At 72.3% G+C, this 55878-nt stretch carries 52 protein-coding genes; 18 read left to right on the forward strand and 34 right to left on the reverse strand.

The features are described from left to right. Positions 1 to 290 precede the first annotated feature (290 nt). From dapF to JOD95_RS15895, 17 genes are all read right to left on the reverse strand, one after another. Positions 291 to 1181, reverse strand: a complete 891-nt coding sequence (gene dapF, locus JOD95_RS15815; protein WP_066653297.1) for a diaminopimelate epimerase — start codon at positions 1179 to 1181, stop codon at positions 291 to 293. Next, a complete protein-coding gene (gene miaA / locus JOD95_RS15820) occupies positions 1178 to 2146 on the reverse strand; it encodes a tRNA (adenosine(37)-N6)-dimethylallyltransferase MiaA (RefSeq protein WP_209686047.1) in 969 nt (322 codons plus the stop codon). The genes dapF and miaA overlap by 4 nt, the downstream gene beginning before the upstream one ends. Next, entirely contained in the window at positions 2133 to 3626 is a 1494-nt protein-coding gene (gene miaB / locus JOD95_RS15825; protein ID WP_209686049.1) for a tRNA (N6-isopentenyl adenosine(37)-C2)-methylthiotransferase MiaB, read from the reverse strand. The genes miaA and miaB overlap by 14 nt, the downstream gene beginning before the upstream one ends. A gap of 61 nt (positions 3627 to 3687) precedes the next feature. Beyond that, the gene (locus tag JOD95_RS17035; protein ID WP_209686051.1) at positions 3688 to 4806 is read right to left on the reverse strand and encodes a regulatory protein RecX; all 1119 of its coding nucleotides are present in this window, start codon (positions 4804 to 4806) and stop codon (positions 3688 to 3690) included. Next, positions 4803 to 5861: a recombinase RecA gene (gene recA, locus JOD95_RS15835; protein ID WP_066653287.1), complete on the reverse strand. Its 1059-nt coding sequence runs from the start codon at positions 5859 to 5861 to the stop codon at positions 4803 to 4805. Before recA ends, JOD95_RS17035 begins: the two co-directional genes overlap by 4 nt. A 257-nt stretch (positions 5862 to 6118) precedes the next feature. Continuing rightward, on the reverse strand, positions 6119 to 6343 hold the full coding sequence (locus JOD95_RS15840; RefSeq protein ID WP_209686053.1) for a DUF3046 domain-containing protein: 225 nt from the start codon (positions 6341 to 6343) through the stop codon (positions 6119 to 6121). A 65-nt stretch (positions 6344 to 6408) separates the two neighbouring features. Next, the gene (locus JOD95_RS15845; protein WP_058742950.1) at positions 6409 to 6717 is read right to left on the reverse strand and encodes a helix-turn-helix domain-containing protein; all 309 of its coding nucleotides are present in this window, start codon (positions 6715 to 6717) and stop codon (positions 6409 to 6411) included. A 155-nt stretch (positions 6718 to 6872) separates the two neighbouring features. Then, positions 6873 to 7406 (reverse strand): CinA family protein, encoded by a 534-nt coding sequence (locus tag JOD95_RS15850; RefSeq protein ID WP_081985245.1) that lies wholly within the window; start codon positions 7404 to 7406, stop codon positions 6873 to 6875. Positions 7407 to 7450: 44 nt separating this feature from the next. Then, positions 7451 to 8086, reverse strand: coding sequence for a CDP-diacylglycerol--glycerol-3-phosphate 3-phosphatidyltransferase (gene pgsA, locus JOD95_RS15855; RefSeq protein ID WP_066653285.1), 636 nt, complete (start codon positions 8084 to 8086; stop codon positions 7451 to 7453). A 4-nt stretch (positions 8087 to 8090) separates the two neighbouring features. Further along, on the reverse strand, positions 8091 to 11168 hold the full coding sequence (locus JOD95_RS15860) for a DNA translocase FtsK (RefSeq protein ID WP_209686055.1): 3078 nt from the start codon (positions 11166 to 11168) through the stop codon (positions 8091 to 8093). Between the two features lie 68 nt (positions 11169 to 11236). Continuing rightward, positions 11237 to 12484, reverse strand: a complete 1248-nt coding sequence (locus tag JOD95_RS15865) for an ABC transporter permease (RefSeq protein ID WP_209686057.1) — start codon at positions 12482 to 12484, stop codon at positions 11237 to 11239. Continuing rightward, positions 12481 to 13248, reverse strand: a complete 768-nt coding sequence (locus JOD95_RS15870) for an ABC transporter ATP-binding protein (protein WP_209686059.1) — start codon at positions 13246 to 13248, stop codon at positions 12481 to 12483. Before JOD95_RS15870 ends, JOD95_RS15865 begins: the two co-directional genes overlap by 4 nt. Continuing rightward, a complete protein-coding gene (locus JOD95_RS15875) occupies positions 13245 to 14264 on the reverse strand; it encodes an efflux RND transporter periplasmic adaptor subunit (RefSeq protein ID WP_209686061.1) in 1020 nt (339 codons plus the stop codon). Before JOD95_RS15875 ends, JOD95_RS15870 begins: the two co-directional genes overlap by 4 nt. A gap of 183 nt (positions 14265 to 14447) precedes the next feature. Beyond that, complete coding sequence (locus JOD95_RS15880; RefSeq protein ID WP_209686063.1) at positions 14448 to 16124, reverse strand: ribonuclease J; 1677 nt, start codon at positions 16122 to 16124, stop codon at positions 14448 to 14450. 48 nt (positions 16125 to 16172) lie between these two features. Then, on the reverse strand, positions 16173 to 17150 hold the full coding sequence (gene dapA / locus JOD95_RS15885) for a 4-hydroxy-tetrahydrodipicolinate synthase (protein ID WP_058730183.1): 978 nt from the start codon (positions 17148 to 17150) through the stop codon (positions 16173 to 16175). Positions 17151 to 17512: 362 nt separating this feature from the next. Further along, positions 17513 to 18019: a dihydrofolate reductase gene (locus JOD95_RS15890; protein ID WP_209686065.1), complete on the reverse strand. Its 507-nt coding sequence runs from the start codon at positions 18017 to 18019 to the stop codon at positions 17513 to 17515. Then, positions 18019 to 18843, reverse strand: a complete 825-nt coding sequence (locus JOD95_RS15895) for a thymidylate synthase (protein ID WP_307810469.1) — start codon at positions 18841 to 18843, stop codon at positions 18019 to 18021. The genes JOD95_RS15890 and JOD95_RS15895 overlap by 1 nt, the downstream gene beginning before the upstream one ends. Before the next feature lie 78 nt (positions 18844 to 18921). Here JOD95_RS15895 and JOD95_RS15900 point away from each other — a divergent pair, with 78 nt between their 5' ends. Further along, positions 18922 to 19833, forward strand: a complete 912-nt coding sequence (locus tag JOD95_RS15900) for a TIGR01777 family oxidoreductase (RefSeq protein ID WP_209686067.1) — start codon at positions 18922 to 18924, stop codon at positions 19831 to 19833. A gap of 110 nt (positions 19834 to 19943) precedes the next feature. On the opposite strand, the gene JOD95_RS15905 is transcribed toward JOD95_RS15900, so the two are convergent. Then, positions 19944 to 20411: a hypothetical protein gene (locus tag JOD95_RS15905; protein WP_374191739.1), complete on the reverse strand. Its 468-nt coding sequence runs from the start codon at positions 20409 to 20411 to the stop codon at positions 19944 to 19946. Next, complete coding sequence (locus tag JOD95_RS15910) at positions 20408 to 21160, reverse strand: 4-hydroxy-tetrahydrodipicolinate reductase (protein WP_209686068.1); 753 nt, start codon at positions 21158 to 21160, stop codon at positions 20408 to 20410. Before JOD95_RS15910 ends, JOD95_RS15905 begins: the two co-directional genes overlap by 4 nt. Positions 21161 to 21182: 22 nt before the next feature. On the opposite strand from JOD95_RS15910, the gene JOD95_RS15915 reads away from it, so the two are divergent. Further along, entirely contained in the window at positions 21183 to 21692 is a 510-nt protein-coding gene (locus JOD95_RS15915) for a GNAT family N-acetyltransferase (RefSeq protein ID WP_209686070.1), read from the forward strand. Positions 21693 to 21742: 50 nt separating this feature from the next. Here the strand turns inward: JOD95_RS15915 and JOD95_RS15920 are convergent, their stop codons facing one another. Together JOD95_RS15920 and JOD95_RS15925 are read right to left on the reverse strand one after the other, a co-directional pair. Next, complete coding sequence (locus JOD95_RS15920; RefSeq protein ID WP_066657952.1) at positions 21743 to 22345, reverse strand: histidine phosphatase family protein; 603 nt, start codon at positions 22343 to 22345, stop codon at positions 21743 to 21745. 5 nt (positions 22346 to 22350) lie between these two features. Beyond that, a complete protein-coding gene (locus JOD95_RS15925) occupies positions 22351 to 23685 on the reverse strand; it encodes a pitrilysin family protein (protein ID WP_066653262.1) in 1335 nt (444 codons plus the stop codon). Between the two features lie 245 nt (positions 23686 to 23930). Between JOD95_RS15925 and JOD95_RS15930 the strand changes: the two genes are divergently transcribed. After that, positions 23931 to 24578: a TetR/AcrR family transcriptional regulator gene (locus JOD95_RS15930; RefSeq protein ID WP_066653259.1), complete on the forward strand. Its 648-nt coding sequence runs from the start codon at positions 23931 to 23933 to the stop codon at positions 24576 to 24578. A gap of 124 nt (positions 24579 to 24702) precedes the next feature. Further along, positions 24703 to 25230 carry a YbhB/YbcL family Raf kinase inhibitor-like protein gene (locus JOD95_RS15935; protein WP_066653256.1) on the forward strand — a complete coding sequence of 176 codons (528 nt, stop codon included), beginning with the start codon at positions 24703 to 24705 and terminating at the stop codon, positions 25228 to 25230. Positions 25231 to 25311: 81 nt separating this feature from the next. Here JOD95_RS15935 and JOD95_RS15940 read toward each other — a convergent pair whose 3' ends face one another. Further along, the gene (locus JOD95_RS15940; protein ID WP_209686072.1) at positions 25312 to 27585 is read right to left on the reverse strand and encodes a polyribonucleotide nucleotidyltransferase; all 2274 of its coding nucleotides are present in this window, start codon (positions 27583 to 27585) and stop codon (positions 25312 to 25314) included. Between the two features lie 306 nt (positions 27586 to 27891). Here JOD95_RS15940 and JOD95_RS15945 point away from each other — a divergent pair, with 306 nt between their 5' ends. Continuing rightward, the gene (locus tag JOD95_RS15945) at positions 27892 to 29103 is read left to right on the forward strand and encodes a hypothetical protein (protein WP_209686074.1); all 1212 of its coding nucleotides are present in this window, start codon (positions 27892 to 27894) and stop codon (positions 29101 to 29103) included. A 27-nt stretch (positions 29104 to 29130) separates the two neighbouring features. Here JOD95_RS15945 and JOD95_RS15950 read toward each other — a convergent pair whose 3' ends face one another. The 3 genes from JOD95_RS15950 to JOD95_RS15960 form a co-directional block, all read right to left on the reverse strand. Then, the gene (locus JOD95_RS15950) at positions 29131 to 29751 is read right to left on the reverse strand and encodes a CE1759 family FMN reductase (RefSeq protein ID WP_209686076.1); all 621 of its coding nucleotides are present in this window, start codon (positions 29749 to 29751) and stop codon (positions 29131 to 29133) included. A gap of 154 nt (positions 29752 to 29905) precedes the next feature. Further along, positions 29906 to 30175 (reverse strand): 30S ribosomal protein S15, encoded by a 270-nt coding sequence (gene rpsO, locus JOD95_RS15955; RefSeq protein ID WP_058742593.1) that lies wholly within the window; start codon positions 30173 to 30175, stop codon positions 29906 to 29908. Positions 30176 to 30275: 100 nt separating this feature from the next. Further along, positions 30276 to 30722 carry a VanZ family protein gene (locus JOD95_RS15960; protein WP_066653249.1) on the reverse strand — a complete coding sequence of 149 codons (447 nt, stop codon included), beginning with the start codon at positions 30720 to 30722 and terminating at the stop codon, positions 30276 to 30278. Positions 30723 to 30825: 103 nt separating this feature from the next. Here JOD95_RS15960 and JOD95_RS15965 point away from each other — a divergent pair, with 103 nt between their 5' ends. The 3 genes from JOD95_RS15965 (at position 30826) to JOD95_RS15975 (ending at position 33359) form a co-directional block, all read left to right on the forward strand. Beyond that, a complete protein-coding gene (locus tag JOD95_RS15965) occupies positions 30826 to 31926 on the forward strand; it encodes a glycoside hydrolase family 6 protein (RefSeq protein ID WP_209686078.1) in 1101 nt (366 codons plus the stop codon). A gap of 84 nt (positions 31927 to 32010) precedes the next feature. Continuing rightward, the gene (locus JOD95_RS15970) at positions 32011 to 33063 is read left to right on the forward strand and encodes a M4 family metallopeptidase (protein WP_209686080.1); all 1053 of its coding nucleotides are present in this window, start codon (positions 32011 to 32013) and stop codon (positions 33061 to 33063) included. Between the two features lie 17 nt (positions 33064 to 33080). Then, positions 33081 to 33359 carry a protealysin inhibitor emfourin gene (locus JOD95_RS15975; protein WP_066653244.1) on the forward strand — a complete coding sequence of 93 codons (279 nt, stop codon included), beginning with the start codon at positions 33081 to 33083 and terminating at the stop codon, positions 33357 to 33359. Here the strand turns inward: JOD95_RS15975 and JOD95_RS15980 are convergent. The 3 genes from JOD95_RS15980 to JOD95_RS15990 form a co-directional block, all read right to left on the reverse strand. After that, positions 33349 to 35595, reverse strand: coding sequence for an ATP-binding domain-containing protein (locus JOD95_RS15980; protein ID WP_209686082.1), 2247 nt, complete (start codon positions 35593 to 35595; stop codon positions 33349 to 33351). The genes JOD95_RS15975 and JOD95_RS15980 overlap by 11 nt on opposite strands. A 208-nt stretch (positions 35596 to 35803) precedes the next feature. Beyond that, on the reverse strand, positions 35804 to 36640 hold the full coding sequence (locus JOD95_RS15985) for an aldo/keto reductase (protein WP_066653239.1): 837 nt from the start codon (positions 36638 to 36640) through the stop codon (positions 35804 to 35806). After that, on the reverse strand, positions 36640 to 37011 hold the full coding sequence (locus JOD95_RS15990) for an FKBP-type peptidyl-prolyl cis-trans isomerase (RefSeq protein WP_058728797.1): 372 nt from the start codon (positions 37009 to 37011) through the stop codon (positions 36640 to 36642). The genes JOD95_RS15985 and JOD95_RS15990 overlap by 1 nt, the downstream gene beginning before the upstream one ends. Before the next feature lie 213 nt (positions 37012 to 37224). Here JOD95_RS15990 and JOD95_RS15995 point away from each other — a divergent pair, with 213 nt between their 5' ends. Together JOD95_RS15995 and JOD95_RS16000 are read left to right on the forward strand one after the other, a co-directional pair. Then, positions 37225 to 38541: an MFS transporter gene (locus JOD95_RS15995; protein WP_209686084.1), complete on the forward strand. Its 1317-nt coding sequence runs from the start codon at positions 37225 to 37227 to the stop codon at positions 38539 to 38541. A gap of 176 nt (positions 38542 to 38717) precedes the next feature. Then, the gene (locus JOD95_RS16000) at positions 38718 to 39806 is read left to right on the forward strand and encodes a YihY/virulence factor BrkB family protein (RefSeq protein WP_066653237.1); all 1089 of its coding nucleotides are present in this window, start codon (positions 38718 to 38720) and stop codon (positions 39804 to 39806) included. Positions 39807 to 39909: 103 nt separating this feature from the next. On the opposite strand, the gene JOD95_RS16005 is transcribed toward JOD95_RS16000, so the two are convergent. The 3 genes from JOD95_RS16005 to JOD95_RS16015 all read right to left on the reverse strand — a co-directional run bounded on the left by JOD95_RS16005 (position 39910) and on the right by JOD95_RS16015 (position 43073). Continuing rightward, the gene (locus JOD95_RS16005; RefSeq protein WP_066653235.1) at positions 39910 to 41394 is read right to left on the reverse strand and encodes an aspartate ammonia-lyase; all 1485 of its coding nucleotides are present in this window, start codon (positions 41392 to 41394) and stop codon (positions 39910 to 39912) included. Positions 41395 to 41520: 126 nt separating this feature from the next. Continuing rightward, on the reverse strand, positions 41521 to 41817 hold the full coding sequence (locus JOD95_RS16010) for a hypothetical protein (protein WP_066653232.1): 297 nt from the start codon (positions 41815 to 41817) through the stop codon (positions 41521 to 41523). Then, positions 41817 to 43073 (reverse strand): inorganic phosphate transporter, encoded by a 1257-nt coding sequence (locus JOD95_RS16015; protein WP_081984745.1) that lies wholly within the window; start codon positions 43071 to 43073, stop codon positions 41817 to 41819. The genes JOD95_RS16010 and JOD95_RS16015 overlap by 1 nt, the downstream gene beginning before the upstream one ends. 116 nt (positions 43074 to 43189) lie before the next feature. Here JOD95_RS16015 and JOD95_RS16020 point away from each other — a divergent pair, with 116 nt between their 5' ends. The 3 genes from JOD95_RS16020 to JOD95_RS16030 all read left to right on the forward strand — a co-directional run bounded on the left by JOD95_RS16020 (position 43190) and on the right by JOD95_RS16030 (position 46944). Further along, positions 43190 to 44878, forward strand: coding sequence for a sodium:proton antiporter (locus tag JOD95_RS16020; protein WP_209686086.1), 1689 nt, complete (start codon positions 43190 to 43192; stop codon positions 44876 to 44878). 294 nt (positions 44879 to 45172) lie between these two features. Beyond that, entirely contained in the window at positions 45173 to 46597 is a 1425-nt protein-coding gene (locus JOD95_RS16025; RefSeq protein WP_066653225.1) for an ABC transporter permease, read from the forward strand. Between the two features lie 47 nt (positions 46598 to 46644). Continuing rightward, positions 46645 to 46944: a hypothetical protein gene (locus JOD95_RS16030; RefSeq protein ID WP_066653223.1), complete on the forward strand. Its 300-nt coding sequence runs from the start codon at positions 46645 to 46647 to the stop codon at positions 46942 to 46944. Here JOD95_RS16030 and JOD95_RS16035 read toward each other — a convergent pair. Further along, positions 46941 to 47447 (reverse strand): 8-oxo-dGTP diphosphatase, encoded by a 507-nt coding sequence (locus JOD95_RS16035; protein WP_066653220.1) that lies wholly within the window; start codon positions 47445 to 47447, stop codon positions 46941 to 46943. The two genes, JOD95_RS16030 and JOD95_RS16035, sit on opposite strands and share 4 nt — an antisense overlap. Positions 47448 to 47531: 84 nt before the next feature. Between JOD95_RS16035 and JOD95_RS16040 the strand changes: the two genes are divergently transcribed. Further along, a complete protein-coding gene (locus JOD95_RS16040) occupies positions 47532 to 47882 on the forward strand; it encodes a tryptophan synthase subunit alpha (protein WP_066653218.1) in 351 nt (116 codons plus the stop codon). 35 nt (positions 47883 to 47917) lie between these two features. After that, complete coding sequence (locus JOD95_RS16045) at positions 47918 to 48808, forward strand: aminodeoxychorismate lyase (protein ID WP_066653216.1); 891 nt, start codon at positions 47918 to 47920, stop codon at positions 48806 to 48808. 138 nt (positions 48809 to 48946) lie between these two features. On the opposite strand, the gene JOD95_RS16050 is transcribed toward JOD95_RS16045, so the two are convergent. Beyond that, on the reverse strand, positions 48947 to 50146 hold the full coding sequence (locus JOD95_RS16050; RefSeq protein WP_209686088.1) for an amidohydrolase: 1200 nt from the start codon (positions 50144 to 50146) through the stop codon (positions 48947 to 48949). 110 nt (positions 50147 to 50256) lie between these two features. On the opposite strand from JOD95_RS16050, the gene JOD95_RS16055 reads away from it, so the two are divergent. Together JOD95_RS16055 and JOD95_RS16060 are read left to right on the forward strand one after the other, a co-directional pair. Further along, positions 50257 to 51489, forward strand: a complete 1233-nt coding sequence (locus tag JOD95_RS16055; protein WP_209686090.1) for a Fic family protein — start codon at positions 50257 to 50259, stop codon at positions 51487 to 51489. Then, entirely contained in the window at positions 51486 to 53657 is a 2172-nt protein-coding gene (locus JOD95_RS16060) for a S9 family peptidase (protein WP_209686092.1), read from the forward strand. Before JOD95_RS16055 ends, JOD95_RS16060 begins: the two co-directional genes overlap by 4 nt. A gap of 107 nt (positions 53658 to 53764) precedes the next feature. Here JOD95_RS16060 and JOD95_RS16065 read toward each other — a convergent pair whose 3' ends face one another. Continuing rightward, the gene (locus JOD95_RS16065; RefSeq protein ID WP_209686094.1) at positions 53765 to 55297 is read right to left on the reverse strand and encodes a CYTH domain-containing protein; all 1533 of its coding nucleotides are present in this window, start codon (positions 55295 to 55297) and stop codon (positions 53765 to 53767) included. A gap of 60 nt (positions 55298 to 55357) precedes the next feature. On the opposite strand from JOD95_RS16065, the gene JOD95_RS16070 reads away from it, so the two are divergent. Next, positions 55358 to 55630, forward strand: a complete 273-nt coding sequence (locus tag JOD95_RS16070) for a mycoredoxin (RefSeq protein ID WP_066653207.1) — start codon at positions 55358 to 55360, stop codon at positions 55628 to 55630. Positions 55631 to 55878 lie beyond the last annotated feature (248 nt).

The following is a 55878-nucleotide window of genomic DNA, read 5'->3' on the forward strand; positions in this document are numbered from 1 at the left end:
CCGGGGCAGGGCGCAGGCGGCGGGTCGGGCTGCGCTGGGCTGCGCCCGTACCCGCACGAGACGCCGGCGTCGACGCGAGACGCATCCGGACAGCCGAGACGCCGCAGAGATCGACGGCGTCTCGCACGCATGACGGCGTCTCGAGGACACGCCGGTGTCTCGCGAGCACGCCGGCGCGTCGTCTGCACCTCGCCGTCCCACTGGCACGACGGCGTCCCGCTCGCGCCGGCACGGCGGCAGCGCGGTACCGCGGCACCGCGGCACCGCGGCACCGCGCCACCGCGGCAGCGTCAGACGGTCAGGTCCCCGGAGAACACGAGCTCCGCCGGACCGGCCAGCGCGACGTGCTCGCCGTCCTCCGCCGCGAACATCCGCACGGTGACGACCCCGCCCGGCACCCGCACCCGCCAGGTGTCCGGCGCGGAGGGCCCCGCCCAGTACCGCGTCGCGAGGGCGGCCGCGACCGCACCGGTGCCGCAGGACAGCGTCTCGCCGCTCCCCCGTTCGTGCACGCGCATGGTGATCTCCCCCACGCCGTCCTTGACGAGGGGGTCACCGGGCAGCACGAACTCGACGTTCGCGCCCGCTGCGGGCGCCGGGTCGAGGACGGGGACGTACGTCAGGTCGACCTCGGCGAGCTCGTCCTCGGTCGCCACGGCCACGACGACGTGCGGGTTGCCGACGTCGATGCCGAGTCCGGGTCGTGCACCGTCGAGCTCCTTCGCCCGCACGGTGACGTCGTTCGCCCCGCCGCCCTCGATGCCGAGGCCCCAGCGCCCGAGGTCGGCCGAGAAGCCGTTCGTGGTGCGCTGGACGTCGACGAGCCCCTTGCGGCTGCCGACCGTGAGCGTCTCCCCCGGCGCGAGGTCGACGAGCCCGGACTCGGTCAGGTACCGCGCGAAGACGCGGATGCCGTTCCCGCACATCTCGGCGACCGAGCCGTCGGCGTTGTGGTAGTCCATGAACCAGGTGGCGGCGGGTTCGACGGCGACGAGCGTGCGCCCCTCGGGGATCGCCTCCGACCGGACCGCCCGGATGACACCGTCGGCGCCCACGCCGAAGCGGCGGTCGGCGATGGCCCGGATGCGCTCGGGGGTCAGGTCGACCGTTGCGTCGGGGTCGGCGAACAGGACGAAGTCGTTGCCCGTCCCCTGGCCCTTCGTGAAGTGCAGCTCGGTCACGGCACGATCCTACGGGCCACCGCCTGCAGCCCCGCGACGTCGGCGCCGCTGACGTCGACCACCTCGGCGTCGTACCGCTTGAACCAGGACACCTGTCGCCTGGCGTACTTGCGGGTCGCGACGGCCGTCGCCTCCACCGCCTCGGCCGTCGTCGCTCGGCCGTGCAGGACGTCGAGCGCCTGGGAGTACCCGATCGCCGCGCGCGCCGTGCGTCCCTGCTCCAACCCCTCCGCGCGGAGCGTCTCCACCTCGTCGACGAGGCCGTCGGCGAACATCCGCTCGGCCCTCGCGTGCAGGGACGCGACGAGCCCGCTGCGCTCGCGGTGCAGGTGCAGCACCCGAGCCGGTCGCCATGCGCGGGGCGCGGCCGGGAGGCGCGGGGTCACGACCTCGGACCGGCTCGCGATCTCCACGGCCCGGATGAGCCGCCGAGGGTTGCGGGAGTCGACGTCGGCTGCCGCGGCCGGGTCCAGGGCGCGCAGGCGCGCGAGGAGGGCGTTCGGCCCGTGCTCGGCGTGCTCGCGCTCGAGCTCGGCGCGGAGCTCCGGGTCGGTGCCGGGGAAGGCGAGGTCGAACAGCACCGCCGACACGTAGAGCCCGCTGCCGCCGACGAGCACCGCGGTGCCGCCGTCCGCCGTGATCCGTTCGACGTCCGCACGGGCGCCGCGTTGGTAGGCCGCGACGCTCGCCTCGTCGGTCACCGCGAGCACGTCGAGCTGGTGGTGCGGGATGCCCCGCCGCTCCGCGACCGACAGCTTGGCGGTGCCGACGTCCATGCCGCGGTAGAGCTGCATGGCGTCGGCGTTCACGACCTCCGCGGGACGGCCGCTCGCCCGCAGCCGTTCCGCGACGGCGAGGGCGACCTCGGACTTGCCGGTGCCGGTCGCACCGACGACCGCGGTCAGGTCGGGGGTACCGTCGTGGCGCGGTCCGACCGCCGCGAGCGGCCGGTCAGCGTCCGACACGGAGGCTCGGCAGCCCGAGCGAGACCGGACGGGGCCCGGCGCCCGGGGCGGACGGGGTCGGCACACCGCAGCTCTCGGCCTGCGCACGGTCCCAGGCGTCACCGGCACGGGTCCGACGGATCCGCAGGGGGCCCTCGTTGTCGGCGATCAGGAAGTGCGGGGCTGCGCGCGTGATCTCGACGGTGACGACGTCGCCGGGACGCGGGACGGCGGAGCCCTGCGGCACGGCGAAGTGCACGAGGCGGGAGTCCTCGGCACGGCCGGACAGGCGGTGCGTGGTCTCGTCCTTCTTGCCCTCGCCGGTGGCGACGAGCACCTCGACGCTCCGACCGACCTGCTTCGCGTGCTCCTCGGCGGTGATGCGGTCCTGCAGCGCGATGAGCCGGTCGTAGCGTTCCTGCACGACCTCCTTCGGCAGCTGGTTCGGCATCGTCGCCGCCGGCGTGCCCGGACGGATCGAGTACTGGAACGTGAAGGCCGAGGCGAACCTCGACTGCTCCACGACGCGCAGGGTGTCCTCGAAGTCCTCGTCGGTCTCACCGGGGAACCCCACGATGATGTCGGTGGAGATCGCTGCGTCCGGGATCTTCGCCCGCACGCGGTCGAGGATGCCGAGGAACCGTTCACTCCGGTAGCTCCGACGCATGGCCTTGAGCACCCGGTCCGATCCGGACTGCAGCGGCATGTGCAGCTGGGGCATGACGTTCGGGGTCTCGGCCATCGCGTCGATCACGTCGTCGGTGAACGCGGCCGGGTGCGGGCTCGTGAACCGCACGCGCTCGAGGCCGTCGATCTGACCGGCGGCCCGGAGCAGCTTGCCGAACGCTTGACGGTCGCCGAACTCCACGCCGTAGGAGTTGACGTTCTGCCCGAGCAGCGTCACCTCGATGGCTCCGTCGTCGACGAGCGCCTGGATCTCGGCGAGCACGTCGCCCGGACGACGGTCCTTCTCCTTGCCACGGAGCGACGGGACGATGCAGAAGGTGCAGGTGTTGTTGCAGCCGACGGAGATCGACACCCAGCCGCTGTGCGTGGAGTCGCGCTTGGTCGGCAGCGTCGACGGGAACACGTCGAGCGCTTCGAGGATCTCGATCTGCGCCTCGTCGTTGTGCCGGGCCCGCTCGAGCAGGGTCGGCAGCGACCCCATGTTGTGCGTGCCGAAGACGACGTCGACCCAGGGCGCCTTCTCGAGGATGACGTTCTTGTCCTTCTGCGCCAGGCACCCGCCGACGGCGATCTGCATGCCGGGGTGCGTGCGCTTGATACCCGCGAGCTGCCCGAGGTTGCCGTAGAGACGGTTGTCCGCGTTCTCGCGCACGGCGCAGGTGTTGATGACGACCACGTCAGCCTGCTCGCCGTCCGACGCCACGTACCCGGCCGCCTGCAGCGACCCGCTCAGGCGCTCCGAGTCGTGGACGTTCATCTGGCACCCGTGGGTGCGGACCTCGTAGGTTCTGGGGCGGGCTTCGACGGTGGCCATGATCGTCCCAGTGTAGGTCGACCGCGGCGTCCGCAGAACGGCCGTCGAGCCCGCCGCCGCGCTACTCGAAGCGGACGGTGCCCCCACCCGAGGGCGAGCGTCGCGGCGGACCGTCGAGCGCCCGCTCCACCGCGATGCGGACGACTCCCGAGCCGTACCCCTTGCGCATCAGGAAGCCGCTCAGGCGCCGCTCGGCAGTCGCTCGGTCGAGCCCACGGAGTTGGCCTGCACGCTTCTCAGCGAGCTCGATCGCGCGGACGAACTCGTCGTCGGCGTCGTCCTCCGCGGCCTCGAGCGCCGCGTCGATCGCCGCCTGGTCGATGCCACGGCGTCGCAGCTCGGCGACCACGCCCTGGCGGCCGAGGCCCTTGCGCTCGTGCAGCCGGTCCACCAGGTCGGTGGCGAGGGCCACGTCGTCGAGCAGACCCACGCGCACCAGTCGGGCGACCTCGTGCTCGACGACGTCGTCGTCGAGGTCCTGCTTCGTCAGCAGCTGCCGCATCTCCGACTCGCTGACCCCCTTGCGCCCGAGCGCCCGCATGCTCACGCGCTCGGCATCGGCGCGCTGCTCGTCGAGCGGCCGTGGGGCGTCCGCCGGGTCGATCTCGTCACCGCTGGCGATGGCGAACACCGATGCGCTCGCGGCGTCCGCGGTGTCGTCGTCGTACCCGTGCTGCTCGGCGCGTGCACTCCGACCGGAGCCGTCGCCGACGACCGGCGACACCCACTCCGCCTCGGACTGCTGTCCGCGGAACGGGATCGCGGCCGGCACCGGCGGGTCGTCCTCGACGGGCGTCCCCGTCGCCGACCCCGAGCTGGCGGACTCGTCGTTCACCGCGGTGGTCGGTGCCCGGCCGAACCGCCGTTCGTCGTCACCGAGCACCATCGACTCGGGCGCCCAGCCGTCGTCGGACGACCCGGTGCCGCCGGGAACGCCACGCTCCGCGCGCGGAGCCAGATCGACCGGGCTCAGGCTCGGCTCGATGGGGTTCGGCTCGACCGTGCCCGGCCCGACCGTGCCCGGCCTGACCGTGCCCGGCTCGGCCGCGCCCGGCTCGACCGGGCTCGACCGGACAGGTTCCGGCTCCGCCGGCGGGGTGCGTCGACCACGACGGGCCCGCGCACCGAACAGGTCGGTGACCGGTGCGAGGCCCTCGTCGTGGTCGTCTGCGCCGGTCACGCGCCCTTGCGCTCCGCCAGCTTCGGCGCGATCGACTCGACCGGAGCATCGGCCTTGGCGCCACCGACGCCGAGCTTCGCGAGGATCTTGCCCTCGATCTCCGCCGCGATGTCCGCGTTCTGGATCAGGAACGAGCGCGAGTTCTCCTTGCCCTGCCCGAGCTGGTCGCCGTCGTAGGTGTACCAGGCACCCGACTTCTTCACGATGCCGTGGTCGACACCGAAGTCGAGCAGGGAGCCCTCGCGCGAGATGCCCGTGCCGTACAGGATGTCGAACTCGGCCTGCTTGAAGGGCGGAGCCATCTTGTTCTTCACCACCTTGACGCGGGTGCGGTTGCCGACGGCGTCGGTCCCGCTCTTCAGCGTCTCGATGCGACGGATGTCGAGGCGGACCGACGCGTAGAACTTGAGCGCCTTGCCGCCGGCGGTGGTCTCCGGGCTGCCGAAGAACACGCCGATCTTCTCGCGCAGCTGGTTGATGAAGATCATCGTGGTCTGCGTCTGGTTCAGGCCACCGGCGAGCTTGCGCAGGGCCTGGGACATGAGGCGCGCCTGGAGACCCACGTGCGAGTCGCCCATCTCGCCCTCGATCTCGGCGCGCGGCACCAGGGCAGCGACCGAGTCGACGACGATCAGGTCGATCGACCCCGAGCGGACGAGCATGTCGGCGATCTCGAGCGCCTGCTCACCGGTGTCGGGCTGCGACACGAGGAGGGCGTCGATGTCGACACCGAGCTTCTTCGCGTACTCGGGGTCGAGCGCGTGCTCCGCGTCGATGAAGGCTGCGATGCCACCCGCGCGCTGCGCGTTCGCGATGGCGTGCAGCGTCAGGGTCGTCTTACCCGACGACTCCGGGCCGTAGATCTCGATGATGCGGCCGCGCGGGAGGCCGCCGATGCCGAGTGCGACGTCGAGCGCGACGGAGCCGGTCGGGATGGTGGCGACCGGCGCGCGCTCGTCCGAGCCGAGACGCATGACCGTCCCCTTGCCGAACTGCCGGTCGATCTGGGCGAGTGCGGTCTCGAGGGCCTTCTCGCGGTCTGCGGGTGATGGCATGGGGTGCTCCTTCGTGCTCGGTGTCGGCCGCCTGTAGGCTGTCGCGTCCACCCCAGCCGGTGGTGCAGGGCTGGTGTTCGGCGACAAGGCTTCGGGCTGTTCCCGATGACCTCGAACCTAGGGCGGGCCACCGACATCACTGCCTGCGACCGCGCGACCTGTGGACGATGGTCCGGGACAGCGCCGATGTGCAGGAACCTAGCACCGATCGAACACGCGTTCGAGCAACACGCCGAACACAGTTTCGGACGACGGCGTCAGTCGCGCGGCTCCGCCAGGCCCTTGCCGTGCCGCTTGTCCAGCGGGACGTCCTGGGAGTCACAGAGTGCTTCCCACACCCGCCTGGCGTCGATGCCCGCGTCGAGCGCGTCCGCCGCCGAACGTCCACCGAGCTCCTCGAGCACGACGTCGCGGGACACCACGGCGCCGTAGGCCTCCCCGAACACCTGGTCGACGGCTCGCCAGAACTCACTCACGCGCATCGGTCCAGCGTAACGACGAACGCCCCCGCCGGCGGACCGGCGAGGGCGTTCGAGGGGGTGGTGCGTCAGCGCACCGCGAGGTCGTTGTCGAACTCGGCGACGAGGTCGTCGGGCAGCGTGTCGGGGACCGGGGTGAGCCCCTCGACGACTGCGAGACGGTCGCCCACCTCGCGCATGATGGTCGAGATCGGGGTGTCGAGGGCATCCGCGACCGAGGCGAGGATCTCGGAGCTGGCCTCCTTCTGCCCACGCTCGACCTCACTGAGGTACCCGAGCGCGACACTGGCCTTGGATGCGACCTGACGGAGGGTCCGGCCCTTCTGCAAGCGGAAGTCCCGAAGCACGTCGCCGATCTCCTGACGAACGAGAACCATGTGGACTCCTCCTTCCTGTCGTCTCCGCGCCCGCCCGGTCCGGGTGACCTGGGGTCGGGTTCAGCAACAGTAGCGTTGCCGTTCGCAGCATGCTAACCACGCCGGCTGCCGTCCTGCTGGAGATTGCGTGGGATGTAACCCAGTGGCAACAGGACCTATTCCCCGCTGTCGACCTCGGTCGTCATCCGTGCCAGGAGTTCGGAGACGGTGGCCGAGCGGATTGCTGCCCGGTCCCCCTCGAGGTGCAACTCCGTCGCGACACTGCGTTCCGCGGATGCGATGCCGACGAAGACGGTGCCCACCGGCTTGCCGTCCTGCGGGTCCGGTCCGGCGACGCCGGTCGTGCTGATCCCCCACGTGGCGGGGACGCCGTCCACCGCCAGGGCCGTCCGGACGCCCGAGGCCATCTGCCGTGCAACCTCCGGGTCGACCGCGCCGTTCGACGCGAGTAGGTCGGCGTCGACCCCGAGCACCGTCGCCTTCACCGGCGTGGCGTAGGCGACCACCCCGCCGCGGACGACGGCGCTGGCCCCGGGGACGCCCACGAGCGTCGCGACGACGAGTCCGCCCGTGAGGGACTCGGCGACCGCGACGGTCTCGCCCCGGGCGGTCAGGACACCGACGAGCGCGCGCGCGAGCTCCTCGTCCGACACCGACCCCGACTGCGACCCCGACTGCGACCCCGGCATCGACGACCGACCCGTCGGACCGGCGGCCCCGGTACCGGCCGACGTCATGCTGCTCGGCGGTTGTGCTTCCAGGCCTGCCACAGGTAGTCCGCCCCGCTGAGCACCGTCGCGAGGAGCGCCGCCGTCATGAGGATGCCGTTCACCCAGTGCGCCAGGTCACCGACGACGTTCCACCACGGGAACAGTGCGAGCGTGATCGCGACGGCCTGCAGCACGGTCTTGATCTTGCCGCCGCGGCTCGCCGGGATGACCCGGTCGGACAGCACGGCGAAGCGGAACACGGTGATGCCGATCTCCCGGAGCATGATCAGCACCGTGACGATCCACGGCAGCTCACCCAGGATCGACAGCGCGACGAGGGCACCGCCGATCAGGACCTTGTCGGCGATCGGGTCGACGAGCTTGCCGAAGTCCGTGACCAGGTTCTGGCGTCGGGCGATGATGCCGTCCGCACTGTCCGTGACGATCGCGACGACGAACACGACGGCCGCCCAGACGCGCAACGACGTGTCCTGGCCGCCGTCGGAGAGCAGCATCACGAAGAAGAGCGGCGCCATGAGGATGCGCACCACGGTGATGATGTTGGCGACGTTCGCAGTCGATGCCGGGCCGTCCCCCTTGCGGAGCAACCGTCCGCGCCAGGGGAACCGAGCCCCGTGTGTGGTCTCCGAGCTGGTCACGTGCTCACTCCCTGCCCGTCAGTCCCCATGCGTCCTCGTCCGGTCCGTCGTCCTCGACCTCAGGGTACCCGCGGGTCATGTCCGCCACCGGGTCCGAGCCGTACCGGTCGTCGTCCTGACCACCGGCACCCGCCCCGGCGGGTCCGGCAGGAGCCCCGGAGCCGGCCGCAGCCGGAGCCGAGTCGGCCCCGGCGACGGAGGTCGTGCCTCCCGGCCGGACCGACGGCGGTCCGTCGGCAGCCGGAGCAGCCGGCGGCTCCTCGCCCCGGAGCTTCGCGAGCACGCCCGGGAGCTGGTCGGGCGTGACGAGCACGTCGCGGGCCTTCGACCCCTCGGACGGCCCCACGATGTCACGCGACTCCATGAGGTCCATCAGTCGGCCCGCCTTCGCGAAGCCGACGCGGAGCTTGCGCTGCAGCATCGAGGTCGAGCCGAACTGGGTCGAGACGACCTGTTCGACCGCGGCGAGCAGGAGCTCGAGGTCGTCGCCGATGTCGGCGTCGATCTCCTTGCGCTCCACCACGGCCTGGACGTCCTGCCGGTACTCGGGGCGCGCCTGGCGCGTGACGTGCGCGACGACCTCGGCGACCTCGCTCTCCTGCACCCAGGCACCCTGCACACGGACGGCCTTCGACGAGCCCATCGGCAGGAAGAGCCCGTCACCCTGCCCGATGAGCTTGTCGGCGCCCGGCTGGTCGAGGATGACCCGCGAGTCGGTGACGCTCGTGACCGCGAAGGCCACGCGCGACGGGACGTTCGCCTTGATGAGACCGGTGATGACGTCGACCGAGGGCCGCTGCGTCGCGAGCACCAGGTGGATGCCGGCGGCACGGGCGAGCTGGGTGATCCGGACGATCGACTCCTCGACGTCCCGAGGGGCGACGAGCATGAGGTCCGCGAGCTCGTCGACCACGACGAGCAGGTACGGGTACGGCTTGAGCTTCCGCTCGCTGCCGGCGGGCAGGACGATCTCGTCGTTCTGCACGGCCTTGTTGAAGTCGTCGACGTGCCGGAACCCGAACGACGCCAGGTCGTCGTACCGCATGTCCATCTCCTTCACGACCCACTGCAGCGCCTCGGCGGCCTTCTTGGGGTTCGTGATGATGGGCGTGATGAGGTGCGGGACCCCGGCGTAGATCGACAGCTCGACGCGCTTCGGGTCGACGAGGACCATGCGGACCTCGGACGGCTTCGCGCGCATCAGCAGCGAGGTGATCATCGAGTTGATGAACACCGACTTGCCGGAGCCCGTGGAGCCGGCGACGAGCAGGTGCGGCATCTTCGCCAGGTTCGCGACGACGAAGCCGCCCTCGACGTCCTTGCCGACGCCGATGGTCATCGGGTGCTTCGACTTCGTGGCCGCGCCGGAGCGCAGGACGTCGCCGAGGGAGACGATCTCGCGGTCCGTGTTCGGGATCTCCACGCCGATCGCGCTCTTGCCCGGGATCGGCGACAGGATGCGGACCTCGTTCGACGCGACGGCGTACGACAGGTTCTTCGACAGCGCCGTGACGCGCTCGACCTTCACACCGGGACCGAGCTCGATCTCGTAGCGCGTGACCGTCGGTCCGCGCGAGAACCCCGTGACCTTCGCGTCCACCTTGAACTCGGTGAGCACGCCGGTGATCGCCGCCACGATGTCGTCGTTCGCCTGGCTGCGGGCGACCGAGGGGGTGCCGGCGCTGAGGGTGGTGGCTGCGGGCAGGCGGTACGGGGCTGCCGGGTCCTCGTCGGCGGCGGTCGCGGCGGGCAGGCCGTCGTCAGCGGCCTCGGGCTCGGGCGCCGTCGGCGAGACCACCGGGGAGACTCCGGCGTCGGGCCGGGCGACCGCCGCGGGCTGCTCGGGCACCGGGGTTCCGAAGTCGCGGAGGGCCTGTTCGGCGACGGCGAGGTCCTGCTCGACCTCCTGTGCGCCGTGCACGTCGTCGTGCTCGACCGAGTCGTTGAGGTTCACCGAGGCGGGCACCGCGGGCGTGTGGTCCACGAGTCCGGCGGCCGCGCCCGCGTTCGCGCCGACGGCCGGAGCAGCGGCACCGGCAGCGGCACCTGCAGCCGTACCGGCACCGACGCCGACTCCGGCACCGGTTCCGCGGTCGGGCACGGCCTGCGTCGCCGACGCGGGCAGCACGGGGCTGTCGTACGCCGGGTCCTCCTCGCGACCGGACTTGTTGCGGCGCCACCACGGGACGGTGCTCTCGGCGTCCTCACCGCCGGCAGCCTGCTCGTCCTCGAACCCGAGGTCCTCGAACAGCGGGAAGTCGGTCTGGTCCTTCGTGCGGCGCTTCGACGTCCGTGCTCGGGGCGCGGCCGGAGCGGCGTCCGCCTCGGTGGCGGGTTCGTCCTCGGCCACGGGGGCCGGCGCACCGAACAGGTACGCGTACAGCTCGTGGAGCCGGCGTCCGGTCTTGTTCGGCGGGGTCTTCGTGATGATGAAGAGCGACAGCACGAGCAGCACCACCGCGACCGGCACCGCGACCCACACGGTGGCGACCGCGACGAGCCAGCTGATCACCACCCAGCCGAGGACACCACCGGCGGCGGCCAGGGCGACCATGCCGTCGGACGCGCTCGGCTGCCCGCCGAACACGTGGCAGAGCGACGCGATGGAGACGAGCATCAGCCCGAGACCGATGCCGATCCGGGTGTTGTCGTGCACCGACGCCGGGTGGCGGAAGAGCCATCCGGCGAAGACGATCATGATGACGGGCAGTGCGACCGCCAGTCGCCCGAAGAGCCCGCCGAACGTGTAGGCGTCGAGCGTGACGGACACCGGGTTCGTGGGGTTGAGCCACTCGACGACACCGCCCGCGAGCGCGAGCACGAACAGGAGGAACGGGAAACCGTCGCGTCGTTCGTCCTTGGCGAGGGTCTCCTTGCCGAGCAGCCGGAACAGTGCTCCGACGCCGTGCGCCATCGCGAGCCATGCGGTCACGACGGGGTTCTGCTCGCGGAACACCGGGGTGGGTGCCGCCTGCGGCAGCTTCTTCGTCGTGGCCTGCGTGCGCGACGTACCGCGCGACCCGCTCCCGCGGGACGACGTGGACGCGCGCGAGCGCGTGGTCGACTTGGTGCCTCCGGCCATGCGACGGAGCCTAATCCCCGCTCGGGACATTCCGTGGATGCCCCGCCGCGACCGGACGCCCTCCGCGCTCAGTACCGGATCGCGTCGATGACCTTGACCCGGACCGCCACGATCGCGGGCAGGAACCCGGCGAGCGCCCCGACGAGCAGCGCCGAGCCGACACCGATCAGCGCCGCCTCGACCGGGAAGGGCGCTCCCCCGACGTCGACCCCGCTCGTGATCAGCCCCCGGACGGTCTCGTTCCCGAGCACCGCCGCGCCGACCATGACGCCGATCCCGCCGGCGACCAGCGTCCCCAGCACGTTCTCGAGCAGCACGGCGACGAAGATGCGTCCGGCGGTCGCACCGACCCCGCGTCGGATGCCGATCTCGCGGATCCGCTGCCGGACGCTCACCAGCGACACGTTGAGCAGCCCGAGCCCGCCGAGCACCAGGACGAGGACGGCGACCCCGGCGATCACCCAGCGCAGCGCACCGAGCGGGTCGCCGTCGACCGAGCCGGCCGCGTCGGAACGGTTCGCGTCGACGGTCCACCCGGGGCCGAGCGCCCGCTCGGCGTCCGATGCGATCCGTCCGGCGACCGCCTTCCCGTCGCTCTCCGGTACCCACACCTCGAACAGCCGCTGCGAACCGTCGTCGGGTGCGGCCTCCGCGCTCGACGTCGCGACCGACCGCGCCAGCTGGTAGAACATCGGCTCGGTGTCGTACTCCGAGGACACGTACCGGCCGATCACGACCGCGGTGACGTCGGGCGTCCCCGGCAGGCGCACGACCGGGTGCGTGACGACGTCCGGGCTGCCGAGACGGTCGAGGAACGCCTGGTTGACGACGAGCGCCGGCGCGAGTCGATCCCGGTCGTCCTCGGTGAACCACGCGCCGTCGTCGACGCGGACGCGGTGCATCTCGGCGTACGCGGGGTCGACGGTGACGCCCTGGGCCAGGGTGACCCCGTCGGGGAACTGCACGGGGCGCTGCGTCCACGACGCCTCGGTCGAGAACCGGACGTGGTAGCGCTCGGCACCGGCGCGGAGTTCCCGGTCGAGCGCCTCGGCGTCGGCCGCGGCAGCGGCACCCGTGCCGTCCCCCGTGGCCGAGGACGAGCCGGTGACCTGGTAGGTCGCCGGCCGTCCGCCGTACTGCTCGTTGAAGGCGGCGGTCACCCGCTCGGCGAGCGACCCGAACCCGACGACGACCGCGAGCGACGCCACCGCGATCGTGACCCCGATCAGGCTGAGCACGACCCGGCCGCGGTGCACGCGGAGCTCCTGCCAGGACTCGACGAACGTCCCGACGACGGTGGTGAGGAGCCGGTTCACGCCGCCACCCCCGGCCGCTCGACGGAGGCGGACTCGGACGCGGAGGCGGACCCTGACGCGGCGGGGGACTCGGTAGCGGACGCTGCCGTGTCGACGACGAGCCCGTGGTCGATCCGGTGGACGACGTCCGCCCGTGCTGCGACCGCGGTGTCGTGGGTGATGGTGACGAGCGCCGCGCCGGTCTCGGCCGCGACGGTCTCGAGCAGCTCCATGACCACGCGGCCGGTGTCGACGTCGAGTGCACCGGTCGGCTCGTCGGCCAGGATGAGCCGCGGCGACCGGACGAGTGCCCGGGCGATGGCGACGCGCTGCTGCTCCCCGCCGGAGAGCCGGTGCGGCTGCGTGTCGGCACGGTCGGCGAGGCCCACCCGGTCGAGCATCTCCACTGCCAGGCGACGACGCGACCAGAACGCCCGGCCGGTCGCGTAGAGCAACGGGACCTCGACGTTCTCGACTGCGGTGCGACCCTGCAGCAGGTTGAACTGCTGGAAGACGAAGCCGACGTCCGCGCCGCGCACCCGGTCGCGTCGGACCGAGCCGGCACGGCCGACGTCCCGCCCGTCGAACTCGTGCAGCCCCTCGCTCGGGGTGTCGAGCAGGCCGAGGACGTTGAGCAGGGTCGACTTGCCCGAGCCCGAGCGGCCGACGATGGCGACGCGGCTGTCCGCCTCGACGTCGAGGTCGACACCGCGCAGGATCTCCAGCGTGGAGCCGTCGGGGAGCGGGACGGACTTCCGGAGGTCGCGGACGTGCACGAGGCTCATCCGGTCACCACCGCGCCGTCCTCGGCGAACTCGTCCTCGGGCTGCGCCTCCTTGCCGGGGACGAACTGCAGGACGGTCTCGCCCTCGGTCAGCCCGTCACGCACCTCGACGGTCTCGCCGTCGTTGAGGCCGAGGGCGACCTCGCGCTCGGAACGCTTCCCGTCGTCGTCGACGACGGTGACGACGCCGCGCTGCGCGGTCCCCTGCACGGCGGTCGTCGGGAGCGTCAGCACGCCCTCGGCCGAGCCCGCGGACACGGCGACCGTGACCTCGAGCCCCGGGAACACGGTGACGTCCCCGGGGACGTCGCACCGCAGCTGCGTCGCACCCTCGGCACCCGAGGAGCCCCCGCCACCGTCCGCACCGTCGGCACCCGCGTCCGACGGCTCGCCCGCCGCCGAGGCGGACGCGGAGCTGAGCGCGAGGTTCGTGCAGGTGAAGGGCGCCGGCCCGTCCGTGATCGTCACGGTCGCCTCGGAGGGACGCGAGGTGAGTCGGTAGAGCTGGGCGGCCTCGAGCGTCGCGGTCACACGGTACGACTCCGGGGCGACCCGGGCGACGGTGTCACCGATCGCGACGGGCTGTTTCGCCACCAGGTCGAGTCCGGACACCGTGCCGGACGACGAGGCGACGACGGTCGCGAAGGTCACGGACGCCGGCGACGGCTCGCCGTCCTCGGTGGTGCCCTCCGCCGGGGTCTCGACCCGGAGGTCGATGATCGGCGCGCCCTGCTCGACGTGCGTGCCGTTCGTCACGAAGACCCGGTTGACCGTGCCCTCGGCGGTGGAGCGCACCGGCGTCGCGGCGACGGACTCGACGTGACCGGTCGCCTCGACGTCGTTGACGACGTCCCCCGTCTCGACGGTGACGGTCGGGTCCTCCAGCTGCGCGGTCGGGGTCGTCTCCTCGCCCTCGGGCTGCGCCGCGAAGAAGGCGAGGCGGACGAGGGACACCGCGATGGCGGCGAACACGAGGAACTTCAGGCCGGGCCACACCCAGCGACGCAGGACGGTCACCCTGGGACGGTATTGGCTGACATACCGAGGGAGCATCAGCCTGTGGGATGACGCAGGTCGGCCACCCGGCCGGTCGCGCAGTGGACTCCCGTCCGCACCACGGGGTGCAACGCGGCCGGGAGGCACGGCGAGCGTTCCCGGGGAACGCTCGCCGTGCCTCCCGGCCGGCTGCGGCGCGTCTGCCTACGCCTCGATGACCACCGGGACGATCATCGGGCGGCGGCGGTGCTTCGTGTTCACCCAGCGGCCGACGGTGCGGCGGACGACCTGCTGGAAGGCGTGCGCGTCCCGCGTGCCGTTGCCCGCCGCGTCGGCGAGCGCCTTCGCGATCTGCGGACGGACGTCGTCGAAGACGGAGTCGTCCTCGGCGAAGCCGCGCGACTGGATCTCCGGGCCGACCACGCACTGCCCCGTCGTGAAGTCCACGGCGCAGAAGATCGAGATGAAGCCCTCCTCCGCCAGGACCCGACGGTCCTTGAGGTCGGCGTCGGTGATCTCGCCCACGGTCGATCCGTCGACGTAGACGTAGGCGATGTCGAGTTGTCCGGCGACGCTCGCGACGCCGTCCTTCAGGTCGACGACGATGCCGTCCTGGCCGAGGATGACGTTGCGCGGCGGCACACCCGTCTGGATCGCCAGGTCGGCGTTCGCGTACAGGTGGCGGTGCTCGCCGTGCACGGGCAGCACGTTGCGCGGGCGCAGGATGTTGTAGCAGTAGAGGAGCTCGCCGGCCGACGCGTGACCGGAGACGTGCACCTTCGCGTTGCCCTTGTGGACCACCTTCGCGCCGAGCTTCGTCAGCCCGTCGATGACCCGGTAGACGGCGTTCTCGTTGCCCGGGATGAGGCTCGACGCGAGGATGACGGTGTCGCCCTCGCCGATCTCGATCTGGTGCTCGAGGTTCGCCATGCGCGCGAGGACGGCCATCGGCTCACCCTGCGACCCCGTCGACATGTAGACGATCTGGTCGTCCGGGACGTTCTTCGCCTTCTTCGTGTCGATGAGCACGTCGTCCGGCACCCGGAGGTAGCCGAGCTCGGCGGCGATGGTCATGTTCCGGATCATCGACCGCCCCATGAACGCGACCTTGCGGTTGGTCGCGGCGGCGGCGTCGAGGACCTGCTGCACGCGGTGGACGTGCGACGAGAAGCTCGCGACGACGACCTTCTTGCGGGCGCGGGAGATGACGTTCTCGAGCACCGGTCCGATGTCACGCTCGGGCGCGGTGAACCCGGGGACGTCGGCGTTGGTCGAGTCCGGCAGGAACAGGTCGACGCCCTGCTCGCCCAGGCGGGCGAAGGCACGGAGGTCGGTGATCCGGTCGTCCAGCGGGAGCTGGTCCATCTTGAAGTCACCGGTGTGCAGCACGCGCCCGGCGGGGGTCGTGATCGCGACGGCGAGGGCGTCCGGGATGGAGTGGTTCACGGCGACGAACTCGAGGTGGAACGGACCGAGCTGTTCGGTCTGGTCCTCCTGCACGACGAGCGTGTAGGGCTTGATCCGGTGTTCCTTGAGCTTCGCCTCGACGAGCGCGAGGGTCAGCGTCGAACCGATCAGGGGGATGTCGCCCTTGAGCTTGAGCAGGTAGGGGACGGCGCCGATGTGGTCCTCGTGCCCGTGGGTGAGCACGACACCGAGGACGTCGTCGAGACGGTCCCGGATCGGCCCGAAGTCGGGGAGGATGAGGTCGACGCCCGGCTGGTGCTCCTCGGGGAAGAGCACGCCGGCGTCGACGACGAGCAGCTTGCCGTCGAACTCGTACACGGTCATGTTGCGACCGATCTCGCCGAGACCCCCGACGGGGATCACGCGGAGGGTGCCGGGTTCGAGCGGCTGCGGTGTGGAGATCTGGGTGGGCATTCGGTCCTGACTGTCGTGCGACGCGCTACCGCTGCGCCGCGTGCTTTCCTAACGTGTGGTGCCTGGCACCTTCGGCAGTGCGCCGCCGGCCGCCGCGTTGCGGTCCGGGCGGAAGTTCGAGAAGTCGGCACCGGGGATGTCCCGGACCGCTTCGAGGGAGGTCTCGATGGCGTAGGCCTCGGTGTCCTCGGGGCCGACGAGCGGCAGCCGGACGCGCGGGCTGCCGATCCGGCCGAGGCCGTGGAGCACGTACTTCGCCGCGACGGTCCCGGGGACGTGGGTCATGATCGCACGGACGAGCGGTTCGACGCGCTTGTGCTCCGCGGTCGCGGTCGCCAGGTCGCCGCGGTTCACGGCGTCGACGATCGTGCGGTACGGCGTGCTCGTGATGTTCGCCGTGACGCCGATCAGCCCGGTGGCGCCGATCGACAGGTGCGGGAGCACGTTCGTGTCGTCGCCCGAGAAGTACATGAGGTCGGTGTTGTTGAGCACCCGGGAGACCTCGGCGAAGTCGCCCTTGGCGTCCTTCACGGCGAGGATGTTCGGGTGGTGCGAGGCCCGCACGATGGTCTCGTACGTGATCGGGATGCCCGTGCGGCCCGGGATGTCGTACAGGATCACCGGCAGGTCGGTGGCGTCGGCGATCATCCGGAAGTGGGTGAGGACGCCCGCCTGGGTCGGCTTGTTGTAGTACGGCGTGACGATCATCACGCCGTCGGCGCCGGCCTTCTCGCTCTGCTTGTAGAGGTGGATCGCGTGCGCGGTCTCGTTGGAGCCGCCGCCCGTGATGATCTTCGCGCGGCCCGCGGCGACGGACTTGCCGACCTCGACCAGGCGGAGCTTCTCCGGGTCGGTCAGCGTGCTCGTCTCACCGGTGGTGCCGGTGACGACGATGCCGTCGGCGCCGGCCGTGATGCAGTCGTCGATGTGCTGCTCGACGCCGGGCCAGTCGACCTCTCCGTCGGCCGTGAACGGCGTCACGAGGGCGACGAGGACCTGACCGAAGGGATTCTCACGCGGGGACACGCCCTCCAGCGTACCGGGGATGCGCGACGGCACCGCCGTCCGGTCGGACGGTGCGCGGCTCGCGGACGGTGCGACGCCGCGGCCCGTTCCGGCGCGGCTCGGCTGCGGCCGGGAGGCGCGGCCCGGCTCCGTGCGGGAGGCGCGGCTCGCGCACGGCGCGCGGCTGCGGCCGGGAGGCGCGGCTCGGCTCCGTACGGCGACTCGCGGTCCGGCAGGTGGACGCCGCGCGCTGGCGCGGTGCACAACCGGAAGCACGTCGCGCCACGGGATTGCGTGGCGCGACGTGCTTCGTGTTGTGCGCGAGCACGTCGCGCCGGCCGCGCCGGCCCGCGCCGGCCGCGCCGGCCGCGCTCCCGAGGGCGCTACGCGCGGCGGCGCCACTCCCGGAAGCGGTAGCGGGTGGCGTCGACGCGCGACTCCTGCCACGGGCCCTCGTCGACGAGCTCCCACGCGTCGTCGAGCGCCGGCGCGCGGGTGTCTCCCGGTACGTCACGGTCGACGATCGTCTCGGACACCCGGTCGGCGAAGGGCAGGGCGTCGGCGTAGACGGCTCCCCCGCCGATCACCCACACGGTCTCGTCGGTGTCGAGTGCGGTCGCCAGGTCGTGCACGACCTCGGCACCCTCCGCCGACCACGAGGGGTCCCGCGTCAGCACGACGTTCCGACGCCCCGGCAGTGGTCGGAAGCGCGGCGGCAGTGAGTCCCAGGTGCGCCGCCCCATCACGACCACGGCGTCGCCGGTGACCTGCCGGAAGTGCGCGAGGTCCTCCGGGACGTGCCACGGGATGCCGCCGTCGGCGCCGATCACACCGGACGCGGTGCGCGCCCAGACCATGCCGACACCGCGGACGGGCTCGGTCCAGGCCATCAGACGGCGACCGCGGCCTTGATCGCCGGGTGGTGCTCGTAGTCGACGACCGTGAAGTCCTCGTACACGTAGTCGTCGATCGAGTCGCGCGAAGCGATCTCGAGCGTCGGGTACGGGTACGCCGTGCGGGAGAGCTGCTCGCGGACCTGCTCGACGTGGTTGTCGTACACGTGGCAGTCGCCGCCGGTCCACACGAAGTCGCCGACCTCGAGCCCGGTCTGCGCGGCGATCATGTGCGTGAGCAGCGCGTAGGACGCGATGTTGAACGGCACGCCGAGGAACATGTCCGCGCTCCGCTGGTACAGCTGGCACGAGAGCTTGCCGTCGACCACGTAGAACTGGAAGAACGCGTGGCAGGGGGCGAGCGCCATCTCCGGCACGTCGGCGACGTTCCAGGCCGAGACGATGAGACGACGGGAGTCCGGGTTCGTCCGGATCTGCTCGATCACCTGGGCGATCTGGTCGACGTGCTCCCCCGACGGTGTCGGCCACGAGCGCCACTGCACGCCGTAGACCGGGCCGAGGTCGCCGTCCTCGTCCGCCCACTCGTTCCAGATGCGCACGCCGTGCTCCTGCAGCCACCGGGCGTTGCCGTCGCCGCGCAGGAACCAGAGCAGCTCGTAGGCGACGGACTTGAAGTGCACGCGCTTGGTCGTGACCAGCGGGAAGCCCTGCGACAGGTCGTACCGGAGCTGCGCGCCGAAGATGCTGCGCGTGCCGGTGCCGGTGCGGTCGCCCTTCGGCGCACCCTCCTCGAGCACCCGGCGCAGCAGGTCTTCGTAGGGAGTGGGGACGGTGGGATCGGGCTGCACGGTCTCGCTCACACGGAGAGCCTACGTCCACGACACGGCGAGCCTCCGTCCACGAGGAGAACCCGGGGCTCGCTGAGTACCGTGGGCCGCATGTCGACCCAGCCGCTCTCGATCCTCGTCGCCGGTGCGTCCGGCTTCATCGGGACCCCCCTCGTCCGCGCCCTGCGCGAGGCCGGACACCACGTCACGACCCTGACCCGCAGCGAACCCCGCACCGCGAGCGCGTTCCGCTGGTCCCCCGGCACGCGACCGCTCGACCCGGCGGTGCTCGACGGCGCGGACGTGGTGATCAACCTCGCCGGCGCGAACATCGGCAGGCTGCCCTGGACCGAGTCGTACAAGCGGGAGATCCTCGACTCGCGCGTGCAGGCCACCGAGACCCTCGTCGAGGCGATGCGCCACGCGACGAACCCTCCGGCGCTCTTCCTGTCCGGGTCGGCCTCGGGCGTGTACGGCGACCGTCCCGTGGACGTCCTCGACGACGACGACGAGGCCGGCCGGGGCTTCCTCGCCGACGTCTGCACCCAGTGGGAGGCCGCCGCGACCGCAGCCCCCGAGGGCGTCCGCGTCGTCCTGCTCCGCACCGGCATCGTGGTCGGGCAGGGCGGCGGCGCACTCGCACCCCTCGTGCCGCTCACCAAGGCGGGACTGGGCGGCAAGCTCGGCACCGGTGGCCAGTTCTGGCCGTGGATCGCGCTCGAGGACGAGGTCGGCGCGATCGTGCACCTCGCCACCAGCCCGGAGGCCGCCGACGTGCGCGGCCCTGTCAACCTCGCCGGACCGGAGGCCGCGGTGTCGAACCGCATCACCCGCCGCGTCGCCGAGGACCTGCACCGCCCCTACCTGTTCAGCGTGCCGGCCTTCGCCCTGCGCACGCTGCTCCGCGAGGCCGCCGACGAGATGCTGCTCTCGAGCCAGCGCATGGTGCCGCGCAAGCTCACCGGCTCCGGCTACCGGTTCCGGTACGAGCACGCCGAGGACGCGGTCGACGCGGCCTTCTGACCCGACGACCGGAACGACCCGACGAACCGGAACGACCCGACGACCGGAACGACCCGACGACCCGGCGGACGGGAGGCCCGTGGCGGACACCGCCACGGGCCTCCCGTCCGTCAGCGGGTCGCCGCCGCCTTCACCAGTGCGGTCCGCATCGCCGCTCGCGCGCGCTTGCGGTCACCGGCGGCGTCGTAGACGAGGCCCAGTCGGTACCAGCCGCGCCAGTCCTCGGGGTCGGCCTCGACGGCGTCCCGGTACCGCGGGAACAGCTCGTCGGCTGCCTCGCGCGTGGGGCGCCCCGACGGGCGGACGGGGACGACGTCGTCCGGGGTCGCGCCCTCGCGCTCGAGTCGCGCGCCGAGCCGTGTGATGCGCAGCCCGAAGCGGACCTCGAGCACGAGCAGCAGCGCGCCGATCGCCGCGACGACGAACAGCGCGACGCCGATGCCGATGCCGATCGGCTGACCGGTCGCCACGAACGCGACCGCACGCTGACCGACGAGCCCGATGTAGAGCGCGAGCAGCAGGGTCATCAGCGCCGCACCCCAGAACGGGGAGCGGAGGGACCGCCAGGTCGACGTCACGGCTGGCCGATGCCGAGGACGCTGCCGAGCCCGACGGTCAGGCCGCGGGCACCGACCACGGCGGACAGCGCCGCCCGGACGCCTGCGACGTACGCCACGTCGTCGTTCGTGTCGTGGCGGATCGTGACGGTCTCACCGGGGCCGCTCAACAGCACGTCCTGCACCGCCTTCACCCCCGGCAGGCGCAGGGAGTGGATCGGGACGCTCGCCACCTGCTGCCCGCGGGCACGCTGGTCGACGTGCGGGGCGTCGACGGGACCGACCTCGCGACGGGCGTCCGCGATGAGCTCGGCGGTCCGGACGGCGGTGCCCGACGGGCTGTCGATCTTGCCCGCGTGGTGCGTCTCGACGATCTCGACGGACGGGAACCACGGCGCGGCGATCGTGGCGAGGTGCGTGGCGAGCACCGACCCGATCGAGAAGTTCGGGACGACGAGCACACCCTGGTCGGGCCGTGCCTCGAGCCCGGAGCGGAGCGTTGCGAGGCGGTCGAGCGACCAGCCGGAGGTCCCGACGAGGACGTTCGCGCCGCTCGCCAGGGCGTGGTCGACGATCGCGGGGCTCAGCGCGGGCACGGTGACGTCCACCACGACGGCTGCTCCGCCGAACACCGACGGCGGTGCCTCGTGCACGGCGTCCTTCGAGGACAGCGACGCGACGAGTTCGAAGCCGTCGAGCGACTCCACGACGGAGGCCACCAGGCCCCCGAGACGACCGGTGGCGCCGACGACGGCGACGGGAGTGACCATGGCTCCATCCTAGGATCGACGCATGCCGCTCCAGGTCAGGTCCGTGCCCGCCGACGCACCCGAGGTCGACGCGCTGCTCGACGCCTACCTCGACGAGCGCGAGGCGACCTTCCCGAGTGCGCAGGGCTCGTACTCGCGGAAGCGCACCCCGGCCGTCGAGTTCACGGCGCCGAACGGCGTGTTCGTGGTCGCGTACGAGGTCGACGAGGACGGGGCGCTCCCGATCGGGTGCGGCGGCCTGCGACGGATCGCCGCCCGTGCGGACGGCGATGCCACCCCGGACGACGACGCACGGTTCGAGGTGAAGCACGTCTACGTCTCCCCCGCCGGACGGGGTCGGGGCGTCGCGACCGCGGTGATGGACGCACTGGAGGGCGCCGCGCGGGACCTCGGCGCGACGAGCGTCGTCCTCGACACGAACGACTCGCTCGTCGCCGCGGGTGCGATGTACCGGAGCCGCGGGTACGAGCGCACCGCGGCGTTCAACGAGAACCCCAACGCGACCGCCTGGTACTGCAAGCCGGTGCGCTGACCGGTGTCGTGCCTCCCGGCCGGCCCCGTGGCGCGCTGGGCGGTGCGCCGCTAGACGGGTTGTTCGACCGGCAGACCCGTGCGGAGCTCCACCGGCAGGTGGGCCAGGTCGTTGAGGGTGACCACCTCGGCCGGCTTCGCGGAGCGGATCCGGATGATGGTGAGCGCCGTGTGCGCCACGTTGGTGCCCATCCAGCGCCACTCCGGTGCCTGGAAGGCCTCGCGGACGAACCAGCCGATCACGGCGTTGTGCGTGATGAGCAGGTCGTGGCGGTCCTCGCGCGCCGGGGTGAACCACTCGGCGACGGCGTCGCCCATCTGGGCCTGCCCGGCGACGATCTCCTCTTCCGTCACGCCGCCGTACCATCCCTGGTACGCGTGCGGCATGTCCGGCGTCGGTCCCGACGGGATGCAGTCGAAGAGCAGCGTCGAGGGCTCCGGCTGGATCGAGGGCAGCCGCTGTGCGAGGTACGCAGCCGTCTCGCTCGGGGCGTCGAGCGGCGAGTGGTACACGCCGTCGAAGGGCACCCCGCCGAGGCGGTCGGCGACGAGCACTGCCTGGCGCTTGCCGCGTTCGGAGAGCTTGCCGTCGCGGAGTCCGTGCTCGGCGTCCTGGTGTTCACCGTGCCGGACGAGGTACAGGTAGTGCGACACGTCCGTCACCCCTCGACGCCGATGGCCGCGGCGAGTTCGTCCCGCTGCACGGCTCCCACCACCGAGGTGATCGTGGGTCGGGTGAGCAGGTCGCGCGCCAGGTCGAGCACGTCGCCGGCGGTGACCCGGTCGACCCGCTGCAGCGCGGTGCCGAGGTCGGTGAACTCCCCCGTGCCCAGTTCGGACCGGCCGAGGCGGGTCATCCGGGCGTCGGAGTCCTCGAGCGAGAGCGTCAGGGCTCCCTCGATCTGGCCCTTGGCGCGGCGGAGCTCGTCCTCGGTGATGCCGTCGTCGACCATCCGCGCGAACTCGGCGTCGATGATCTCGACCACGCCGGCGACGTTGTCCGGGGCACAGCCGGCGTAGACGCCGAAGGCGCCGTTGTCGAGGTAGGCCGGGGCGAAGGAGGACACGGCGTAGGCGAGTCCGCGGCGCTCGCGGACCTCCTGGAAGAGGCGCGAGCTCATGCCCCCGCCGAGCACGGCGTTCAGCACGCTGAGCACCGGGCGGCGTTCGTCGCGGAGGTCCAGCCCCTGCGAACCACGGAGCATGCTGACCTGCTCGGTCGGCCGGTGCGCGACGGCGAGGCGCGGCACCGCCGGGTCGGCGACGGGCTGCGGAGAGCGCCGGGCGAGCGGCGAGGCCCGCGGGGCGTCGCGGAAGACGCGCTCGACGAGTTCGCGGAAGCGGTCGTGGTCGACGGCACCAGCGGCGGTGACGACGATGCCGTTCGGTGCGTAGTGCTCCCGGTAGTGGTCGAGGACCTCGTCGCGCCCGACGGCACGGATGCTCTCGGGTGTCCCGCCGATCGGACGGCCGAGGGGGTGCCCGTCGAAGGCAGCGGCGAAGAAGGCCTCGCCCGCGACGTCCGCCGGGTCGTCGGCGGCCATCGCCAGCTCCTCGAGGATGACGCCGCGCTCGACGGCGAAGGCGTCCGCGTCGAGCACCGAGCCGGTGACCATGTCGCCGATCACCCCGACCGCCATCGGGACGTCGGTGTCCCGGACCCGCGCGTAGTAGCAGGTGTACTCCTTGGCGGTCGCGGCGTTGTGCTCACCGCCCACGGAGTCGAACGCGATGGCGATGTCGAGTGCGCTGCGTCGACCGGTGCCCTTGAAGAGCAGGTGCTCGAGGAAGTGCGTGGACCCGAACTGCCCTTCGCGCTCGTCACGGGACCCGACACCGACCCAGAAGCCGAGGCTCGTGGAGCTCGCCCCCGGCACCGACTCGGTGAGGACCCGGACACCGGACGGCAGCACGGATCGACGGACGAAGGCACCACCGGACGTCAGGAAGGACGTGTCCTGGGCCTCGAGCGGCAACGGCACTGGCTGGTTCATCGCAGGAGAGCCTACTGACCCGGCAGGGCCGATCATCCAGATTCCACAGGCTCGCGGCGCGTGCCTCGAACTGGGGTACATCCGAGGAGGATAGAAAGACTCGTCTGTCTGTCCTCACTGTGGTACAGTCGTCACATCGGGTCGGAAGCCCCCCTAGATTCCGACCCGGTGGCTCGGGACATCAGTCCTGCGCGGCGGAGTCCCCCCACTCCCCCGCGGAGCCGATGAGTCCGAGGAGCAGCGCTGTGACGGTCGATTCCCCCCAACCGGCCGTCCAGCGCCTCCCCGGCCCGAGCACGAACCTCGCGTCGCCGGACGGGTCGAGCGTCCCCCCGGCTCCCCGCTCCGGCGGCGCGAAGGTCCGCATCCTCGAGACCGCGTCGAGACTCTTCTACGAAGAGGGCATCCGCGGCGTCGGCGTCGACCGCCTGATCTCCGAGGCGAGCGTCACGAAGGCGACGTTCTACAAGCACTACGGGTCGAAGGACAACCTGATCCTGGCCTACATCCGGGCGCAGGACGAGCGGGTGCAGCAGGCCTTCGCGCGCCTGGTCGAGGAGGCAGCCTCCCCGGTCGAGGCCGTCCGCGCCTGGGTCTCCGCCGTCTCGGACGACGTCGGCCGACCGGACTTCCGCGGCTGCGCCTTCCTCAACGCCGCTGCCGAGTACCACGATCCCCGCGACCCGGTCCGCCAGGTCGTCGCCGCGCACCGCGACTGGTACACGGAACAGCTCTTCGCGCTGCTGCAGCGCGCCGGACACCCGATGCCGGGCGACGGCGCCGACGAGCTCATGCTCGCGCGCGACGGCGTCATGGCCGGTGCGTACGCCGGCGACGCCATCGCGGCCACCGCCGCGCTCGGGCGGGTCGTCGAGCGCGTCATCACGCGCTGACCACGACGGGCGCGTCCGACGCCTCCCGGGTGGGCAGCGGACGGACGGGAGGCACGTGGCGGCGCCGTCCCGCGCCTCCCGTCCGTCCCATCCACGGGACAGGACGCGGGTGTTGGCTGGACGCATGGCCAACGACCCCAACTGGAACCTCCCCGAGGTCCCCTCGTTCACCCTGACCAGCCCCGACTTCAGCGACGGTGGCGCACTGCCCGACTGGGCACGCGGCTCCGACGCCGGTGGTGAGGACCGCTCCCCCGCGCTCGAGTGGTCCGGCGCCCCCGACGGCACGCAGAGCTACGTGCTCACCGTGTACGACCCCGACGCGCCGACCGGCTCGGGCTTCTGGCACTGGAGCCTGACGGACGTCCCGGCCTCGACCACGTCGCTCCCGCAGGGCGCCGGCACCGACGACGCGCTGCTGCCCGCCGAGGCGCTGCGGCGTCGCAACGAGTACGGCACGGACACCTTCCTCGGTGCCGCCCCGCCCGCCGGCCACGGTCCGCACCGCTACGTCTTCACCGTCAGCGCCCTCGACGTGCCGGTGCTCGAGGCCCCCGCCGACGCCACGCCGGCGGTCGTCGGCTTCCTGCTCCGCGAGCACCTGCTCGGCCGCGCGCAGCTCACCGGCACGCAGGAGACCCCCGCTTCCTGACGCCGCCCGGGACACGGCGACGGCCGCCGCTCCAGCAGGAGCGGCGGCCGTCGTCGTGTCAGCAGCGCGAGGCGCGAGGGATCAACCCTCGGCGTTGTCCTCGGTGTGCTTCTCGTGGCCCTCGCGGCCCTCGGTGTCCACCTCGTCGGCGACGACCGGCGCGAGCGAGAGCTTGCCGCGGTCGTCCACCTTGGTGACCTCGACCAAGACCTTCTGGCCGACGCCGAGCACGTCCTCGACGTTCTCCACGCGCTTGCCACCGGCGAGCTTGCGGACCTCGGAGACGTGGAGCAGACCGTCGCGGCCCGGGAGCAGCGACACGAAGGCACCGAACGTCGCGATCTTGACGACCGTGCCGAGGAACTGGTCCCCGATCTCCGGGTTCGTCGGGTTCGCGATGGCGTTGACCTGCGCACGGGCGGCCTCGGCCGACGGGCCGTCGACGGCGCCGATGTAGACCGTGCCGTCGTCCTCGATCGAGATGTCGGCGCCGGTCTCGTCCTGGATCCCGTTGATCGTCTTGCCCTTCGGGCCGATCAGCTCGCCGATCTTGTCGACGGGGATCTGCACCGAGATGACGCGCGGAGCGGTGTCCGCCATCTCGTCGGGGGCGTCGATCGCCTCGGTGAGCACACCGAGGATGGCCGAGCGGGCCTCCTTGGCCTGCTTCAGCGCGGCGTCGAGGACCGACGACGGGATGCCGTCGAGCTTCGTGTCGAGCTGGATGGCGGTGACGAACTCGAAGGTACCGGCGACCTTGAAGTCCATGTCGCCGAGGGCGTCCTCGGCACCGAGGATGTCGGTCAGCGCCGCGTAGCGGGTCTGGCCGTCGACGGTGTCGGAGACGAGGCCCATCGCGATGCCCGCGACCGGCGCGCGCAGCGGCACACCGGCGTTGAGGAGCGACAGGGTCGAGGCGCAGACGGAGCCCATCGACGTCGAACCGTTGGAGCCGAGGGCCTCGGACACCTGACGGATGGCGTAGGGGAACTCCTCGCGCGACGGCAGCACCGGCACGAGGGCGCGCTCGGCGAGGAAGCCGTGCCCGATCTCGCGACGCTTCGGCGAACCGACGCGACCGGTCTCACCCGTCGAGTACGGCGGGAAGTTGTAGTGGTGCAGGTAGCGCTTCTTCGTGACGGGCGACAGCGAGTCGATCTGCTGCTCCATCTTGAGCATGTTCAGCGTGGTGACGCCGAGGATCTGCGTCTCGCCGCGCTGGAAGATCGCCGAGCCGTGGACGCGCGGGATCACGGCGACCTCGGCGTCGAGCGGACGGATGTCGGCGAGGCCGCGACCGTCCATGCGGACCTGCTCGGTCAGGATGCGGCCGCGGACGACCTTCTTCGTGACCGACTTGTACGCTCCGCTGACCTGGCCGTTGGCGGACTCGGGGAGCTCCCCGGCCTCGACCTTGGCGGCGACGGCCTCCTTGACGCGGGCCTTCAGGGCGTCGTCCTTGTCCTGACGCTCGAGCTTGCCGGCGATCTGGTAGACGTCCTTGAGCTCGTCGAGGGCGAGGGCCTCGACGGCGGAGTAGACCTCGGGGGCGTACGGCGGGAAGACCGGGTAGTCCTGGATCTCCTTGGCCGACTGTGCGGCCATCTTCGCCTGCGCCTCGACGAGGACCTTGAGGAACGGCTTGGCCGCCTCGAGGCCCTGCGCGACGATCGCCTCGTCGGGCTTGGTGGCGCCGCCCTGGATGAGGCCCCAGGCGTGCTCGGTCGCCTCCGCCTCGACCATCATGATCGCGACGTCCTCGTTGCCCTGGTCGTCGGTGACGACACGGCCGGCGACGGTGAGGTCGAAGACCGCTTCCTCGAGCTGCGAGGCCTTCGGGAACGCGACCCACTGGTCACCGATGAGCGCGAGGCGCACACCGGCGATCGGGCCGGAGAACGGCAGACCGGAGATCTGCGTCGACGCGGACGCCGCGTTGATCGCGAGCGCGTCGTAGAACTCGTCCGGCGCGATGCTCAGGACGGTGATGACGATCTGGACCTCGTTGCGCAGGCCGTCGACGAACGACGGGCGCAGCGGCCGGTCGATGAGACGGCAGACGAGGATCGCCTCGGTGCTCGGACGGCCTTCGCGACGGAAGAACGAACCGGGGATCTTGCCGGCGGCGTACGAGCGCTCCTCGACGTCGACCGTCAGCGGGAAGAAGTCGAAGCCCTCACGCGGGTGCTTGCCGGCGCTGGTGGCCGAGAGGAGCATGGTCTCCTCGTCGAGGTACGCGGCGACCGCGCCCTGGGCCTGCTGTGCGAGGCGGCCGGTCTCGAACCGGACGACGCGCTTGCCGAACTTGCCGTTGTCGATGACGGCTTCGGCGAACTTGATCTCGGGACCCTCCAAAAGGGTGCCTCCTTGACGTGTTCGGCAGACCTGGGCGACGGCACTCGTGGTGCGTGCGCGCCGAGGGGTCGGGGCGCATGTCTGGCCAGCAGTAGAAGCACTCGGGACTCCGAACGGCCCGCGAGCCACCACCGATGACCAGCTCCGTGCCCGGTCTGCGCAGTGTTGTGTGCCAGCTCCGCGAGTGTGACGTCCGGAGCGTGACGTCCGGAGAACGGTCCCCGGACGATGAGGACTTTACCAGTCCTCAGGCACCCGGCGGGTGTTGCTCCTGGCGAACGGGCGTGTCCCCGGTAGCCTGCCGACATGCGCATCAGCCCTCCCCGGCGCGTGCTCGTCGCGGCCGCCGTGGTCGTGGGCGCGCTCGTCGCACCGGTCGTCACCGCCCTGCCCGCGAGCGCGTCGACGACGGAGTACCCCACGTGGCAGGACGTGCAGCGCGCGAAGGGGGACGAGCAGGCCGCGGCCGCAGAGGCGACGAAGGTGCAGGCGGCACTGCGGTCCGTGCAGGCCGACGCCGCGGCGAAGTCGCAGACCGCCCTCGACGCCTCCGAGGCCGCCGACCGTGCCGAGGCGGACCTCGCGTCGGCGACGCAGACCGCCACGGCGCTCCGGTCCCAGGCCGACACCGCCGAGCGCACCGCCACCCAGGCGCAGGACCGTGCGGGGCAGCTCGCCGCGACCCTGTACCGGGACGGCAGCCAGAACGCGATGACCACGCGCATCGCCACCACGGACGACCCGGACCAGCTGCTCTACCAGCTCGGCGCCGTCGACCAGCTCTCGAGCACGTGGGAGGGCGTCCTCGAGGACGCCTCGGTCGCCGGCCGCACGGCGGAGTCGCTGCACGACCAGGCCGAGCGTGCCGAGTCCGAGCGGAGCACCCTCGCCGCCGCCGCCGAGGAACGGTCCGCCACGGCCCGGACGGCCTCCGACGCCGCCGAGCGGGCCGTCGCCGACACCCAGCAGCACAGCGACGAGCTCTACGCGCAGCTGGCCACCCTGAAGGACACCACCGCCACGACCGAGCAGCGGTACGAGCTCGGCGTGCAGGTCGCCGCACAAAAGGCCGCGCAGCAGCGGGCGCGCGAGCGAGCCGCCGCAGCCCAGCGCGCGGCGGCGGCAGCCGCCCCCTCGGCCCCGGCGCCGGTCGCGACCAGCGGCGGGACCGACACGTCCTACCCGAGCACGGGCGGCGTCACGGTCGACCCGGCCGGTGCGCAGGCGTACGCCCGCAGTGCGATCGGCGCCTACGGCTGGGGCGGAGACCAGTTCTCGTGCCTGGTCTCCCTCTGGAACCAGGAGTCGGGCTGGCGGGCCAACGCCCTCAACGCCTCGAGCGGTGCGTACGGCATCCCCCAGTCACTGCCCGCGAGCAAGATGGCGGTCGCCGGGGCGGACTGGCGGACGAACGCCGCCACCCAGGTCAACTGGGGGCTGGCGTACATCCACGACGCCTACGGCTCGCCCTGCGCGGCGTGGAACCACGAGATGAGCGTCAACCCGCACTGGTACTGACCGGCCGACACCGTCCGGTACCGCGGGTCAGTGGCCGAGGCCACCGAGCAGGGACGCGAAGTCGGTCGGCGCGGCGAGCGTCTCCTGCTGCGGCGTCCGCCGGGAGGCGCGGATCGCCCAGGCCAGGTCGACCCCGGCCCGGCGGATGCGTGCGTCCAGCGCGGCGGAGTCCGCCTCGCTCCCCCAGTCGTCGGTCGCGGCGAAGACACCGGTCGGTACGACGGCGGCGCGCAGGTACGCGAACACCGGGCGGAAGGCGTGGTCGATCGCGAGCGAGTGCCGTGCGGTGCCCCCGGTCGCCGCGAGCAGCACCGGCAGGTCGGTCACGCCGTCCTTGTCGAGCACGTCGAGGAACGACTTCGCCAGACCGCTCATCCCCGCGGTGAAGACCGGGGTGACGAAGACGAGCGCGTCGGCCTCGAGCACGGTGCGCTGAGCGGCGGCCAGGCCCGGTGCGGCGAACCCGGTGAGCATCGCGTCGACGATCTCGTGGGCGATCGGACGCAGCTCGACGTGGCGGACGTCCACCGTGCCTCCCGGCTGGTCGACCGAGACGGCGGCGACCGCGGACGCGGCGAGCCGATCCGCGAGCAGGCGGGTGGAGCTGGGCTCGGAGAGCCCGGCGGAGACGACGGCGATGGTGGTCATGGCAGTTCCCGACTTTCGATGCGTTTGCATGAACATCGTACCGAACCGTGGCCGGGGCGCAACCATTCCCGGTCGTGGCCGGCCGGGGACGAGGAACGCCCCGGTCCTCACGAGGAGGACCGGGGCGTTCGGTCACGCAGTGTCTGCGAGTCGACTAGCGACGCAGGCCGAGGCGCTCGATGAGCGCACGGTAGCGGCTGATGTCGACGTCGGAGAGGTACCCGAGGAGACGGCGACGCTGACCGACCATGAGCAGCAGACCACGACGCGAGTGGTGGTCGTGCTTGTGCTCCTTGAGGTGCTCGTTCAGGTCGTTGATGCGACGCGTCAGAACGGCGACCTGGACCTCGGGGGATCCGGTGTCGCCCGGGTGGGTCGCGTACTCTTCGATGATCTCCTGCTTGACCTTCGCGTCAAGTGCCATGGATGATCCCCTTCCTGTCCGTTGCGCGGTGCTCATGCCTGATGCATGGGCGCTCTTTGTCCGCGGCCGTTCGACGGCAACCGGACGAGACTACCAGAGATCAGGCAGGGCGGGCGCGCAGCCGCTGCCGTCGCGGCACCGGCAGCAGGCTCCGGACGAGCCCGACGAGGGTGGCACCGAGCAGCCCGCCGAGACCGTTCGACAGCACGTCCCGCGGATCCGCGACCCGGTACGGCAGGAAGCGGGCCTGCGCGAGCTCGATCCCGACCGACAGCACGACCGCGACCACGGCGCCCAGCAGCCACCAGCGACGCGGCAGCCACAGCGCCGCGATCATCCCGACGGGGACGAACATCCCGATGTTCGCGAGGAACTCGACCCGGTCGTAGGTGAACCAGGCACCGTGCGGCAGCTGCTGCAGCCAACCGATCACGTGCAGCACGAGCTCGTCCTGCGCGTGCGTGAAGACCCGCGGCGTGAGGGTCATCCGCCAGATCACCCAGGCGTAGCCGGCGGTGAGGGCGAGCAGCAGGAGCTTCCGGAACATCCGGTCAGTATCGCTGCCGGCTCCTGGCAGCCGGCCGCGCCCCACCTGGGCGGACGCCGGGCCACCCTGGCACGACGCTGTGGCCTGCTGCCAGCATGGACGCATGCCGGAGCAGGGGACGCGCGGCCGCACCAGGGGCAGCGGACGACGACAGTGGGCGGTGCTCGCCGTCGGAGCGGTCGTCGCCGTGGCCGTGGGCGGGCTCGTCCTCTCCACGGTGTCGGGGTCCGACGACGGTCCGGACGGCACCGGCACCCCCGGCGCGACGACGACGAGGAGCAACGGTGTCGAGCCGGGCCGGGCGATCGCGGAGCGCGAGTCGGCCGCGACCGCGTTCCCGGGCGGCCTGGCCCACCAGCCGGACCAGGACGGACAGGCTGCGCGCCGAGCCGCGGAGGCCCGGGCGGACGGCGAACGCGCGACCGCCGAGCAGATCGACGTCATCGCGGACCAGCCCGTCGCGACCTGGCTGACGAACCCCTCCGAGTCCGTCACCCGACAGGTCGTCCGGCGGGTGGTCCGGGGCGCCGAGCAGCAGCACCGCACGCCCGTCTTCGTCCTCTACGCGATCCCGGACCGCGACTGCGGCAGCTACTCCGCCGGCGGCACCGCCGAGGACGCCTACCTGCCGTGGGTGCGGTCGGCCGTCCGGGCGATGGCCGGCTCGCACGCGGTCGTGCTCGTCGAACCGGACTCGATCGCGCAGATCCACGTCTGCGAGCGCCTCGGCCGGGAGCGCCTGCGACTGCTGGACCTCGCCGTGGACGAGCTCGCCGGACACGGGTTGACGGTGTACCTCGACGGCGGCAACGAGGACCGGGTCCCCGTCACCGAGATGGCACGGTGGCTGCGGGCGGCCGGGGTCGACCGGACGCAGGGCTTCGCGACGAACGTCTCGAACTTCTACCGGGTGGACACGGAACGCGCGTACGCCGACCGGTTGGCGGACGCGATCGGTGGCGACCCGCACTTCGTGATCGACGTCTCGCGGAACGGGCAGGGCTGGCGCGGCACCTGGTGCAACCCCGAGGGTGCGGGACTCGGACAGGCACCGCACGTCACCGCGGGGTCCACCCGGCTCGACGCCCTGCTCTGGGTGAAGACGCCCGGGCTCAGCGACGGCACCTGCAACGGCGGGCCGGCGGCCGGGCAGTGGTGGGAGTCGTACGCCCTGGCGCTGGTGGAGCACCGCCAGCGCGACTGACCCGCCGGGCCCCCGCAGCCCCAGCCGGCCAGCCGCTCCGGACCGGGCAGCACCGTCGTCGGTCGTCGGTGGTTCCATGGCGCCATGACCGCCACCCGCCGCCACTCCGTCGTCCCGCCGTACCTGCTGCGCGCCGTCGCCGCCGCGTCGCAGCACCCCCGCGCGGCCTCGGCGGCACGGACCGCGCTGGCCGAGATGGACGTCGTCACCGCTCCGAAGCACGAGCACCGCGTCCGACCGCAGGGCATCAGCGGCTCGGTCGACCGCTCGCCGCAGCGCACCGTCGCCGACGCGCGCGGCACGACCACCCTGCCCGGCACGGTCGTCCGGCGCGAGGGCGACCCCGACTCCGGTGACGCCGCGGTCGACGAGGCGTACGCCGGACTCGGCGCGACGCACGCGTTCTGGCTCGACGTGTTCGGCCGGGTGTCGATCGACGGCGCCGGGCTCCCCCTCGACGCCACGGTGCACTACGGGCAGGACTACGACAACGCCTACTGGGACGGGCGGCGCATGGTGTTCGGCGACGGGGACGACGAGGTGTTCCGGCGCTTCACGGTCGCGCTCGACGTCATCGGCCACGAGCTGGCCCACGGCGTGACCCAGTACACCGCCGACCTGACGTACCAGGGGCAGTCGGGCGCGCTGAACGAGTCGGTGAGCGACGTGTTCGGTTCGCTGGTCGCGCAGTACGCCGCCGGGCAGACCGCCGACCAGGCCACGTGGCTGATCGGCGAGGGGCTCTTCACCGACGCCGTGCACGGCGTGGCACTCCGGTCGATGCGGGCCCCGGGGTCCGCGTACGACGACCCGGTGCTCGGGAAGGACCCGCAGCCGGCGACCATGGCCGACTACGTCGAGACCACCGAGGACTCCGGCGGCGTGCACCTGAACTCGGGCATCCCGAACCACGCATTCTTCCTCGCTGCGACCACCATCGGCGGGTACGCGTGGGAGGGCGCGGGAGCCGTCTGGTGGGACGCCCTGACGTCGCCCGAGACCACCGAGGACATCGACTTCGCCGGCTTCGCACGGGTCACGGTCGACGCCGCCGCGGCACGCTTCGGGCAGGGCTCGACGGAGCACGCCGCGGTCGAGGACGCCTGGCGGAGCGTCGGCGTGCTCACCGGTCCGTGACGGCGTAGAACCGGAGCATGCAGATCGTCGTCCGCCGCAGTGGTGGGTTCGCCGGCCTCTCGCGGGGCTGGCGGATCGACACCGACTCGTGCGACGACCCGGACGCCTGGGACGACCTGGTCGGCGCCCTCCCGCGCGAGGCCCCGGCGCGGCGGCGGCAGGCGGTGCCCGACGACTTCACGTGGACGGTGAGCGTCGCCCGCACCACCGTCACGATCCCCGGCAGCCAGCTCGACGGCGCGTGGGCGGCCCTCGTCGCGCGGGTGCGCGACGAGGGCGAGCCGATCAGTCGGTGACGTCGACGACGACCAGCCGTCGCGTCGGTCGCGTCATCGCCACGTAGACCGCGGCCGCGGCGCGTGCCGCGTCGGCGCCGACCCGGTCCGGGTCGACGAGCAGGACGCCGTCGAACTCGAGGCCCTTCGCGTCCGCTCCCGAGAGCACCGTGACCGACCCCGGCCGCGGTGAACCGAGCCCGCGGACGTCGGCGTCGGTGCGGGCGAGTCGGTCGCGGACGGCGGTGAGCTCGGCCTCGGGCACGATGACGCCGATCGTGCCCGAGCCGATGCGCTCCCGCTCGGCGTCCACGTGCTCGGCGACCGTGTCGAGCAGCGCCGCCCGGGGCACGGACACGCGGTCGACCGGGTCGCCGTCGCGCACGGCCTCGGTGCGCGTGACCGCCAGTCCGGCGGCGTCGGCGAACGCACCCGCCGCCTGCACGATGGAGCGCGGCGTGCGGTAGTTGACCGTGAGCTCGGCGATCCGGTGGTCGAGCGGGACCACGGGCGCACGTCCGCGACGGCGGCGTGCGAGCGCACCGACGACGTCGTCCCACGTGCGCGCGGCGGCCGGCGAGGAACCCTGCGCCATGTCACCGACGATCGTGAACGACCGCAGCGGGTTCCGGCGGGCGAGGACCCGCCACTGCATCGGTGAGAGCTCCTGGGCCTCGTCGACGACGATGTGCCCGTAGGTCCACTCGCGGTCCTCGGCGGCGCGCTCGGCCGTCGTGCGGGGATCGCCGCCCTCGGCGAAGGACCCCGCGACCTGCTCGGCGGAGACGATGCCCTCGACGCCCATGTTCTCGATCGCCTGGCGGGCGTTCTCGATGTCGCGGTTGCGGCTGGCCTTGGCCGCGCGCTTCGCGGCACCGCCGGTCGGGTCGAACGGCCCGAGGAGCTCGGCGGCCTCGTCGAGGAGCGGGACGTCCTCGATCGTGAAGCCCGCGCCACGCGGTCGCTGGAGCAGTGCGCGGCGTGCGGGTGTCCAGTCCGGCGTGAGCGAGGCGAGCCAGTTCGGGCGCGCGTACAGGTCCTCGAGGAACTTCTCCGGCGGCAGCGGCAGCCACGCGGTGTTGAGCAGGACACGGGCGTCGTACGAGCTGCGGATGTCCTCGCGCAGGACCTTCTCGTCGGCCTCGTCCACCGTCGTGCCGCGGGCGCGGAGCTGGTCGGCGAGCAGGCGGGTCATCGCGTCGAGGGCGATCTTGTTGAAGGTCACCCGGGCGACGTTGTGCGGCTTCCCGCGGTCCTGCGCCCGCTTGAGGGCGTCGGCGACGAGCTGCGGTGGCACCGTGAGCCGCTCCCCCTCGACGTCGAGCACGACCGACTCGGTCGGGACGACCTGGCGGGAGCGGACGGCACGGCGGAGCAGCGACGCCATCTGCGCCGAGCCCTTCACCGCGGCGACGTCCCCGTGGTCGTGCATCGTCGCGTGCACGCCCGGGTACAGCGACCCGAGCGAGGCCATCACCACGCCGGTCTCGCCGAGCGACGGCAGCACCTGCTCGATGTACGTCAGGAACGCCGGGGACGGCCCGACCATGAGCACGCCGGAGCCCCGGAGCCGGTCGCGGTGCGTGTACAGCAGGTACGCGGCGCGGTGCAGCGCCACGGCGGTCTTGCCCGTACCGGGGCCGCCCTGCACGATGAGGACACCCTCGAGCGCGGAGCGGATGATGCGGTCCTGCTCGCCCTGGATCGTCGCGACGATGTCGGTCATCCGACCGGTGCGCTCGGCGGTGACCGCCGCGAGCAGCGCTCCCTCGCCCTGCAGGTGCGTGCGCTCGTCGTCGTACAGGGTCGCGTCGAAGACCTCGTCCTCGACGTTCACGACCGTGCGACCCTCGAGCGTCAGGTGACGGCGGGCGCGCATGCCCATCGGGTGCGCTGCGGTCGCCTGGTAGAAGGCGCTCGCACCGGGGACGCGCCAGTCGAGCAGGAGCGGTCGGTGCTCGACGTCGCGGAGGCCGACGCGGCCGATGTACCGGAACGTGTCGTCGGGCGACTCCGGCTCGGACACCTCGAGCCGACCGAAGACCAGGCGGTCGCCGACGCGGTCGAGCGTGGCGATCGTGTCCTCGTACAGGCGTGCGTAGGCGTCACGCTCGCTGCGGCTCTGGTGGTTGCCGCCGACCGCCTGGCGGCGGGTCTCGGCGAGACGCTGCTCGGCCTCGGCCGTCAGCTCGTCGAGACGGGTGAAGAGACAGTCGACGTAGCTACGTTCGCGGTCGGTCTCGGTCGGTTCGGACACACGCCACCCTTCGGGAAACAGGGGTGTCCAGTGTAGTCCCGCCGGGCGACCTCCGGGGGCGACGAGACGCACGGGCGACCGGGGGACGGACGGGAGGCGCGGTGTCGGCCGACACCCCTCCCTCGCAGGCTCGGTCGGCGCGCCCCGCGCGACGCTTCGCGTCGCCGCTCAGCGGGGCGCGCCCGTCCGTCCGTGGGGGCGGGAGCCCCTACATCTCCTCGTGCGTGTCGGGGTCGCCGTCCCAGAGACGCCCGCGCTCGAGCCCGGAGATCGCGCGGACCTCGTCGTCGGTCAGCGCGAAGCCGAAGACGTCGAGGTTCTCCCGCTGCCGGTCCGCGTCGCCGGACTTCGGCACCGGGACCGCGCCGAGCTGGACGTGCCAGCGCAGCACGACCTGGCCGGGCGTCACGCCGTGCGCGGCCGCCGCGTCGAGGACCGGCTGCTCGGTGAGCAGCTCGGACTGCTTCGCGAGCGGGCTCCAGCTCTCGGTGACGATGCCGTACTCGGCGTGCACCTTGCGGAGCTCGGCCTGCGGGAAGTACGGGTGCAGTTCCACCTGGTTCACCGCCGGGGCGACACCGGTGGCGTCGATGATCGCCTTCAGGTGCTCGGGCGTGAAGTTCGAGACGCCGATCGAGCGGACCTTGCCGCTGTCCCGGAGGTCGACGAAGGCCTTCCACGTGTCGACGAACTTCCCGACCGACGGGTTCGGCCAGTGGATGAGGTACAGGTCGACGCGGTCCAGCCCGAGGTTGCCGAGCGTCTCGTCGATCGAGCGGTGTGCCTCGTCGTAGCCGTGGTGCCGCCCGGGCAGCTTCGACGTGACGACGAGGTCCTCGCGGTCGACCTCCGACTCGCGCACGGCGCGGCCGACGGCGTCCTCGTTGCCGTAGTTCAGCGCGGTGTCGAGCAGCCGGTAGCCGCTCGTGATCGCCGCGCCGACCGCTGCGGTGCCCTCGTCGCCGTTCAGCCCGTAGGTGCCGAGGCCGAGCTCCGGGAAGCGGTGGCCGTCGTTCAGCTCGATGGTGGGCGCGCCGACCTGCATCAGCGGACCCCGAGCAGGTCGATGATGAAGATGAGGGTCTTGCCGGAGAGGAAGTGCCCGCCGCCGGCCGGGCCGTAGGCGAGCTCCGGCGGGACGGTGAGCTTGCGGCGCCCGCCGACCTTCATGCCGGGGATGCCCTCCTGCCAGCCACGGACGAGTGCTGCGAGCGGGAAGTCGATCGGCTCGCCCCGGTTCCACGAGCTGTCGAACTCCTCGCCGGACTCGTACTCGACGCCGGCGTAGTGCACCTTGACGGTCGAGCCGGGCTGCGCGACGTCGCCGTCACCCTCGACGATGTCGGTGATCACGAGCTCGGTGGGGGCCGGGCCCTCGGGGGCGTCGAACTCGGGCTTGCTGTTGAGGTCAGTCATGGCGTCAGTCAACCAGCTGGGGTGTGGTGGCTTCCCCGGCGGCGCGGGCGTCTCGCTCCCCGCGAACGGGCGCGATCCGTCACGCTCAGCGGACGAACGCGACACACTCCGCCCGCTCGCGTCGCCGGAGTGCGCAGATTCCGCCCGCTCGCGTCGCCGGAGCCCGCAGATTCCGCCCGCTCGGGGCGGCGCAGGCCGCAGAATGGTTCCACCGTGACACGACCTGACACCGAACCCCGCCGCCGCCTGCTCGCCGACCTCACCCCGCTCCGCCGCTCCCCCGCGTTCGCGCGGCTCTGGGCCGGCACGGCGATCGCCGGCATCGGCACGCAGATGACCACCGTGGCGGTCGGCCTCGAGGTCTACGAGATCACCCGCTCGACCTTCGCGGTCGCGCTCGTCGGCGTGATCGCCCTCGTCCCGATGATCGTCGCCGGGCTCTACGGCGGGATGCTCGCGGACGCCTTCGACCGGCGGCTCGTGGCCCTCGTGTCCGCGATCATCGCCTGGGCCGCGGTCGCGCTCATCGCCACGCACGCCTGGCTCGGGCTGCACAGCGTGGCGCTCCTCTACGTGCTCGCGACCGTCAACGCCGTCGCCGCGACCGTGAGCAACGCCTCGCGTTCGGCGATCGTCCCCCGGCTCGTCGGGACGGACCTGCTCCCGGCGGCGAGCGCCCTCGGTGGCATCGCGTCCGGGTTCCAGGTGACGGTGGGCCCGGCGATCGCCGGTGTCCTCATCGCGAGCGTCGGCTTCGCACCGACCTACACGATCGACGTCGTGCTCTTCACGTTCGCCTTCCTCGGCGTCTTCACCCTCCCCCGGATGGCGGCGGAGCACGACGCCCTCCGCCCCGGGCTGCGCTCCCTGGTCGAGGGTGCGCGGTTCCTCAGGCGGTCCCGCAACATCACGATGACGTTCGTGCTCGACATCGTCGCGATGACGTTCGGCCAGCCGCGCGTGCTCTTCCCGGCGATCGGGGCGCTGGTCATCGGCGGCGGGTCGATCACGGTCGGCACCCTGACCGCCGCCTACGCCGTCGGCGCGCTGCTGTCGAGCGTGTTCTCCGGCCCGCTCGGGCACGTGCGACGCCAGGGCGAGGCCGTCGGCTGGGCGATCACGGCGTACGGCGCGGCGATCGCGGCGTTCGGCGTCGTCATCGCGGTGGCGCACCTGCTCGGCGGTCGGTCCGGCGAGGCCTTCGGCATCGAGATCCTGCCCGCACTCGGACTCGCGGCGCTGTTCCTCGCGGCGGCGGGCGGCGCGGACAACGTCAGCTCTGTGTTCCGGAACACGATCCTGCAGGCGGCCTCGCCCGACGGGATGCGCGGACGGCTGCAGGGCATCTTCATCGTGGTCGTGACCGGCGGCCCGCGCCTCGGCGACCTGTACGCCGGGCTCGTCGTCGCGGCCGGCATCGCGTACCCGCCGATCATCGGCGGCGTGCTGATCATCGGCCTCGTGGCACTGCTGCTCCGGCTGGTGCCCTCCTTCCGCCGGTACGACGCACTCGACCCGCACGCGAACTGACCGGCGGGTGCCGGCCCCGTCAGGTCCGAGACTCGGCCTAGCGGACGAGACTCGCGCGCGGGAACGGCGAATTTGTCCGCGGGGCCGAGTCTCGTGCACCTGCCCGAGGACGGGAGGCGCGTGGCGGTGCCGCACCGCGCCTCCCGGCCGTCGTGGGGTCGGGTACGGTACATCGCATGCCCGACAGCGCCTCGCGCGACCTGCAGCGGACCGGCGTCCGCGCGGTCGTCCGGCGCACCTACCACTCGGTGATCCGCCACCGCGTCGTGGACGCCGCGGCCTCCCTGACGTTCTTCGCCCTGCTGACCGTGTTCCCCGCGGCGCTCGCCGTGGTGTCGGCCCTGTCCGTCGTGGACCGGCAGGGCGACAGCCTGACCGACATCATCCAGGTGCTGGGCTTCATCGTCCGCCCCGAGACCGCGCAGCACCTCGAGGGGCCGCTGCGCCAGCTGCTGACGCTCGACAACCCGTGGGTGGGCTTCTCGATCGGGCTCGTCCTGACGCTGTGGTCGCTCTCCGGGTACGCCACGGCGTTCGGACGCGCGATGAACACCGCCTACGAGGTCGAGGAGGGCCGGCGGATCTGGAAGTTCCGCAGCATGATGCTCCTCGTCACGTTGCTCGTGATGGTGGGCGGGGCGATCGCGATCGTCATCCTGCTCGGCACCCCGACGATCTCGGCAGCGATCGTCCGGCAGCTGGGGTGGGCGCCGTGGATCGACGACCTGTGGAACGTGGCGAAGTGGCCCGTGCTCGCCGTCGTCCTCGTGGTGATGGTGGCGGTCCTCTACTACGCGACGCCGAACGTGAAGACCCCGCAGCTGCGGTGGGTGTCGGCCGGAGCGGCGTTCGCGATCGTGACCTGGGCGGTGGCGACCCTCGGCTTCTCGATCTACGTCGAGACGGTCGGCGGCAGCGGGAACCGGGCCTACGGGTGGCTCGGCGGCGCGATCCTGCTGCTCGTGTACCTGTACATCTCGAACTTCGTGCTCGTCGTCGGCGGGGAGCTCGACTCCGAGGTCATCCGGATGCGTCAGCTCCTCGCGGGCATCGAGGCTGACGAGTCGATCCGACTGCCGCTGCGCGACGTCACGCGGAACTTCACGCTCGCACGCTGGCGCGACCAGGACATCGCTGCGGCGCACCGGGTCCGGCTCGCCGCGCAGCAGCGTGCCGAGGACGAGCACGAGGAGCCCTCGCCGACCGAGGAGCACCTGCGCGCGATGTCGCACCAGGTGCGGGTCGGCGAGCCCCCGCTGCCCTAGGCTCCAGCGCTCGCGCGGCGCTTCGCACGACGCAACGTCGGCGACGCCTCGCAGCGCTGTACCGCTGCGCAGTGCCGCCGAGGTTGCGTCCCGCGGGACGGGGTCAGCGCTCGCGCGCGACCCGCTCCGCCTCGGCGTCCAACATCTCCTCGGTGACGATCGGGATCGCCCCCGTCGCGAGCTCGATGCCCGACAAGCGCGCCGGCGACAGGACCCGCTGCACCTGGTCCTCGTCCATCAGCCCCGCCGCCGTGACGAGCGTCGCGATCGGCGTCGAGGTCGTCAACGCGGTGTGCGCGATCGACGCCGCGGCCGCGTAGCCGATGTAGGGCGTCAGCGCGGTGACGACGCCGACGTTGGTGTCCACCTGCGCGGCGAGCTTGGCCTCGTTCGCCTCGATGCCCGTGACGCAGTTCACCCGGAGCGTGGCGCACCCGCTCGCCATCCACTGCAGCGACTGCAGGATCGAGTGGGTGATGATCGGCTCGAAGGCGTTGAGCTGCAGCTGCCCGCCCTCGGCGGCCATCGTCACCGTGGTGTCGGCACCGGCGACGGCGAACGCGATCTGGTTCACGACCTCCGGGATCACCGGGTTGACCTTGCCCGGCATGATCGACGACCCGGCCTGGCGCGCGGGCAGCGTGATCTCGCCGAGCCCCGCCTGCGGCCCCGACGCGAGCAACCGCAGGTCGTTGCAGATCTTCGACAGCTTGGCCGCGCTGCGCTTCACCGTGCCGGACAGCGTCATGAAGGCACCGGCGTCACTCGTCGCCTCGATCAGGTCGGGTGCGGTCACGATGTCGAGCCCGCTGGCGACCTGCAGCTGCCGACGGACCTCGTCGCGGTACTGCGGGTCCGCGGTGATGCCCGTGCCGATGGCCGTCGCCCCGAGGTTCGTCTCCGCGAGCAGCGGCGAGACCGTGCGGAGGAGCAGGACGTCCTCCTGGATGGTGTGCGCGAACCCGGTGAACTCCTGCCCGAGGGTCATCGGCACGGCGTCCTGCAGCTGCGTGCGCCCGACCTTCAGGACGTCCTGGAACGCCCGGCCGCGCTCGGCGAACGCGTCGGAGAGCAGTTCGAGCTGCTCGGTGAGCCGCCGCACCCCCAGGATCATCGCCAGCTTGATGCTCGTCGGGTAGGTGTCGTTCGTCGACTGGCTGCGGTTCACGTGGTCGATCGGGTGCAGGTACGCGTAGTCGCCCTTCTCACGCCCGAGGATCTCGAGGGCGCGGTTGGCGAGCACCTCGTTCGTGTTCATGTTCGTCGACGTCCCCGCGCCGCCCTGCACGACGTCGACGACGAACTGGTCGCGGAGGCTCCCGTCGCGGACCTCCTGCGCCGCCTGGTCGATGGCGTCGGCACGCTCGGCGTCGAGCACCCCGATGGCCTTGTTCGCCCGTGCGGCGGCCTGCTTCACGGTCGCGAGCGCCTCGACGAGGTCCGGGTACACCGCGATCGGCACCGACGTGATCGGGAAGTTCTCGAGCGCCCGGAGGGTGTTGATGCCCCAGTACGCGTCGGCGGGGACCTCGAGGGATCCCAGCGAGTCGGTCTCGGTCCTGGTGCGCGCTGCTTCGTTGCCGGTCACCCTGTCGAGGCTAGCCCGTCCGGCCGGTCGGGTCCGGTAAGTGGGCGCGCGTGGTGACCGACGACGGACGGGAGGCCCGTGGCGGCGTCGCCACGGGCCTCCCGTCCGTCAGGTGGACGTGACCCGTCAGTGGAACTGCGGGACGATCAGGTAGATGCCGTAGAGCACGGCCAGGCCGGAGACGGCGAAGCACGCGACGGCGAGCGCGCGGAACGCGCGGACGCCGGGCTGGACGGTGCCGGGCTGGGGGAAGCCGGCCGTGGCGGGGCCGACGGTGCCGTCGTCCTTCACGGTGTACTTGCCGGCGCGCGTGTCGGCGGCGCTCCAGAGGCGCAGGCCGATCGAGTAGACGAGGACCACGAAGCACGCGGAGACGACCGCGACGATCGCCACGGTGAGGAATGCAAACCAGTCGATGCCCATCAGCGGCGCCCTCCGTTCCGTCCGGCCATGCGGCGCAGGGTGCGCTCACGGCTGAGCTCGGCGCGCCGCTCGGCGACCTGGGCGGCACGCTTCTTGCGCTGCATGTCGCGGAGCTCCTTGCGGGTGAAGACCGCGTTGGCGGCCACGTCCACCTCGATCGCGGCGGCCTGGTCGTGCGGCTTCCGCAGCGACCAGAGGTAGAGCCCGAGGATGACGGCGGCGCCGACGACCGCGTCGATGACGAGTCCCCCGACACCGAGCCGGGCGATGCCGGACGCGATCGCGCCGACGGCTGCGGCGGCCGGCAGCGTGATGAACCAGGCGACGACGATCTTGCCCGCCGTCGACCACTGGATCTTCGAGCCACGACGGCCGAGCCCGGCGCCGATGATCGAGCCCGACGACACCTGCGTGGTCGAGAGCGCGAAGCCGAGGTGGCTGGACGCGAGGATGGTGGCTGCGGTGGACGCCTCGGCGGCGAAGCCCTGGGTGGCGCGGATCTCGGTCAGACCGGACCCGAGGGTGCGGATGATGCGCCAACCACCGGTGTACGTGCCGAGTGCGATCGCGAGCGCACACGCGACGACGACCCAGAACTGCACGCCCTGGTTCGCCGACTGCGCGCCCGAGGCGATCAGCGTCAGCGTGATCACGCCCATCGTCTTCTGCGCGTCGTTGGTGCCGTGCGCGAGGGAGACCATCGAGCTCGTGAACACCTGGCCGATGCGGAAGCCGCCGCGCTCGTTCGGGAAGACCGGACGACGGGTCACGCGGTAGGCGATGCGCGTGGCGAGGAGCGAGACCAGCGCGGCGATCACCGGCGACAGGAACGCGGGGATGATCACGACGGTCAGCAGCGCGGCGTAGTTCACGGAGTCGAAGCCGGCTCCGACGATCGCGGCACCGATGAGCCCGCCGAACAGCGCGTGCGAGGACGACGACGGCAGACCGCGCAGCCACGTGATCATGTTCCAGACGACCGCGCCGATCAGGCCCGCGAAGATCATCTCCGGGGTGATCGCGACGCCACCGGGGCCCTCGTTGATCAGGCCGTGCGAGATCGACGTCGCGACGGCGGTGCTGAGGAACGCACCGACGAGGTTGAGCACCGCGGCGACCGTGACGGCCACCTTGGGCTTCATGGCACCGGTGGCGATCGGTGTCGCCATCGCGTTGGCGGTGTCGTGAAAACCGTTTGTGAAGTCGAAGAAGAGGGCCAACGCGATGACCAGGACGACTATGAGTGTGATGTCCACCGCGGGCAAGTGTCGCAGCCGATCGGCTCCGGGGCAAACCCTGTCGTCCGCCGCCGCGCCACCCGACCTGCGGGATCGTTCAGCCTGCGAATCATGTCGATGGGAGAATGGACACCATGGACACCGCGGAACTCCTCATCCTGTTGATCGGTTCACTCGCGGTGACCGGCTTCGCGCGGGCCAAGGGGCTGCCCGCGCCGCTGCTCGTCACGGCCGTGGCGCTCGCGGTGTCGTTCCTGCCGGGCCTGCCGGAGATCGAGATCGACTCCGAGGTGATCCTCACCGTCGTCCTGCCGCCGCTGCTCTACTCCGCCGCCCTCGACGTGTCGTGGCAGAGCTTCCGGCAGTCCATCAAGCAGATCCGCCGTCTCGGTATCTTCCTCGTGATCGTCACCGCGCTCGCGGTCGCCCTCGCCGCGTACATCATCATCCCGGACATGGACTGGCCCGCGGCGATCCTGCTCGGCGCCGTCGTCGCCCCGCCGGACGCGGTGTCCGCCGCGGCGATCGGCCGGAAGCTCGGACTCCCCCGCCGGGTGATGACGGTCCTGTCCGGCGAGAGCCTCATCAACGACGCCGCGTCCCTCACCCTCGTGCGGGTCTTCACGCTCATCGCGGCGGGGACGTCGCTGACGATCTGGCAGGACCTCGGCATCTTCGGGCTCGCGATCGGTGTCGGCCTGGCGGTGGGCATCGTCCTCGGCGTCGCCGTCCACTGGATCCGGATGCGCATCAACGACCCGGTCGTCGAGACGATCATGAGCATCCTGCTGCCCTTCGTCGCGTACGTCCTCGCCGAGCACCTCTCCGGCTCCGGGGTCATCGCCGTGGTCACCGCGGGGCTGTACATCGGCTACAACTCGCCGAAGGAGGGCTACGCGACCCGGCTGCAGGAGCGCCCGCTGTGGACGAGTGCGGACGTGATCCTCGAGGGGTTCGTCTTCGCCCTCATCGGCCTGCAGCTGAAGACCGTCGTCCAGGACCTCGTCGAGAGCGACCGCAGCCTGACGCAGACCCTCACCGCGGCGGCCGTCGTCCTGGTCGTCGTGATCCTCGTGCGACCGCTCTTCGTGTTCGAGTCGTACGCGCGCAACCGCTTCAACGGCCGGTGGCTGCGGCCGTTGCGCGTCCGACTGTCCCGCGGTCACCCGTCCCTGCGCTGGCTGCGCGGCTCCGCCGAACCGAAGCTGAACTGGCGGGAGCTCACCGTCATCTCGTGGACCGGCATGCGCGGTGTGGTGACCCTCGCCGCGGCGGTCTCCGTCGTCGGCAACTCGGTCGACGTCAAGGCGCAGGACACCATCTTCGTGATCGCCTTCGTGGTCACCGTCGGCACGCTCCTGCTCCAGGGGCTGACCCTGCCGTTCGTGATCCGGGCGCTGAAGGTGCAGGACCCGGCCGAGGGCGAGGCGGACGTCCGGAGCGAGATGCGCCTCAACCAGCGCACCACCGAGGCCGCGATCGCCCTGCTCGAACGGAGGCGACCGGCGTGGGCCGAGCAGTACGGCGCCGAGGCATCGGACAGCGTCGTGAACCGACTGAAGGCCCGCCTCGAACGACAGGCCGAGACGTTCCGCCGCGACGCCGAGGAAGAGGAGGTCGAGGACCGGAACGCTCCGCTGCGACTCCGCGGCGCCCAGATCCAGGACATCCGCCGCGAACTGCTCGACCGTCGCCGCGAGATCGTGCTCGAGGAACGCGAGAAGGGCAACCTCGACGAGGAGGTCATGCGCCGCGTGCTCGTGACGCTCGACGCCGAGGAACTCGCGATGGACTCGGCCCAGGCCTCCCGCAGCCGGTCCTGACCCGGCGCTGCCGGTCCCGGGCCGCCGCAGCCGGTCCTGCCCCGACAGCTCACGGGGCACGGTGAGCACGCCCGGCGTACCGTGATGCTCCGACCAGCAGAAGGAGCAGAGCGCCGAGTGAGCGAGCCGCGGAACGACGTCCCCAGGAAGAGCGACCTCCCCGATCGTGACGGAGCGCCGCGGTCGTCCGCGCCGAAGCCCCGGCAGACCCGGCCCTCGACGCGGGGCGGTTCGCGGCCACGTCGCGGTGCTCCCGTCGCCGGCAGCCGGAGCGCCGGCAGCCGTGCGGGGCGCGTGCGCCAGGCACCGGTGCCCGAGCCGCAGCGGATCAGCCGGTACCGCCGCTGGTACGGCACGCTCCACCCCTCGCTGCAGCTCATCGGGCTGCAGCTCTGGATGCCGCTGTTCTTCATCGTCGGCTTCTGCCTCTGCTACGTCTTCGCCTTCCACGCTCCCCACCCGCACGGCGTCCCCGTCGCCCTGGTCGGCAGCGACCCGACCCTCGTCGCCGCCGTCGGCAAGGCCCTGCCCGGTGAGTACGTGTTCCACACGTACGAGTCGCTGGCCCGCGCGAAGCAGGACGTCCTGGCCGGCACGATGGCCGTCGCGTACGACCCTTCGGCGAACGAGGTCTTCAAGGCGAGCGCCCACCAGTTCCAGGTCGCCTCGCTCGTCCCCGCGACGCTGACCAGCGTGCTCACCGGGATCGGAGTCGCCGCCCCGACCGTCACCGAGCTCGCACCGCTGCCCGCGTACGACGAGTACGGCACCGTCGCGATGTACGTCATGCTCGCCTGGTGCATCGGCGGCTACATGGTCGCGATGTTCATCGGCATCATGGGCGGTCCGCTGCGGCACCGCACCCGCATGACCGTGATCGTCGTCGGCGGCCTCGTGATCTCCCTGATCACGAACACGCTCGCCGGCCCGGTCGTCGGCGCGATCCACGGGCACTGGATCGGACTCGTGCTCATCGCCTGGGGCTGGATCGTCGCGATCGGTCTCGCCGTCAACGGCCTGAGCTACTTCGTCGGCCGGTTCATCGCCGCGCCCGCGATGATCTGCTTCGTCTTCCTGTCGATGCCGTCCTCCGGCGGCGCGTACCCGAAGTGGTTCATGCCGGAGCCCTTTGCGTGGCTCAACCACGTCGTGGTCGGCTCGAGCATGGTCGACATGATCAAGCACGAGATCTACGGCGTCGGCCCCGGCTTCGGTCGCGGGCTGGTCACGATGGGCTGTTACGCCGCCGCCGGGCTCGTGCTGATGTTCTTCGGCAAGCAGTGGTGGGAGCGCCGTCGCATCGCGGCGATCGTGAACAACCGCACGACGATGTTCCAGGACGCGCAGACCGCGAACCGCGAGTTCCTCGGGAAGCAGCGGGACGCCGAGCTCGAGCGCCACGGACTGACCTCGACCGAGACCGGCACGCTGAGCGTCCTGCGCGACGACGACTGGGAGGACGAGCGTGTCGCCGGCGACGTCTTCACCGGCGGTCGCGACGGGCTCGAGCAGGAGACCACCCCGACCGGACGCATCCCCGTGGTGCGGCAGGCGGACCGGTCCGGCCCGGCGCGACCGGGAGGCGCTGCCACCGGCCCCCGCACCCGTCCCGTCCCCCGCGTGGACGCGTCCGGTCGCCGCCCGGCGCCGGCAGGATCGCGCACGACGCGGACCGGCGCGCCCGACGAGCGCCAGCACGGGCGGCACGCCGAGCGCTGACGCGCGCACGCTCGGCCGCTCCCCGGAGCGCGCGTATCCTGTTCCGCATGCACCCGCGCACCGCCTGGCACCGCGTCCTCGTCACCGCCGTCGTGGCGTTCCTCGTGCTCGCGGCAGCGCTCTACGCCGCGAGCGTGTTCCTCGCCCCCGCCGACGGCCGGAACACCGCCGGGCTGTTCGTCGGCTGGGCGATGTTCGCGGTCCTCGGGGCGATCGCGGCGGGCATCGTCGACTTCTTCGTCCGCCCGCTCGGTGGTCGCAGCGGGGACGCCGACGTCCTCGCCGCCGCGGAGGAGGCGCGCACCGGCAGCACCCGCGTCCAGCAGGGTCGTGCGGGCGCCCGCTAGACGCCTTCGCCGCTGAAGCCCGAGACGGTCGCGTTGTCCTCCGCGAAGGTGAAGCGCGCCGTGACGGTCCCGCCGGCCAGCACGCCCGGCAACCAGTAGCGCGCGTCGTCCCACATCGCGTCGTAGGGCACCGCGTCGACGGGGACCCACCGCGGCTCCAGCTCGTCGCTGCCCGACGGGGTCCCCTGCCAGCGGCGGCAGACGAAGACGTCCGAGCGCTGCGACCAGGACGGTCGGAACGGGAACCGGTAGTCCAACGTGCCACGCGCCTCCAGGTCGTCCGACTCGAGCCGCAGACCGACCTCCTCCGCCACCTCGCGCACCGCTGCCGCCACCGGCGGCTCCCCCGGCTCGCGCTTGCCGCCCGGACCGACGAGGCGCCCGGCCCCGAGCCCCCGACGCTTCTCGCCGAGCAGCACCTCGGGGCCGTCGGGACCGTCACGGAGCAGGTAGACGACCACGACCGGGGCGTGCTGGGACTTCGTCTCGTCGCGTTCGGTCACGGTCCCCAGTCTGGCGGACGTGTCCGGTGGACGCTCCGCGCTGGCGTACGATCGCTGGCATGGCAGGCGTGCTGCGGGGGCACCATGGCTGAGCCCCGCAGGACCGGGCGCAGCCTCGAAGTGCTGCGCGCCGAGGCCGCCGAGGAGATCTCGATGATCGTCGAGCACCGCAGCCGTGCGGGCGAGGACCCGTGGGAGTTCATGCCGACGCTCCCGACCGTCGACGAGCAGGTCGTGCTCATCCTCCGCGCCGATGCCGTCGAGCTCGACGCCGCGATCGGGCAGCGCAGCGTGCACTGGGCGGGCCACCCGGCCTCCGGGCAGGGCACCGAGCTCGGCGAGGAGTACCACCGGCTCCGCCGGATCGCCCTGCAGCACCCCGAGCTGACGCCGGCGGTGTGGAAGCTCATGGGCGCGCTCCCCGGGCGCGACTGACGACCACCGACCCGGTGCTGCGGTTGGATGGTGGCATGACCGACACCGTCCTCGCCGTCCTCAACCAGCCCTCGCGCGACGCCGCCCCGCACGACCCCGAGGCCGACGCGTACACGTGGGCGAAGCCGCTCGAGGAGCACCTGCAGGTGCAGGACCTCGGGGCGATCCGCGGCGACGGGGTGTTCGAGACCATCACGGTGGTCGACGGGCGGCCGCAGGCGCTCGAACCGCACCTCGCCCGCTTCGTGCGGTCCGCGGCGATGCTCGACCTGCCCACGCCGGACGTCGACGCGTGGCGCCAGGCGATCGAGGCGGTGTGCGCCCGGCTCGACCCGGTGCACGAGGCCTTCGCGAAGACCGTCATGACCCGCGGCGTCGAGGGCTCGGGTCGACCGACCGGCTGGGTCTACGCGGCACCGTCCGGCGACCAGACGCCCGCGCGGACGGCGGGCATCGCCGTCGTGACGCTCGACCGCGGCTACCGGCACGACGTCGAGCGGACCTCGCCGTGGTTGCTGCAGGGCGCGAAGACGCTGTCGTACGCGGTGAACATGGCGGCGCTCCGCGAGGCCGAGCGCCGCGGAGCGGACGACGCGCTCTTCGTCTCGACGGACGGGTACGTGCTCGAGGGCACCCGCGCGAACCTGGTGATGTCCGTCGACGGCAGGTTCGTGACGCCGCGGACCGACATCGGCATCCTGGCCGGGACGACGCAGGCCGACGTCTTCCGGTTCGCCGAGGGCGAGGGCATCGCGACCTCGTACGAGCTCGTCACGCTGGCCGACCTGGAGGCCTCCGACGCCCTGTGGCTGCTGTCGAGCGTCCGCCAGGCGGCACCGATCCGGTCCGTGAACGGCGTCGCGCGGGAGATGGACCTGCCGATGACCGAGCGCATCAACGACTTCCTGCTGTCCCGCGACGCCTGACGCTCGGCGCCCCCTTCGCGGAACGCAACGTCGGCGGTTGCGCGCAGCGGTACGGCGTTGCGAGCAACCGCCGAGGTTGCGTCTTGCGGACGGGAGGACCGTGGCGGGGCCGCCACGAGCCTCCAGACCGTCATCCGGTCACCAGCGCGGCGTGGTGACGCCCGTCCCGTCGGCCCACTCGTACACGGACGTGCCCTCGATCCAGACGCGCGTCGCGCGGCTGGTCGCGGCCAGCGGGTCGCCGTCCCACAGGACGAGGTCGGCGTCGAAGCCCGGTGCGATGCGGCCGACACGGTCCCCGAAGCCGAGGAAGGCTGCGGGGTTGGTGGTGAGGGCCTCGAGCGCGGTCTGCCAGGGCAGGCCCTCCTTGACGGCCGCCGTGGCCTGGTCGACCAGCATCGCGATCGGCACGACCGGGGCGTCGGTGGTGATGGCCACGCGGACACCGGCGGCGGCGAGCGCCACGACGTTCGGGATGCCGCGGTCGCAGAGTTCGACCTTCGAGCGGCGCGTGAACAGCGGGCCGTAGATCACCGGGACGTCGCGCTCGGCGAGCAGGTCGGCGATCTTGTGCGCCTCGGTGCCGTGGTTGACGACGAGCCGGTACCCGAACTCGTCGGCCAGGCGGAGCGCGGTCGCGAGGTCGTCGTGCCGGTGGACGTGCTGGTCCCACGCGAGCTCGCCGTCGAGCACCCGGACGAGCGTCTCGTTCGTCAGGTCGCGGGTGAACGGCTCCCCCTTCGCGGCGGCGGCCGCACGGGCGGCGCGGTAGTCCTGCGCGGCGACGAACGCCTCGCGGACGACCTTCGCCACGCCGAGGCGCGTCGACGGCGTCCTCCCCTTGTCGCCGTACACGCGCTTCGGGTTCTCGCCGAGGGCGCTCTTGACGCTGACGGCGTCGGAGATGAGCTGCTCGTCGATCGTGCGACCACCCCAGGTCTTGATCGCGACGGTCTGCCCGCCGATCGGGTTGCCCGAACCGGGCTTCACGACGATGCTCGTGATGCCGCCGGACAGTGCGTCGCGGAACCCCTCGTCGTCGATGTCCACGGCGTCGATCGCCCGCACCGCAGCCTGGTTCGGGTCGGTCATCTCGTTGGTGTCGTTGCCGGCCCAGCCGTTCGCCTCCTCGTGGATGCCGACGTGGCCGTGCGACTCGACGAACCCGGGGACGAGCCAGGCGCCGGCGGCGTCGACGACGGGGAGGCCGGGCGGCGGAGCCACGTCGGGGCCGACGGCGGTGATGCGGCCGTCCTCCACGACGACGGCACCCCCGTCGAAGGGCGGAGCGGTGACGGGGACGACGTGGGCCCCGGTGACGACGAACGAGTTGCGCATGCCACCACGGTACGGCGGAGCACCGTCGTCCCCGCGACATACCGATCCCTGGCGTCCGCGGTCGCGTCCGTCCTACCGTCTCGACACCGACGATCGACGCAGGAGGCTCCGTGTCCCGACCCCGACCACCCTGGCCCGCCCACGACACCGTCGTCCGGCCGTGGCGCAGCGCCACCCGCGGCGACCGGACCGTCCGGCAAGCGGCGACCGTCACCGCTTCGGTCCCACCGTGCATCGCCGACGCGCACTGGGAGCCCGACGGAGCGACCGCTGCACTGCTCGACCGGAGCCTGACGGCGCTCCGGGCGCTCGACGAGGACGGCGGAGCCGGTCCCCTGCACCGGCTGCTCACCCGGACCGAGGCGGTCGCGACCTCGCGCATCGAGCACGAGGACGCCACGGCCGAGGACGTCGCCCGGGCGCTGGTGGGCGTGCGCGCGAACACGAGCGCCTCGGTGATGGTGCAGGCCGGGGACGCCCTCGAGCGCCTGGTGCGGGCAGCCGGAGCCGGACACCTCGACGAGACCGCGCTCCTCGACGCCCACCGTGGTCTGCTGCGCGGCGACCCCGTGGACGGCCCGCACGCGGGTCGCTACCGCACCGTGCAGAACTGGATCGGGGGCGGGCGCACACCACGGGACGCCGACCACGTCCCACCGCCGCCCGAGTTCGTCCCGTCGCTCATGGCCGACCTGTTCGCGTTCCTCGCGCGCGACGACCTGCACCCCGTGGCCCAGGCGGCGATCGCACACGCGCAGTTCGAGTCGATCCACCCGTTCACCGACGGCAACGGACGGACCGGTCGCGCGCTCGTCGCGGCGGTCCTGCGGCACCGGGGTGCGACGCGGACCGCGAGTCCACCCGTCTCGTCCGTCCTGGTCGCCGAGCGCACCCGGTACTTCCAGCACCTGACGCAGTACCGCGAGGGACACGTGGACGCGTGGGTGCGCGACGTCGCGATCGCCGTGGGCGCGGGGTCGGACGAGGCGCTCGTGACGGGGCTGCTGCTCGACGAGGTCGCCGCGGACCGTGCGGCGACGACCTGCGCCGCCGGCCCGCACGCGGTGCTCGGGCGGGCGCTCGACCAGGACGCCGTCCTGACGGAGGACCACGCGGAGGAGCTCCTCCGCCGCGCGATCGCGCGGGGCGACGTCTCGGGGACGGCCGAGACGCTGCTCGAGACGACGGTCACCGACCTGTGCCGCGCCGGGGTCCTCCGACCGGTGACCGCCCGTCGCCGTCGCCGTGCGTGGATCGCGCCCGCGGTGGCGGCCGAACTCGACGCCTTCGCCGAGCGCGTTCGAGCAGGTGTCGAAGCCCGGGCGCATAGGGTGGCGTGGTGAGCAGTGAGCACGCCCAGGCCACCCCGCCGACCGCCGCGAAGCGGCCCGTCACGCGGATCCACCACGGCATCGAGTTCGTCGACGACTACGAGTGGATGCGGGACAAGGAGTCACCGGAGACCCTCGCCCACCTCGAGGCCGAGAACGCCTGGACCGAGGCACAGACCGAGCACCTGACCGGCCTCCGCGACCGCATCTTCGCCGAGGTCAAGAACCGCGTGCAGGAGACGGACCTCTCCGTCCCGGTGCGCATGGGCGACTGGTGGTACTTCACGCGGACGGCCGAGGGCAGCCAGTACGGCGTGCACTGCCGCGCACCGATCACCGGCCCGGACGACTGGACGCCGCCCGCGGTCGACGAGGGTGCGACGGCCCTGCCCGGGGAGCAGGTCGTCCTCGACGGCAACGCCCTGGCCGAGGGGCACGACTTCTTCTCGCTCGGCAGCTACGACATCAGCGACGACGGGACCCGTCTCCTCTACGGCGTCGACGTCGAGGGCGACGAGCGCTACACGCTGCACGTGCGCGACCTCACGACGGGCACCGACCTCGGCGACGAGATCCCGGACACCGGCTCGGGCGCGACCTTCGACCCGTCCGGGCGCTACGTGTTCTACCCGACCGTCGACGAGTCCTGGCGTCCGGACCGCATCTGGCGGCACACCGTCGGCAGCGCCACCGGCGACGACGTCGTCGTGTTCGAGGAGTCCGACGACCGCTACTGGGTCGGCGTCGGCGTGACCCGCTCGTCGCAGTACATCGTCATCGAGCTCGGCTCCAAGATCACGTCCGAGGCACTGGTGCTCGACGCCGCCGACCCGACCGGCGAGTTCCGGGTCGTGTGGCCGCGGCGCGAGGGGGTCGAGTACGAGATCGAGCACGCCATCGTCGGCGGGAGCGACCGCTTCCTGGTGCTGCACAACGACGGCGCCGAGAACTTCGAACTCGTCGACGTCCCCGCCGACGACCCCACCTCGGAGCACGACCGCCGCGTCGTCGTCGCGCACCACACCGAGCGCCGCATCGAGTCCGTCGACGCCTTCGCCGGGCACCTGGCGCTCGAGTACCGGGCCGAGGCGCTCCCCCGCGTCGCCGTCATCCCGATCGAGGGCGACGGCTACGGCGACGCGCACGAGGTCCCCTTCGACGAGGCGCTCTTCTCGGCAGGGCTCGGCGGCAACCCCGAGTGGGAGCAGCCGACCCTGCGCATCGGGTACACGTCGTTCGTCACCCCGTCCGAGGTCAGCGACCTCGACCTGGCGACCGGCGAGGTCACGGTGCTCAAGCGACAGCCGGTCCTCGGCGGCTACGACCCGGCCGACTACGTGCAGGAGCGTGACTGGGCGACGGCCCCGGACGGCACGCAGGTGCCGATCTCGCTCGTCTGGCGCCGCGACGCGGTGGACGCCGACGGCCCGGCGCCGCTGCACCTCTACGGGTACGGCTCCTACGAGCACTCCATCGACCCGGGCTTCAGCGTCATGCGCCTGTCCCTGCTCGACCGCGGCGTCGTCTTCGCGGTCGCCCACGTGCGGGGCGGCGGCGAGATGGGGCGGCACTGGTACGAGGACGGCAAGACGCTGACGAAGAAGAACACGTTCACCGACTTCGTCGCGGTCGCCGAGCACCTGATCGAGAGCGGTCGGACGAGCGCCGACCGTCTCGTCGCCGAGGGCGGCAGCGCCGGTGGCCTGCTCATGGGCGCGGTCGCGAACCTCGCGCCGGAGTGCTTCGCCGGCATCCTGGCCGCCGTCCCGTTCGTCGACGCGCTCACGAGCATCCTCGACCCGGACCTGCCGCTCACGGTGATCGAGTGGGACGAGTGGGGCGACCCGCTGCACGATGCCGAGGTCTACCGGTACATGAGCGAGTACTCGCCGTACGAGAACGTGCGCGACGACGTGCAGTACCCACGGATCCTCGCCGTGACGTCGATCAACGACACCCGTGTGCTCTACGTCGAGCCGGCGAAGTGGACCGCGAAGCTGCGCGAGGTCGGGGCGCCGGTCCTGCTGAAGACCGAGATGGCCGCGGGGCACGGCGGCGTGAGCGGCCGGTACGACTCGTGGCGCGAGCGCGCGTTCGAGCTCGCCTGGTTGCTCGAGGTGCTCGGCCTGGCCGACGTGAACCCCGCGGCGGCCTCAGCGGAGCCGATCGCCGCCGGCTGAGCGCCGCCGCTGCCGATCGTCCCGCGGGAGCAACAGGACTCCACCGGAGTTCGGTGGAGTCCTGTCGCTCCCACGGAATGCTGCGCGACGCAGCGCGCCGAGCCGCGTCAGACGCGGTTGAGTGCCTGCACGGCCTGGTCGTACGAGTCCTCGGCGAGCCGCACGCGGTCCCCCGCGAGCACGCCGTACCCGAACGTCCCCTCACCACCACGCTCGGCGATGCCGGAGTGCATGCGGAGCACGTCGAGGGCGTGCAGGGAGCGCACCCGCTCGGTCAGCACGTCCGCGGCGTCCCCGATGCGCTTCCACAGCGCGTGCGGGAAGGCGTCGTCCCCGAGCACGTCCATCGCCGCCCGGGCGCGGGTCGCAGCGCGCCAGGCGGTCTCGGTCGCCGCACGGTCGGCGGCTTCACGGTCGACAGGGCCGACGCTCTCGTCGTCGTCCCCGACCGCGTTGCGGACCAGGTCACGGACGCGTGGCTTCTCGACCGCCGAGACGTCCTGAGCGACGTGCTTCGGCGACCGGAGCGCCCACGCCGTCGGCGCCGGACGCTCGACGGCGTCGTCGAGGGCGTCGAGGAGTTCGAGGTAGCGCTCGGAGTGCAGGAAGGCCGTGACCTCGCCGACCGCGACGGCACGGCGCTCGCGGGTGGCGGCGAGCACCCGCTCCCGGGTCATCGCGTCGACGAGCAGGTCCTGTGCCGGCGTCGATGCGTGGGGCAGACGCTCCACGAGGTAGTCGGCCAGCGCAGCGCGCGCCGTCACGGCGGCGAGGGCGTCCGCGGCCTCGGCTGCTCGGTCGGTCGCCGGGGTCGCCGGGAACGCAGGACGGTACGAGCCGAGCACGGCGGCGATGTCGAGGGAGGTCCTCGCCGTCTCGCGGAGGTCCGTCTCCGCCCCGGCGCGCAGCTGTCCTTCGAGGGCGAGCAGGGTCGATCGCAGCTTGCGCAGGCGCTTCGTCAGTGCCCGCGCCGCGGTGTGCTTCTCCGGCTTCTCCGCCGTGCGGAGCCGGGCGGCGGGCGCGCCCTCCAGGCCGCGGGCGAGCTTCGAGGTGACCGCCGCGGGGTGCGCGTCGATGTCGGCGAAGCGACCGTCGAGTGCGGCGAAGAGCTCGTGCGCCACCTGTTCGTCGACGCCCTCGGCCACCTCGACCTCGACCTCGCGCCAGGTGCGCGGGGTCGCGGGCGCGTGGTCGTCGAGGCGCTGGGCGACCACGCGGTCGTCGGCGAGTTCGGCGACCTGGTCGTCGTCCTCGTCGAGCAACCGCACGACCGCCCGCGTGGTGGTGATGCGGACGACGGGGCGCAGGCCGCGGCCCCGGCGCTCGGCGAACAGCGCGGCCAGGACCTCGTCGGGCACGGTGTCGGGATCGTCCGTCAGGGCGAAGTGCTGCTCGTGCCGGACGGTGTCCGACGCGGCGCGCTTGATGTGCCATCCCGCGTCCGGGCCACCCGTCCGTCGGCGGACGGTCACCCGCGAGGCGACGAGGTCGTACCGCTCGGTGTCCCAGTAGGTGGCGTCGAGGCCGAACGGCTCCTGGCGCTCCGTCCGGGCGATGCTGCCGACGCCGATGAGGTCCGGCAGGTCGTCGCCCTCGGGCATGTCGTACGTACGCTCGATCTCGAGGTGGGTGTCCGTCACGCGGTCCTGTCTACCAGGGGTCACCGGGGTTCCCCGAACCGGCGGGGTTAGCCTGGGCACATGAGCGAGACAGTCACCCGCGACGCGTTCGTGCCCGAGGCCGGCGGCGTCACGATGTTCACGACGAGCTGGTGCGGCTACTGCGCCCGGCTGAAGAACCAGATGTCGAAGGCGGGCGTGCCGTTCCGCGAGGTCGACATCGAGCAGACCCCCGGCACCGCGGAGCTCGTCGCCGAGGTCAACGGCGGCAACCAGACCGTGCCGACGCTGGTCTTCCCGGACGGCAGCACCGCGACGAACCCGTCCCTGGCCGAGGTGCAGTCGCGCGTCTGACGCGAGGCGCCGATGGCGCGCTGCACAACGAGAAGCGGGGGGGGGGGGGGCGGGGGGGGGGGGGGGGGGGGGGGGGGGGGTGGGGGGGGGGGGGGGGGGGGGGGGGGGGGGGGGGGGGGGGGGGGGGGGGGGGGGGGGGGGGGGGGGGGGGGGGGGGGGGGGGGGGGGGGGGGGTGGGGGGGGGGGGGGGGGGGGCGCGGGGGGGCGCCGCCCCCCCCCCCCCCCCCCCGGGGCGGGTGCGCGGTCAG

Source organism: Curtobacterium sp. 1310 (genome assembly GCF_017834105.1).
In the GTDB taxonomy this organism is placed as follows: domain Bacteria; phylum Actinomycetota; class Actinomycetes; order Actinomycetales; family Microbacteriaceae; genus Curtobacterium.

Bases quoted from the DNA above. Each gene is read 5' to 3' on its own strand.
- miaB (WP_209686049.1), bottom strand. From the start codon at position 3,626: ATGGCCACCGTCGAAGCCCGCCCCAGAACCTACGAGGTCCGCACCCAC.
- recA (WP_066653287.1), bottom strand. From the start codon at position 5,861: ATGCCATCACCCGCAGACCGCGAGAAGGCCCTCGAGACCGCACTCGCC.
- JOD95_RS15840 (WP_209686053.1), bottom strand. From the start codon at position 6,343: ATGCGCGTGAGTGAGTTCTGGCGAGCCGTCGACCAGGTGTTCGGGGAG.
- JOD95_RS15845 (WP_058742950.1), bottom strand. From the start codon at position 6,717: ATGGTTCTCGTTCGTCAGGAGATCGGCGACGTGCTTCGGGACTTCCGC.
- JOD95_RS15850 (WP_081985245.1), bottom strand. From the start codon at position 7,406: ATGCCGGGGTCGCAGTCGGGGTCGCAGTCGGGGTCGGTGTCGGACGAG.
- JOD95_RS15860 (WP_209686055.1), bottom strand. From the start codon at position 11,168: ATGGCCGGAGGCACCAAGTCGACCACGCGCTCGCGCGCGTCCACGTCG.
- JOD95_RS15870 (WP_209686059.1), bottom strand. From the start codon at position 13,248: ATGAGCCTCGTGCACGTCCGCGACCTCCGGAAGTCCGTCCCGCTCCCC.
- JOD95_RS15880 (WP_209686063.1), bottom strand. From the start codon at position 16,124: ATGCCCACCCAGATCTCCACACCGCAGCCGCTCGAACCCGGCACCCTC.
- JOD95_RS15890 (WP_209686065.1), bottom strand. From the start codon at position 18,019: ATGGCCTGGACCGAGCCCGTCCGCGGTGTCGGCATGGTCTGGGCGCGC.
- JOD95_RS15900 (WP_209686067.1), top strand. From the start codon at position 18,922: ATGTCGACCCAGCCGCTCTCGATCCTCGTCGCCGGTGCGTCCGGCTTC.
- JOD95_RS15910 (WP_209686068.1), bottom strand. From the start codon at position 21,160: ATGGTCACTCCCGTCGCCGTCGTCGGCGCCACCGGTCGTCTCGGGGGC.
- JOD95_RS15915 (WP_209686070.1), top strand. From the start codon at position 21,183: ATGCCGCTCCAGGTCAGGTCCGTGCCCGCCGACGCACCCGAGGTCGAC.
- JOD95_RS15925 (WP_066653262.1), bottom strand. From the start codon at position 23,685: ATGAACCAGCCAGTGCCGTTGCCGCTCGAGGCCCAGGACACGTCCTTC.
- JOD95_RS15935 (WP_066653256.1), top strand. From the start codon at position 24,703: ATGGCCAACGACCCCAACTGGAACCTCCCCGAGGTCCCCTCGTTCACC.
- JOD95_RS15945 (WP_209686074.1), top strand. From the start codon at position 27,892: ATGCGCATCAGCCCTCCCCGGCGCGTGCTCGTCGCGGCCGCCGTGGTC.
- JOD95_RS15950 (WP_209686076.1), bottom strand. From the start codon at position 29,751: ATGACCACCATCGCCGTCGTCTCCGCCGGGCTCTCCGAGCCCAGCTCC.
- rpsO (WP_058742593.1), bottom strand. From the start codon at position 30,175: ATGGCACTTGACGCGAAGGTCAAGCAGGAGATCATCGAAGAGTACGCG.
- JOD95_RS15960 (WP_066653249.1), bottom strand. From the start codon at position 30,722: ATGTTCCGGAAGCTCCTGCTGCTCGCCCTCACCGCCGGCTACGCCTGG.
- JOD95_RS15965 (WP_209686078.1), top strand. From the start codon at position 30,826: ATGCCGGAGCAGGGGACGCGCGGCCGCACCAGGGGCAGCGGACGACGA.
- JOD95_RS15970 (WP_209686080.1), top strand. From the start codon at position 32,011: ATGACCGCCACCCGCCGCCACTCCGTCGTCCCGCCGTACCTGCTGCGC.
- JOD95_RS15975 (WP_066653244.1), top strand. From the start codon at position 33,081: ATGCAGATCGTCGTCCGCCGCAGTGGTGGGTTCGCCGGCCTCTCGCGG.
- JOD95_RS15985 (WP_066653239.1), bottom strand. From the start codon at position 36,640: ATGCAGGTCGGCGCGCCCACCATCGAGCTGAACGACGGCCACCGCTTC.
- JOD95_RS15990 (WP_058728797.1), bottom strand. From the start codon at position 37,011: ATGACTGACCTCAACAGCAAGCCCGAGTTCGACGCCCCCGAGGGCCCG.
- JOD95_RS16000 (WP_066653237.1), top strand. From the start codon at position 38,718: ATGCCCGACAGCGCCTCGCGCGACCTGCAGCGGACCGGCGTCCGCGCG.
- JOD95_RS16010 (WP_066653232.1), bottom strand. From the start codon at position 41,817: ATGGGCATCGACTGGTTTGCATTCCTCACCGTGGCGATCGTCGCGGTC.
- JOD95_RS16020 (WP_209686086.1), top strand. From the start codon at position 43,190: ATGGACACCGCGGAACTCCTCATCCTGTTGATCGGTTCACTCGCGGTG.
- JOD95_RS16030 (WP_066653223.1), top strand. From the start codon at position 46,645: ATGCACCCGCGCACCGCCTGGCACCGCGTCCTCGTCACCGCCGTCGTG.
- JOD95_RS16040 (WP_066653218.1), top strand. From the start codon at position 47,532: ATGGCTGAGCCCCGCAGGACCGGGCGCAGCCTCGAAGTGCTGCGCGCC.
- JOD95_RS16045 (WP_066653216.1), top strand. From the start codon at position 47,918: ATGACCGACACCGTCCTCGCCGTCCTCAACCAGCCCTCGCGCGACGCC.
- JOD95_RS16050 (WP_209686088.1), bottom strand. From the start codon at position 50,146: ATGCGCAACTCGTTCGTCGTCACCGGGGCCCACGTCGTCCCCGTCACC.
- JOD95_RS16070 (WP_066653207.1), top strand. From the start codon at position 55,358: ATGAGCGAGACAGTCACCCGCGACGCGTTCGTGCCCGAGGCCGGCGGC.